Annotated in this window: 48 protein-coding genes, 2 pseudogenes and 1 CRISPR repeat array (1 of these 51 running past the window's edge); of the genes and pseudogenes, 31 read left to right on the top strand and 19 right to left on the bottom strand. The window is 68.1% G+C overall.

Features of this window, described 5'->3' with window-relative positions; all coding sequences use genetic code 11:
• From cas5e to ACWEBX_RS08245, 5 genes are all read left to right on the top strand, one after another.
• Nucleotides 1-127: the 3' end of a type I-E CRISPR-associated protein Cas5/CasD gene (cas5e, locus tag ACWEBX_RS08265; RefSeq protein WP_451884102.1), read on the top strand. It extends 647 nt beyond the left edge of the window; only the last 127 of its 774 coding nucleotides appear in the window; its start codon lies beyond the left edge, outside the window; its stop codon occupies nt 125-127.
• Nucleotides 124-774, top strand: a complete 651-nt coding sequence (cas6e, locus tag ACWEBX_RS08260) for a type I-E CRISPR-associated protein Cas6/Cse3/CasE (protein WP_451884101.1) — start codon at nt 124-126, stop codon at nt 772-774. The genes cas5e and cas6e overlap by 4 nt, the downstream gene beginning before the upstream one ends.
• Before the next feature lie 56 nt (nt 775-830).
• Entirely contained in the window at nt 831-1,781 is a 951-nt protein-coding gene (gene cas1e / locus ACWEBX_RS08255; RefSeq protein ID WP_451884100.1) for a type I-E CRISPR-associated endonuclease Cas1e, read from the top strand.
• Entirely contained in the window at nt 1,781-2,098 is a 318-nt protein-coding gene (gene cas2e, locus ACWEBX_RS08250; RefSeq protein WP_451884099.1) for a type I-E CRISPR-associated endoribonuclease Cas2e, read from the top strand. Before cas1e ends, cas2e begins: the two co-directional genes overlap by 1 nt.
• 17 nt (nt 2,099-2,115) lie before the next feature.
• Nucleotides 2,116-4,702: a CRISPR direct-repeat array (repeat unit 29 nt; unit sequence GTCCTCCCCGCCGACGCGGGGGTGCTCCG).
• Nucleotides 4,703-4,901: 199 nt separating this feature from the next.
• Nucleotides 4,902-5,516, top strand: a complete 615-nt coding sequence (locus ACWEBX_RS08245; protein ID WP_451884098.1) for a PASTA domain-containing protein — start codon at nt 4,902-4,904, stop codon at nt 5,514-5,516.
• Nucleotides 5,517-6,105: 589 nt separating this feature from the next.
• Here the strand turns inward: ACWEBX_RS08245 and ACWEBX_RS08240 are convergent.
• From ACWEBX_RS08240 to ACWEBX_RS08210, 7 genes are all read right to left on the bottom strand, one after another.
• Nucleotides 6,106-6,684 carry a class I SAM-dependent methyltransferase gene (locus ACWEBX_RS08240; RefSeq protein ID WP_451884097.1) on the bottom strand — a complete coding sequence of 193 codons (579 nt, stop codon included), beginning with the start codon at nt 6,682-6,684 and terminating at the stop codon, nt 6,106-6,108.
• Between the two features lie 126 nt (nt 6,685-6,810).
• Nucleotides 6,811-7,929: an ATP-grasp peptide maturase system methyltransferase gene (gene tgmC, locus ACWEBX_RS08235; protein ID WP_451884096.1), complete on the bottom strand. Its 1,119-nt coding sequence runs from the start codon at nt 7,927-7,929 to the stop codon at nt 6,811-6,813.
• Complete coding sequence (gene tgmB, locus ACWEBX_RS08230) at nt 7,926-8,873, bottom strand: ATP-grasp ribosomal peptide maturase (protein WP_451884095.1); 948 nt, start codon at nt 8,871-8,873, stop codon at nt 7,926-7,928. Before tgmB ends, tgmC begins: the two co-directional genes overlap by 4 nt.
• The gene (gene tgmA / locus ACWEBX_RS08225; protein ID WP_451884094.1) at nt 8,870-9,166 is read right to left on the bottom strand and encodes a putative ATP-grasp-modified RiPP; all 297 of its coding nucleotides are present in this window, start codon (nt 9,164-9,166) and stop codon (nt 8,870-8,872) included. The genes tgmB and tgmA overlap by 4 nt, the downstream gene beginning before the upstream one ends.
• Nucleotides 9,167-9,320: 154 nt before the next feature.
• A complete protein-coding gene (locus ACWEBX_RS08220; RefSeq protein ID WP_451884093.1) occupies nt 9,321-10,040 on the bottom strand; it encodes a hypothetical protein in 720 nt (239 codons plus the stop codon).
• Nucleotides 10,037-10,459 (bottom strand): DUF6415 family natural product biosynthesis protein, encoded by a 423-nt coding sequence (locus ACWEBX_RS08215; RefSeq protein WP_451884092.1) that lies wholly within the window; start codon nt 10,457-10,459, stop codon nt 10,037-10,039. The genes ACWEBX_RS08220 and ACWEBX_RS08215 overlap by 4 nt, the downstream gene beginning before the upstream one ends.
• A 142-nt stretch (nt 10,460-10,601) precedes the next feature.
• On the bottom strand, nt 10,602-11,237 hold the full coding sequence (locus tag ACWEBX_RS08210; RefSeq protein ID WP_451884091.1) for an ATP-binding protein: 636 nt from the start codon (nt 11,235-11,237) through the stop codon (nt 10,602-10,604).
• A 262-nt stretch (nt 11,238-11,499) separates the two neighbouring features.
• Here ACWEBX_RS08210 and ACWEBX_RS08205 point away from each other — a divergent pair, with 262 nt between their 5' ends.
• The 6 genes from ACWEBX_RS08205 (at nt 11,500) to ACWEBX_RS08180 (ending at nt 15,965) form a co-directional block, all read left to right on the top strand.
• On the top strand, nt 11,500-11,901 hold the full coding sequence (locus ACWEBX_RS08205) for a hypothetical protein (RefSeq protein ID WP_451884090.1): 402 nt from the start codon (nt 11,500-11,502) through the stop codon (nt 11,899-11,901).
• Nucleotides 11,879-12,403, top strand: a complete 525-nt coding sequence (locus tag ACWEBX_RS08200) for a DUF6879 family protein (protein ID WP_451884089.1) — start codon at nt 11,879-11,881, stop codon at nt 12,401-12,403. The genes ACWEBX_RS08205 and ACWEBX_RS08200 overlap by 23 nt, the downstream gene beginning before the upstream one ends.
• 7 nt (nt 12,404-12,410) lie before the next feature.
• A complete protein-coding gene (locus ACWEBX_RS08195) occupies nt 12,411-13,265 on the top strand; it encodes a helix-turn-helix domain-containing protein (protein WP_451884088.1) in 855 nt (284 codons plus the stop codon).
• A 13-nt stretch (nt 13,266-13,278) separates the two neighbouring features.
• Entirely contained in the window at nt 13,279-13,467 is a 189-nt protein-coding gene (locus ACWEBX_RS08190; RefSeq protein WP_451884087.1) for a DUF397 domain-containing protein, read from the top strand.
• A gap of 480 nt (nt 13,468-13,947) precedes the next feature.
• A complete protein-coding gene (locus ACWEBX_RS08185) occupies nt 13,948-15,081 on the top strand; it encodes an alpha/beta hydrolase (protein ID WP_451884086.1) in 1,134 nt (377 codons plus the stop codon).
• Nucleotides 15,082-15,174: 93 nt separating this feature from the next.
• Nucleotides 15,175-15,965, top strand: a protein-coding gene (locus tag ACWEBX_RS08180; protein ID WP_451884128.1) for an IS5 family transposase whose coding sequence is annotated in 2 segments (ribosomal slippage) — nt 15,175-15,489 and nt 15,492-15,965 — 789 coding nt in all. Because the reading frame shifts where the segments join, the coding sequence is not laid out codon by codon here.
• A gap of 19 nt (nt 15,966-15,984) precedes the next feature.
• On the opposite strand, the gene ACWEBX_RS08175 is transcribed toward ACWEBX_RS08180, so the two are convergent.
• The 3 genes from ACWEBX_RS08175 to ACWEBX_RS08165 form a co-directional block, all read right to left on the bottom strand.
• Nucleotides 15,985-16,386, bottom strand: a complete 402-nt coding sequence (locus tag ACWEBX_RS08175; protein ID WP_451884085.1) for a hypothetical protein — start codon at nt 16,384-16,386, stop codon at nt 15,985-15,987.
• A 22-nt stretch (nt 16,387-16,408) separates the two neighbouring features.
• Complete coding sequence (locus ACWEBX_RS08170; RefSeq protein ID WP_451884084.1) at nt 16,409-18,025, bottom strand: protein kinase domain-containing protein; 1,617 nt, start codon at nt 18,023-18,025, stop codon at nt 16,409-16,411.
• Nucleotides 18,026-18,234: 209 nt separating this feature from the next.
• Nucleotides 18,235-20,115 (bottom strand): DNA/RNA helicase domain-containing protein, encoded by a 1,881-nt coding sequence (locus tag ACWEBX_RS08165; protein ID WP_451884083.1) that lies wholly within the window; start codon nt 20,113-20,115, stop codon nt 18,235-18,237.
• A gap of 340 nt (nt 20,116-20,455) precedes the next feature.
• Between ACWEBX_RS08165 and ACWEBX_RS08160 the strand changes: the two genes are divergently transcribed.
• From ACWEBX_RS08160 to ACWEBX_RS08145, 4 genes are all read left to right on the top strand, one after another.
• Entirely contained in the window at nt 20,456-21,421 is a 966-nt protein-coding gene (locus ACWEBX_RS08160; RefSeq protein WP_451884082.1) for a DUF3883 domain-containing protein, read from the top strand.
• Nucleotides 21,422-22,202: 781 nt separating this feature from the next.
• On the top strand, nt 22,203-22,748 hold the full coding sequence (locus ACWEBX_RS08155) for a helicase associated domain-containing protein (protein WP_451884081.1): 546 nt from the start codon (nt 22,203-22,205) through the stop codon (nt 22,746-22,748).
• Nucleotides 22,679-23,122, top strand: a complete 444-nt coding sequence (locus ACWEBX_RS08150; protein ID WP_451884080.1) for a helicase associated domain-containing protein — start codon at nt 22,679-22,681, stop codon at nt 23,120-23,122. Before ACWEBX_RS08155 ends, ACWEBX_RS08150 begins: the two co-directional genes overlap by 70 nt.
• Nucleotides 23,119-23,421 carry a helicase associated domain-containing protein gene (locus ACWEBX_RS08145; protein ID WP_451884079.1) on the top strand — a complete coding sequence of 101 codons (303 nt, stop codon included), beginning with the start codon at nt 23,119-23,121 and terminating at the stop codon, nt 23,419-23,421. Before ACWEBX_RS08150 ends, ACWEBX_RS08145 begins: the two co-directional genes overlap by 4 nt.
• A gap of 81 nt (nt 23,422-23,502) precedes the next feature.
• Here ACWEBX_RS08145 and ACWEBX_RS08140 read toward each other — a convergent pair whose 3' ends face one another.
• A complete protein-coding gene (locus tag ACWEBX_RS08140; protein WP_451884078.1) occupies nt 23,503-23,703 on the bottom strand; it encodes a hypothetical protein in 201 nt (66 codons plus the stop codon).
• Nucleotides 23,704-24,002: 299 nt separating this feature from the next.
• Nucleotides 24,003-24,779, bottom strand: a complete 777-nt coding sequence (locus tag ACWEBX_RS08135) for a hypothetical protein (RefSeq protein ID WP_451884077.1) — start codon at nt 24,777-24,779, stop codon at nt 24,003-24,005.
• 279 nt (nt 24,780-25,058) lie between these two features.
• On the opposite strand from ACWEBX_RS08135, the gene ACWEBX_RS08130 reads away from it, so the two are divergent.
• Nucleotides 25,059-25,601, top strand: coding sequence for a DUF6368 family protein (locus ACWEBX_RS08130; RefSeq protein WP_451884076.1), 543 nt, complete (start codon nt 25,059-25,061; stop codon nt 25,599-25,601).
• Nucleotides 25,602-25,621: 20 nt separating this feature from the next.
• Here the strand turns inward: ACWEBX_RS08130 and ACWEBX_RS08125 are convergent, their stop codons facing one another.
• Complete coding sequence (locus ACWEBX_RS08125; RefSeq protein WP_451884075.1) at nt 25,622-26,266, bottom strand: transposase; 645 nt, start codon at nt 26,264-26,266, stop codon at nt 25,622-25,624.
• Between the two features lie 221 nt (nt 26,267-26,487).
• Nucleotides 26,488-27,216 (bottom strand): transposase family protein, encoded by a 729-nt coding sequence (locus ACWEBX_RS08120; RefSeq protein ID WP_451884074.1) that lies wholly within the window; start codon nt 27,214-27,216, stop codon nt 26,488-26,490.
• A 171-nt stretch (nt 27,217-27,387) separates the two neighbouring features.
• On the opposite strand from ACWEBX_RS08120, the gene ACWEBX_RS08115 reads away from it, so the two are divergent.
• The 5 genes from ACWEBX_RS08115 (at nt 27,388) to ACWEBX_RS08095 (ending at nt 33,410) form a co-directional block, all read left to right on the top strand.
• On the top strand, nt 27,388-27,813 hold the full coding sequence (locus ACWEBX_RS08115) for a hypothetical protein (RefSeq protein ID WP_451884073.1): 426 nt from the start codon (nt 27,388-27,390) through the stop codon (nt 27,811-27,813).
• A gap of 356 nt (nt 27,814-28,169) precedes the next feature.
• Nucleotides 28,170-29,078, top strand: coding sequence for a tyrosine-type recombinase/integrase (locus ACWEBX_RS08110; RefSeq protein ID WP_451884072.1), 909 nt, complete (start codon nt 28,170-28,172; stop codon nt 29,076-29,078).
• A 102-nt stretch (nt 29,079-29,180) separates the two neighbouring features.
• Nucleotides 29,181-30,359, top strand: coding sequence for an IS4 family transposase (locus tag ACWEBX_RS08105; protein ID WP_451884071.1), 1,179 nt, complete (start codon nt 29,181-29,183; stop codon nt 30,357-30,359).
• A gap of 407 nt (nt 30,360-30,766) precedes the next feature.
• Nucleotides 30,767-31,999: a hypothetical protein gene (locus ACWEBX_RS08100; RefSeq protein WP_451884070.1), complete on the top strand. Its 1,233-nt coding sequence runs from the start codon at nt 30,767-30,769 to the stop codon at nt 31,997-31,999.
• A gap of 19 nt (nt 32,000-32,018) precedes the next feature.
• Nucleotides 32,019-33,410: a hypothetical protein gene (locus tag ACWEBX_RS08095; protein ID WP_451884069.1), complete on the top strand. Its 1,392-nt coding sequence runs from the start codon at nt 32,019-32,021 to the stop codon at nt 33,408-33,410.
• 553 nt (nt 33,411-33,963) lie between these two features.
• Here the strand turns inward: ACWEBX_RS08095 and ACWEBX_RS08090 are convergent.
• The 3 genes and pseudogenes from ACWEBX_RS08090 to ACWEBX_RS08080 form a co-directional block, all read right to left on the bottom strand.
• A pseudogene (locus tag ACWEBX_RS08090) lies at nt 33,964-34,134 on the bottom strand (S1 RNA-binding domain-containing protein); the annotation flags it as partial.
• A 356-nt stretch (nt 34,135-34,490) separates the two neighbouring features.
• Complete coding sequence (locus tag ACWEBX_RS08085) at nt 34,491-35,117, bottom strand: SHOCT domain-containing protein (RefSeq protein ID WP_451884068.1); 627 nt, start codon at nt 35,115-35,117, stop codon at nt 34,491-34,493.
• A gap of 724 nt (nt 35,118-35,841) precedes the next feature.
• Nucleotides 35,842-36,240, bottom strand: a complete 399-nt coding sequence (locus tag ACWEBX_RS08080) for a hypothetical protein (RefSeq protein WP_451884067.1) — start codon at nt 36,238-36,240, stop codon at nt 35,842-35,844.
• Nucleotides 36,241-37,369: 1,129 nt separating this feature from the next.
• Between ACWEBX_RS08080 and ACWEBX_RS08075 the strand changes: the two genes are divergently transcribed.
• The 7 genes from ACWEBX_RS08075 to ACWEBX_RS08045 all read left to right on the top strand — a co-directional run bounded on the left by ACWEBX_RS08075 (nt 37,370) and on the right by ACWEBX_RS08045 (nt 51,993).
• Complete coding sequence (locus ACWEBX_RS08075; protein ID WP_451884066.1) at nt 37,370-39,466, top strand: hypothetical protein; 2,097 nt, start codon at nt 37,370-37,372, stop codon at nt 39,464-39,466.
• Nucleotides 39,460-40,431, top strand: a complete 972-nt coding sequence (locus tag ACWEBX_RS08070) for a hypothetical protein (protein ID WP_451884065.1) — start codon at nt 39,460-39,462, stop codon at nt 40,429-40,431. Before ACWEBX_RS08075 ends, ACWEBX_RS08070 begins: the two co-directional genes overlap by 7 nt.
• Nucleotides 40,428-45,878, top strand: coding sequence for a DEAD/DEAH box helicase (locus tag ACWEBX_RS08065; RefSeq protein ID WP_451884064.1), 5,451 nt, complete (start codon nt 40,428-40,430; stop codon nt 45,876-45,878). The genes ACWEBX_RS08070 and ACWEBX_RS08065 overlap by 4 nt, the downstream gene beginning before the upstream one ends.
• Nucleotides 45,875-47,668: a hypothetical protein gene (locus ACWEBX_RS08060; protein ID WP_451884063.1), complete on the top strand. Its 1,794-nt coding sequence runs from the start codon at nt 45,875-45,877 to the stop codon at nt 47,666-47,668. Before ACWEBX_RS08065 ends, ACWEBX_RS08060 begins: the two co-directional genes overlap by 4 nt.
• A 5-nt stretch (nt 47,669-47,673) precedes the next feature.
• Entirely contained in the window at nt 47,674-48,999 is a 1,326-nt protein-coding gene (locus ACWEBX_RS08055; RefSeq protein ID WP_451884062.1) for a hypothetical protein, read from the top strand.
• Nucleotides 48,996-50,705, top strand: coding sequence for an Hsp70 family protein (locus tag ACWEBX_RS08050; protein WP_451884061.1), 1,710 nt, complete (start codon nt 48,996-48,998; stop codon nt 50,703-50,705). The genes ACWEBX_RS08055 and ACWEBX_RS08050 overlap by 4 nt, the downstream gene beginning before the upstream one ends.
• A 664-nt stretch (nt 50,706-51,369) precedes the next feature.
• Nucleotides 51,370-51,993, top strand: coding sequence for a hypothetical protein (locus ACWEBX_RS08045; protein ID WP_451884060.1), 624 nt, complete (start codon nt 51,370-51,372; stop codon nt 51,991-51,993).
• Nucleotides 51,994-52,498: 505 nt separating this feature from the next.
• Here ACWEBX_RS08045 and ACWEBX_RS08040 read toward each other — a convergent pair.
• Nucleotides 52,499-52,969, bottom strand: coding sequence for a hypothetical protein (locus ACWEBX_RS08040; protein ID WP_451884059.1), 471 nt, complete (start codon nt 52,967-52,969; stop codon nt 52,499-52,501).
• Nucleotides 52,970-53,512: 543 nt separating this feature from the next.
• Between ACWEBX_RS08040 and ACWEBX_RS08035 the strand changes: the two genes are divergently transcribed.
• Both ACWEBX_RS08035 and ACWEBX_RS08030 read left to right on the top strand, forming a co-directional pair.
• Nucleotides 53,513-53,719, top strand: coding sequence for a hypothetical protein (locus tag ACWEBX_RS08035; RefSeq protein ID WP_451884058.1), 207 nt, complete (start codon nt 53,513-53,515; stop codon nt 53,717-53,719).
• Nucleotides 53,719-54,402: a restriction endonuclease gene (locus tag ACWEBX_RS08030; protein WP_451884057.1), complete on the top strand. Its 684-nt coding sequence runs from the start codon at nt 53,719-53,721 to the stop codon at nt 54,400-54,402. Before ACWEBX_RS08035 ends, ACWEBX_RS08030 begins: the two co-directional genes overlap by 1 nt.
• A 149-nt stretch (nt 54,403-54,551) precedes the next feature.
• Here the strand turns inward: ACWEBX_RS08030 and ACWEBX_RS08025 are convergent, their stop codons facing one another.
• Complete coding sequence (locus ACWEBX_RS08025) at nt 54,552-56,762, bottom strand: tetratricopeptide repeat protein (RefSeq protein ID WP_451884056.1); 2,211 nt, start codon at nt 56,760-56,762, stop codon at nt 54,552-54,554.
• Between the two features lie 260 nt (nt 56,763-57,022).
• Here ACWEBX_RS08025 and ACWEBX_RS08020 point away from each other — a divergent pair.
• Nucleotides 57,023-57,585: pseudogene (locus tag ACWEBX_RS08020) on the top strand (IS5 family transposase); the annotation flags it as partial.
• Between the last annotated feature and the right edge of the window lie 86 nt (nt 57,586-57,671).

Below are 57,671 nucleotides of genomic sequence, written 5' to 3'. Positions count from 1 at the left end.
CCACCGCAGCCACGGCGTACGCCGCCTGTACCGCACCATCGAGCAGCTGCCCGCAGCCCTCACCGGACCCCAGCCCCAACTGCTGCAAAGACTGATCGACTACGCCCAGACCGAGGAACGCGCATGAACGACCACCCGGTGATCGCACGCATCCACCTCAACCCGCACAGCCGCGACGTCCAACGCGACCTGCGCGACGCCACCCAGATGCACCGCACCGTGATGCGCACCGTCCCCGACGGGCTCGGCGACTCACCGCGCCGGCAGGCCGGACTGCTGTACCGGCTGGAGGAGAACGACACCGCCAGCACCCTCCTCGTCCAGGGCAGCAGCCTCAACCCGGCGCTGCTGCCCGCCGGCTACGGCAGCGCCGAGGTCAAAAGCCTCGCGCCCATGTTCACCGCGCTCCGTAAAGGCCTTGCTGTGCGCTACCGCATCGTCCTCAACCCCGCGAAGAGGGAACGTCTCTCGCTGGAGGAGAGGAACAAGCGCGGCAAGGTCATTGCGCTTTCCGGCGCAGAAGCGGATCAGTGGTGGCTCCGCCGCGCTGCCGATGCCGGCCTGCAACTCCATGTCCTCACACCCACCAGCCTCGACCCTGTACGTCCACGCGGCAGGCAGGCGAACCCCATGCGACACAGCCTTCTGCGCTACGACGGCACCGCCACCGTCACCGATCCCACCGCCCTCACCGAAGCGGTCCTGACCGGCATCGGCCGCGGAAAACCCTACGGCGCGGGGCTGCTCTCCCTCGCCCCGGCCACCGCGGCGTGAGCGCACCGGGCAGGGGCGGCGATGCGCGCAGACGCCTCGCCGCCCCCACCCTTGCCATGCTGCCCCGCGTCGCCGACTCCCTGTCGTTCCTCTACCTCGACATGATCCGCGTCGTCCAGGACGACACCGGCGTCTGCGCACAGATCCAGGTCGCAGACAACCGCACCGACCTCGTCTACATCCCCACCGCCGCACTGTCCTGCCTGCTGCTCGGCCCCGGAGTCTCCATCACGACGCCGGCTCTGACCACCCTCGCCCGCCACGGCACCAGCGTGGTGTGCGTGGGTGCCGACGGCGTGCGGGCCTACGCCGGGATCCTGCCCGACTCACTCACCACCCACTGGCTCGAGCAGCAGGTCGCCGCATGGAGCGATCCCACCCGCCGCCTCGACGTCGCCGTCCGCATGTACGGGATGCGTTTCCAGGACGCCGAACTGCCCGAGACCGTCGACCTCGACCAGTTGCGCGGCATGGAAGGCCAGCGCATGAAAGCCCTGTACAAAATCCTGGCGCAGCAACACGGAATCGGCCGCTTCCGCCGCAACTACCACCCCGACCAGTGGCACGCCCAGGACCCCGTCAACCTCGCCCTGTCCGCAGCGAACACCTGCCTCTACGGCATTGTCCACGCCGCCCTGCTCGCACTAGGCCTGTCACCCGCTCTCGGCTTCGTCCACGCAGGCACCCAGCACGCGTTCGTCTACGACGTCGCCGACCTCTACAAAGCTCAAACCACGCTTCCCGTGGCCTTCGCTCTGCACCAGTCCACCAATCCAGAGCAGGAAGCCCGGCGTCGCTTCCGCGAGAACCTCCGCCTGGTGCGGCTGCTACCTCACATCGTCCGCGACGTCCAATCCCTCCTGACGCTTGAACGGCAAGACACCTCCGACGCCGACCGCGAAGTTGAAGACCGCAGTGAGCGCCGCGATGTTGAGATGGTTCACCTGTGGGACCCCAAAGCAGGTGTCCTGCCAGCGGGCGTCAACTACGGTTCGGGCGATGTCTGATGCCATCCATGCTGGTAATCGCCACCACAGCCGTCCCGGACCATTTGCGCGGCGCCCTGAGCCGATGGACCAGCGAAGTTGTCCCCGGCATCTTTGTCGGAACCGTCTCTGCCCGCGTACGCGACCAACTCTGGCAAGCCGTCACAGAAACCGTCGGCAACGGCGCCGCTGTCCTGATCCACCCCGCTCCCACAGAACAGGGCTACGCCATCCGCACCGCAGGCACTCGTCGCCGCATTCCCGCAGACTTCGACGGCCTCACCCTCATCCGCATGACAGCCCCTCCTCAGGTAAAGGATGGGCAAATGCCTCGCTAAGGCGCAGGTCGCGAAGCGTCCTCCCCGCCGACGCGGGGGTGCTCCGTCCGTCCGCGTGACGCCCTGTTGCCCGCGCCCGTCCTCCCCGCCGACGCGGGGGTGCTCCGTCCTGGCCTGCCATCTCGCGGGCGTAGGCCTGGTCCTCCCCGCCGACGCGGGGGTGCTCCGTCGCTCGGGCCCCGGGACATGGGCGGGTTCGCGTCCTCCCCGCCGACGCGGGGGTGCTCCGTATCCGGTCACGGCGCACCCCGCTCCGCAGCCGTCCTCCCCGCCGACGCGGGGGTGCTCCGTCCGTCGCCGGACACAAGGAAGTCCAACCCGGGTCCTCCCCGCCGACGCGGGGGTGCTCCGTTGTGGGGGTCGGAGATGTCGAGCGAGTTGGGGTCCTCCCCGCCGACGCGGGGGTGCTCCGATCAAGTCGGTTGACCAGGCTCTTGCGGGACTGTCCTCCCCGCCGACGCGGGGGTGCTCCGTCTGCGATCGTCCCAAGGGTTGAGACGCGCTGGTCCTCCCCGCCGACGCGGGGGTGCTCCGATCTCTGAGGCGTACCGGATGATGGGCGGCTAGTCCTCCCCGCCGACGCGGGGGTGCTCCGTGCTCGGCGAGCAGGCGGACGAACGTGCCTGCGTCCTCCCCGCCGACGCGGGGGTGCTCCGTGGCGGCCGTGCGTCCACCCCTCGGGGAGCGGGTCCTCCCCGCCGACGCGGGGGTGCTCCGGCAAGCGACGGCTTCACCCCGATCTGCTCCTGGTCCTCCCCGCCGACGCGGGGGTGCTCCGGCCCTCGAGGAGCTGGCCCCAAAAGCCCCGGCGTCCTCCCCGCCGACGCGGGGGTGCTCCGCCGATTCTGCGTATCCGCATCCGTTTCACCACGTCCTCCCCGCCGACGCGGGGGTGCTCCGACACGGGCGATCGAGGCGGCCGCGAGCGCCACGTCCTCCCCGCCGACGCGGGGGTGCTCCGTTGTAGATCGTCGTGAGCTGGTGGGTGCCGGAGTCCTCCCCGCCGACGCGGGGGTGCTCCGGTGTACGCGGTGCCCGTGGTGACCCCGGATCCGTCCTCCCCGCCGACGCGGGGGTGCTCCGGTCGACATGCGCTGGTTGAAGGAGCCGGAGGAGTCCTCCCCGCCGACGCGGGGGTGCTCCGGACGGGCTCTTGGGGTCGGCAATCCAGCGGAAGTCCTCCCCGCCGACGCGGGGGTGCTCCGATCACACTCGGCGCGTGGTGGGCCGAGTTCTGGTCCTCCCCGCCGACGTGGGGGTGCTCCGTCCTCGACCCACGACTCGGGTCGTTGGTGCATGTCCTCCCCGCCGACGCGGGGGTGCTCCGCCGTACACCCCGGTCGCGAAGAACGGCCGCGAGTCCTCCCCGCCGACGCGGGGGTGCTCCCCGTCCTCACGCGGCATCGCCCACGACACCCGGGTCCTCCCCGCCGACGCGGGGGTGCTCCGCTGCGCAAGGGCCAGTTCCAGACGACGCGTCAGTCCTCCCCGCCGACGCGGGGGTGCTCCGGCAACTCGCCTGCGCACGACCGACGACGAGTAGTCCTCCCCGCCGACGCGGGGGTGCTCCGCGGAGCGAACTGGTGGACTCCGCTCGGATGCCGTCCTCCCCGCCGACGCGGGGGTGCTCCGGCTTTGGCGGTCTTGGACTTGCGGTAGACGCCGTCCTCCCCGCCGACGCGGGGGTGCTCCGCCATCGGGGCCGCGCTCTTCCCGCGGGACCGCGTCCTCCCCGCCGACGCGGGGGTGCTCCGGTCAAGTACGAGGCGGGGCGGACGGTGCGTCAGTCCTCCCCGCCGACGCGGGGGTGCTCCGCCATCGGGGCCGCGCTCTTCCCGCGGGACCGCGTCCTCCCCGCCGACGCGGGGGTGCTCCGATCAAGGAAGCGCGGCAGATCGCCCGGACTGCGTCCTCCCCGCCGACGCGGGGGTGCTCCGGCTGATGCCGTACTCCAGCGACCGGCTCACCGGTCCTCCCCGCCGACGCGGGGGTGCTCCGTCCGCGATCACCCCCAAGAACGGCGGCAACTCGTCCTCCCCGCCGACGCGGGGGTGCTCCGGATGCGGCGAACAGCTTCAACGGGCCGTGGGCGTCCTCCCCGCCGACGCGGGGGTGCTCCGCGATCATCTTCGGCGCGGGCCTGGCCCTGGGCGTCCTCCCCGCCGACGCGGGGGTGCTCCGCAGATCGTCGAGCGCTACAAGCTGCCGTTCATGTCCTCCCCGCCGACGCGGGGGTGCTCCGTCGTGATGCCGCACCGCCTGGAGCTCGCGCAGGTCCTCCCCGCCGACGCGGGGGTGCTCCGTACATGAGTCCGGCCAGGCCCAGGCTGACGGCGTCCTCCCCGCCGACGCGGGGGTGCTCCACGTCCTTGCCGTCCTGCACCTGCCGGTGGATCGTCCTCCCCGCCGACGCGGGGGTGCTCCGTACAGGTGTTTCCACTTGACGCGCCACCTGCGGTCCTCCCCGCCGACGCGGGGGTGCTCCACCACCTGCTGCTTTCCACCCTTGGCGCTCGTCCTCCCGCCGACGCGGGGGTGCTCCGAACCCGGCCATGTCCGGGGTGCCGTACACCTCGTCCTCCCCGCCGACCCGGGGGTGCTTCGACAGGGTTCGCCGGCCTCATGGGGTGCGGCTCGCCGCGCTGCCTCGGCATGAAGTCGCGCCCGTTCCGGCACTGGTGTGGCGAGGGTGTGAGGCGCGGCCGTGTCACGACCTCGTGACGGCGTACACCGGTCATCCACATGTGGCCTACCGTGTTCCGCCTGAACCAGCACTACCCGGGGGGAATCCGTGCGTACCCGTGTGATCAGCGCCATCCTGCTCACCGCCGCAGTCGGAAGTACTGTCGCCTGCCAGCCGGTCGACGACAACGAGTCGAGCGGCGCGGCAACGTCGACCAGCACAGGGGCGGCAGTGAAGGAGGACAAGCACGCGGAGCGGAAGCAGGTCCCCAACTTCGTGGGCATGGGCCTGCAGTCCGCTCAGGACGCCGCACAGGAGCAAGGCTTCTTCTCACTGAAGTCGCACGACTCGCTCGGCCGGGATCGCATGCAAACCTTCGACCGCAACTGGAAGGTGTGCAGCCAGAACTACGAGCCCGGCAAGTCGCTGCCGGTCGATACGACTCTCGACTTCGGTTCCGTGAAGCTGGAGGAGTCGTGCCCGGCGAAGGATGAGCAGGCGCCGTCGGCGGCTGGCGGGAAGATGCCCGACTTCAAGGGGAAGTCCGTGAAGGCTGCGCGGGCCGCGCTCGACAGAGGCACGTCGATCAGCGTGGAAGACGCGAGCGGGCAGGATCGTTGGGTGCTCGTCGAGTCCAACTGGCAGGTCTGTGCACAGACTCCGGCGGCAGGTGCGGCGTTGAACGGGCAGCCGGTGACTCTCACGGCGGCCAAGTTCGACGAAGGCTGCCCGTAGAAGCGGATCAACACGTCGCATGTCCTCCCCGCCAATGCGGGGGTGTTCCGCAGACGTGGCAGTACGCGGGCAACGAGACCTCGTCCTCCCCGCCGATCGGCACAGGTGTTCCCATGGCGGAGATGGCCATGGGCGGGAACTCGCCGTCCTCCCCGCCGAGGCAGGGGTGTTCCGAATTTCACGTGGGGCATGCCCTCGCCCCTGAGGTCCTCCTCCCCGCCGAGGCGGGGGTGTTCCTTACATGATCGGGCTCGCGGAGCTGCACGCGGCGTCCTCCCCGCCGACGCGGGGGTGTTCCGCCGATCAGGGTGTAGGCCAGCATGGAGCCAAGGTCCTGCCCGCCGACGCGGGGTGTTCCAGACTTCGACCAAGAGGCCGAGCGCACGCCGGAGCTGATGGAGAGGTGGCGGGTCGTGGTCGAGGCGTATACCGCCTGGCTTCAGGAGTTGGTTGCCGCGCGGTGACCGCACTGCTGGAAGACCGATCCTGGTCGGCCAGGGGCAGCAGCAGATGTTCGGCACCCAGTCGACGCATGGACCCGATGGAACGTTCGTCTCGTTCCCCCCGTGTGGAATCCGGAACAGGCGGGTCAGGGGTGCAGGGCGTAGCAGCGCAGGACGTCGAGGTCGGCGGTGTGGACGGTGGACCAGCCCGCGGTGAGTATCTCCGCCTGGGCGCCGGTGATGCCGAGGTGCTGCAAGGGGTCGGTGGCGGCGCGGCGCCCGGTGATCTCGGTGACCACCCAGAAGGTTCCTCCCGGGGCGAGGAGGTGGCGGATGCGGCTGAGGAATGCTGCTTTGCTGTCGATCCACCGGTAGACCAGGCGGCAGGTGACGGCTGCGTATGCTGGTTCCGGGAGGCTGTCGAGGTCGTCGGTGGTGATGTCCATGCACCGCCAAAGCGGTTCGTGGCCGGGCCCGGGTTTTTGGGCGGCGGCGAGCGCGACGGCTGTGGGGGAGCAGTCGATGCCGGTCGTGCGGTAGCCGAGCTGGGCGAGGCGTCGGGCGAGGGAGCCGTCGCCACAGCCGATGTCGAGCGCGGGGCGGTCGCGGCCTGGTCCGAGGTAGTCATCCAGTAACCCGTGCTCGGTGTCGTCGAGCTTTCGGTAGCGGCGGCCCCGGGACCAGAGCGGCTCCCAGTACGTCGCGGCCGCGGTGGACGTGGTCATGAGGCTCCTTTACGGGTGGGGGACGACCGCGCGGCACACGTCGTAGCGTTGCTGCTGCGGGACTGGTCGGGCCGGGTTTGTCCGCCGGAAGTGAGGGGGAGTGGATGACCGGTTGCGGAAGATCAGCTACCAGTGAAGGCTTTGCCGGTCCGGCGTGACGGTGACGGTGAACTCGTCCAGCGTGGGGGTGCCGGCTGCGTGCCAGTGGCTGAGGCGTTCTTCGATGGAGTCCCAGAGGTTCTCGGGGCCGTCCTGGCGGACGATCCATCTACCACCCTCGTCGTAGAGGGCGGCCCAGGAGCCCGATGCGGCGTCGATCAGTACCTCTTCGGTACGGCCTTCCCGGTTCATCGTCAGGAGCTGTGTCTGCGGTGCGGCGCCCTGTACGACAAACCGGGTGGCCCAGTCGGACAGCACGTCGGAGCCGATGACGGCTTCCCGCTCCTTGCCCGCACTCAGGTCGGGCAGCAGTCCGAGCGGCGGGGGTGTGTGGGGGCGAGCGAGCATGAAGCTGACCTGGCCTCCGAGCAAGGGGCCGGATGCCGTGCCGTCGTCATGAACGGTCAGGCGTGCAAGCTCCGAAGCACCCAGCCAGCCTCCGATGGTGGTCAGGATCAGCCCGCCGGGCTTCGTCTGCGGGATCCAGGCAGCCGGCACGGTGTGCACGGCGCAGGTGGCGATGACCCGGTCGTAGGGGGCTGACTCGTCACAGCCCAGCAGTCCGTCGCCGGTGACGAGGGTGGGGAACATGGCCTGGCGGGCGAGGGCGGTGCGTGCGCGGGCGGCGACATCCGCGTCGTACTCGATGGAAGTGATGTGGCTGTCGCCGAGGCGGGCGCAGAGCAAGGCGGTCGAGTATCCGGTGCCGGTGCCGATCTCCAGTACCTGCGAGTCGGGTTGGACACGGAGGTCTTCCAGCATGCGCAGGACGAGGGATGGCAGTGTGCTGGAGCTGGTCGGCTCCCGCATGATCCGGCCCTGGATGTCTGCCGGCACGATGGTTCCGGCGATCTGGGTGATCAGTGATTCGTCCTGATAGCAGGTCATGAGCCAGTCGTCGTCACCGTTCAGGACCGGCTCCCAGGCAGCGGGCGCTGACCCTTCGACCCGGCGGAAGAACCCGCCCCGAAGGAACTCGTGCCGCAGAACTGCTGCGGCGGCCTCCTTCCACGGCCTGGTGCGCAGGCTGCCATCCGCGGTCAGGGCATCGAGGAGGTGCTGGTGAAGCGGTGCTGGGTTGCTCATGCCGTTCTCTCCAGTAGGTCTGCCAGGGCCGCGCGCATCGGCATGCCGGTTTCGGGCTCGAGCCAGTACCACTGGCCGGAGGGGTTGCACTCCAGGAACCACCATTGCCCGTCGCTGTCGATGGCGAAGTCGAATGCACCGAAGACGAGGCCGAAGTGGGCCAGGTAGCGGTGGAGCGACTGTTCGATCCGCGGCGGCGGCTCCACTGGGGTGTAGCGCAGTCGGCCGTAGTCGGTGCGCCAGTCCAGGAGGTCGGAGTCGATGCGGACACAGAACGTTCTGGCGCCGAAGACGGTCACGCGTACGTCGGCGGTTTTGCGGATCCGTTGCTGGAAGAGGTGTGCTGTGCCGGCGACACGCTCGTCGATGTCCTCGGGGTGTACGTCGGCGACCTCGACGACGGAGGAGACGCCGTCGATCAGGTACACCGGGTTCCACAGCGGCTTGTAGAGGACCGGGGCATAGCGTTTGGCGAACGCCCTGGCTACATCGGGGTCGGAGGTGACGAGGGTGGGCGGGACGAGGAACCCGGCCTCCACGGCCGCGGCGAGGCCTGCCGGTTTGAACTCGGCGTCCCCGATGCGGTGCGGGTGATTGACGTAGAGACAGCCGGGAAGTGCGGCCAGCACGCCGCCGAGCCCGTACCGGGCCTGGGTGAGGGCGAACCGGGCGTCCTGCTCGCTCAGGTGGGGGAAGGCGAAGCCTGTGGGCCGGCGGTAGTACAGGGCCCGCACTTGGGCCAGCTCGGCCGTGCGCGAAGGAGTGTGAAGGCGGCCCTCAAGGCCGTGGGGAGTGATCTCGGCTTCGAGGGACAGCGATAAGGGAAAGTCCCCCGAGTCGAGCCGCACGACCGGGACGTCCCGGCCGTGCAGCTCGTTGATCACCACGTCGGCGGTGGGGTCGTGCAACCCGGTGACGACCAGCACCGGGCGCGGATCACTCACTGGTCACCGTCGCTTCCCTGGTCGGAGTCCGTGGTTCCCTGCCCCTGCCCGTCAGGGCTGGTGCCGGTCGACGGGGTGGTGCCGGTGCTGGTCCCATGGCCGGGCATCTCCATCACCTCCCCGAGGCCGTCGAAGAACACCGTGGTCTGGGTCACCGGGTCCAGCTCGGCACGGGCGTAGACCGGCGCCATCGTCGGATACGGCGCCATACGAACGACGCCCCACGGCAGTGGAGCAGCGATCCCTGTCGGAAGGGCGGGACCGGTGGGCAGACGGTCGGCGTGAACGTACATGGTGTCTCCTTCGAGAGTGCAGGGATGGGCCCGGTGCGGGGAGCGGGGGTGTATACGCCGCCCAGGGGAGTGGCGGGGTACGTCTCCCCGCGCCGGGGGCTGGTGCAGCCTGGCAGCCGCGGGTCCGAGGGGAGCATCCGGGCCACCAGGCGGTCTAGGGTGCGGCGTCGAGTTCCCGCATCAGCTCGTTCACCGTGAGAACGGTGAACGAGGACAGCCGACGCACGAGCTGGGACGCCAGGCAGGTGGTCAGGTTGGGGTGTCCGTAGGGCAGCGGCATCTCGGGCTGCGCGACGACATGGACGCCGAGTTCCGGGCTGTAGCCGTAGATGACGCCGATGACCCCGTACAACGGTGCACTGCGGGCGAGGAAAACCCGTGGCTGGCCTGCCAGATGGGGGCAGAGCCTGGTGGCGGCTTTGACGTGGCGGGCGCACACGGGTGGCTGGTTGGTCAGCACCGTGTCGGCCTCGGCATCGAGGTCGTGCGGCCCGGCAAGGAACACAGCGCCGAGGCGGGTGCGGGCAGGACTGGTGCAGACCTGGCAGCGCAGAGACTGCATCGTGATGCGCTGACGGAAGGGATGCATCATCTTCCACTCGGGCTCACCGGTGGGGGAGCCCTGGTCGTCGACGGAGTTGAAGGAACAGCGGCCCCACAGCACGCCGTGCAGGTCGCGATCGCGGGGGTCCTCGTCGAGGTAGCGCAACCGGTACCGGCCGGGGCCGGAACGCGTGAAGACGAAGTCGGCCGGCGCGGCCTCCTCGCCACGGCGCTGGATGACGAAGGGGACCAGGCCCTCTCCGGTCGGCATGCTCACGCGGTTACCTGCTTCCGTGCTGATGGTGGTCGTGGCGAGACAGGGGCTGGTCATGCCACCTCTCTCAGGCAGCCCAGGGCGATCAGGCGCTCGAAGAGTTCGCTGATGATCCAGCCCGTCCGGCGGAGCTGCCCCACGGCCGCCCTGTAGTCATTGGGCGGAGCCATGGGATGCACCATGAGTGCTTGGGCAACGAGCTGCGCAGTGATCCTGTCGGCCGGGTCGGCGTGGGACGCCACTGCGATTTCGGCTAAGCGCGAAAGGTGGCCACACAGCCTCATGGTGAGCGGGGACATTTGTTCCTCGCTTGGCATGCATTCGTCCAGCACGGCGCTGATGTCGTCGAGGACGGCCTCGCCATCGAAGGGCTGCCATCGGCGGACCTTCACGAGCAGGGAATGCAGTTCATCGGCGTCAAGAGGCGGCGTCCACTCGGTAAGCAGCTGTGGCCTGTACCGGAGGGCCGCGGTCACCGCTGCTCCTCCGGCAGCGGGCTACGATTCAGTCCGCCTTGTCGCGGGACTTTGGTGCCGATCGTCTTCAACGCGGCCCGGTCCAAGAAAACAGTCCAGGGCATCACTGACTTGGACTTGCATGACGCAGCGGCGAGCGCACTCACGATTGCTCCCCGCCGAGCGAGAACGAGCACCATGTCGTCGCGCCCGCATCATCGATCCCCCACCGCCCGCTGCGGGCGCGCGCGATGCGGTCGACCAGGAGGAGACCACGGCCACTTTCGGAGTCCTCACTGACCGACCGAAGTTGAGGGCCGCCGTCCTGTACCGCGGCGTGGACGAAGAGCTGCAACTGTTGGTCCCCGATGACCATTCTGACGGTGATCTGGGTTCCGCCGCTGTGCTTGATTGCGTTCGTAACTAGCTCTGAGACGACGACGATTGCGTCGTCGACCAGCTCCTCCAGCGCCTGGTACGTCAAGTGAGCGGCCGTCAGGCGGCGAACAGCCCGTACTCGCTGGGCATCATGCTCACAGACAGTGCCACCGATCCCACCTGAGGCGATCGTGATCGTCACCAACATCAGATCCCGCACAAGCGACGGGCGGTAGGGGACAGCTTCTGCGACAGAGCTGCGCCCTGACCCGAGATCACGAGAGGGCTCCGGCCGCTGTGCGTACTGCGGTGGAGCGGGGCGCGGTGGGCGGTGCTTGGGCCGGAAGATGTAGCGCGAGATGCGGGTGGCGAGGTGAGGGCTGACAGCAGAGCCGGCGGTATTCATCGGCGAATCGGTCATGGTTAGTCGTCCCTTTTGGCGTGGGCCGCCCGGCCCTGCCGGGGGAGACAGGGCCGGGCTCTCCAAGTCGCCGTTCTGCAGGCCTAGATTCCGGTACGGATGCCGGGGCCTGTGGCGACCGATGACGACGGTAGAGCTGCCGTGACTCAACTCCCAAGGAACTTGCAGGAGTTTGCAGCATGCCGGTTGACGGGCTCATACGCTTCGCTGACCATCGATGTGTCCAGCAAATTCGAGCAAGGACGAAGACGGGAGACCGATCGTGAAGTTACGCTTCCTGGGCAGCAACTCCACCGGGGGAGACTGCCCGACGTTGTACGCGACCGACCGGGACAGCTACGTCGTTCAGGGCTGGCAGATCTTCGCTAACGACCTGTTGATGCAGCTTCACATCCCCGACGGGGAGAGCGCGGTTGAGGTACCCACTGAACTGTTTGAGCACCTGAAGGAGGACGGGCTGACAACCAGCTCGATCAAGCGTGTCCAGGCGCCAGTCATGATCCTCACCCCGCAGGGCACGTGCGTCGTCCAAGGCAAAGCTGTGACCGACACGGAAGCCCTGGCACAGATGTCGATCCCGCACTACGAGACCTGCGTCGAGGTTTCGAAGTCGGATGTCATCGCCCTGGCGGAGGAACCGAGTGGAACTGATTTCCAGCGCTGAGCGCAACCTGCTCTTCGCACGCTACAAACGCGACGCCTTCCACCTTGAGCTGCGAGACGACTATTCGGTTCCCGGTGAAGACACGCCTTTTCGTAACTGGCTCAGCGGTAGGGACAGCGACCACTCATACCTCGCACCCTGGATACAGCTCGTGCGCCAGTGCACCAGGCGAGGCATGACTATTCGCCGGGTCCGCGTCGTCACTGAGCCGGTGACTCCCTACATCCAGTGGGAGCATGCGCTCACGGCGCTGAACGCGGAGGCCGGTGAGGACATCCGCTGGCTTCCACGCCACCTCCTGCCTCAGACCACGACCTTCCCGCTCGACGGGAGAGACTGGTGGTTGTTCGACGATCAGCTCCTTGCGGTGGGTCATTTCGATACAGATGGCCGGGTCCTTGGGTCGCAACTCGTCTTGGACCAGGACGCAGTCGCCGCGTGCGCAGCCCTCCGCGACCAGCTCTGGACTGCTGCCATTCCCCACACCGCCTACAAACCCTGAACCATCCGTGACGACACAGGTAGATGAGGCACTGCAAGCGCTTGGAGCCCGGCTGCGCGGCTTCCGCAAGGACGCCGGATACACCAGCGGCCGGGCCTTCGCCCATGCCACCGAATGGCACGAATCCAAGATCTCGCGCATCGAACACGGAAAACAACGCCCAAGCGAAGACGACATCCGCACCTGGTGCGAGATCACCGGCCAAACCGATCAACTGGGCGACCTGATCGCGATCGTCCGCCATGTCGATGAACTCTGGCTCGAATGGCGTCGTCAATTGCAGACGGGAGCGGAACGCCGACAGCACAAAGCTATCCCGGTGTACGCGAAGACCAAGGTATTCCGCATCTGGCACCCCACCGTCGTGTGGGGAACCCTGCAGACCACCGACTACGCTGCCCATGTCTTCGAACAGGTCGTCAACTACTATGAGATCCCTAACGATTCCGAGGCTGCCGTAGCCAAACGCCTTGAACGTCAGCAGTACCTATACCGCGGTGAGAGGATCTTCAACGTACTGCTCGGTGAGCAGGCTCTGTACACCAACTTCGGCGGCCCCGAGACGATGAAGGGGCAGCTCGACCGCCTTCTAGCCGTGCTGCGACTGCCGAGGCTCAGCCTCGGCATTGTGCCCCGCTCTGCACCAGCCGCTATCTGGCCCGGCAACTCGTTTTCGATGTTTGACGACAAACTGGTCCTCGTGGAGACCTACTCCGCCGAGCTATCCGTCTCCCAACCTCGAGAGATCGAGCTTTACGGCAAGGCTTTCGCTCTACTGCAGCAGTCGGCGGTCTACGGAAAAGCCGCGCGAGACCTGATCCTTTCAGCGATCCAGCACTTTGACTGTATGCCCGCCGACTAGGAAGGCACCCGCCATGTCTGAAAATCTGAACTGGCGCACCAGTACCTACACTTCCCAGGACTCCTGCGTCGAGATCGCCGACAGCAAACCGCACAGCGTCCTGGTGCGCGACACCAAGAACCGTAACTACGGGGTTGTAGCCGTCGCGTCCGACGCCTGGACAGCCTTCGTGCAGGGCATCAAGCATGGGCCGGCCGTGTAGCTCCACGAGCATTTGACCGACGAACGCTACGGCGATAGCGAGTGGCTCATGCCTCGGCCTGCGTGCAGGCGATCCGGCCGACCCTGTGACCTAGAGGTTCAGGGGTTCATACGCGACAGCTGTCGATGTGGGTGACGTCGCGGAAGTCGGCGATGATGGGGCTGGCCATGGATTCGCGGTAGACGACGGCTGCGCGGCCGTAGAACTCGTAACACGATCTTGCTGAAGTGTGCGGGTGGGGCGTCACCGGTGTGACGATTTGGCCGTTCGTGAGGGTGCAGGTACTCGACCGTGGATCGTGGACGATGAGCTCTGAGTGCTGATCGAGCCGTTGTCGCCACCGTGGCGCTCTCCCCTGCCGCTTGGACGGGCAGCTACCTCAAGTACGCGGTCGCAGGGGGCACTTCACCCTCTCGCGTCATCCCATCCGTGGTACCACAGAAGGCGTTTGTCAGGTCGAGTGCCGAACGGGGTGTTGTGGTGGCTGTGGGCTATCTGGTGACCGTGGTGTTGGCCGTGCTGATCGTGGTGTTCTGCCTGGCTCGCATACGCGGGCCGAAACCGCTCTTCTACTTCAGCTACCGGCTCGGCCTGGTCTTCAACGAGATCCCGCACGTCGCTCTCTACGCGCTGGTGGCCTCGACGGCGCTGGCCTTCTCAGAGGGCGACATCGCCACGACCTCCGACCGGCTGAACGTCGGGGTGGCAGCGGTCGCGGCTGCCGGGCTTGTGGTTGTCACCCTGCGCGGGATGCGGGCGGCGTCCGTGGTGCGGATCGCCCTGGACGACGCGCTCGGCGCCGGTACGGGGACGCACCGCCGGCCGCCGCTGGCACGTATCCTGCTCAGGCCCGTCTTTCGCCGCCGCCGTGACGTCAAGCGGGTGGGCAACCTCAGCTACGGGGACGGAGGCCGCCGCAACCTCCTCGACGTCTACCACCACCGCTCACGCCCCGAGGGCGGCTCCGTAATGATCCACTTCCATGGTGGCCACTACGACCAGGGCCGGAAGAACACTCAGTCGCTGCCCCTGCTCTACCAGCTCGCCAGCCAGGGCTGGGTCTGCATCAGCGCCAACTACCGGCTGCGCCCCGACTTCCCGCATCCCGCCCATCTGATCGACGCGAAGAAGGTCATCGCCTGGGCGCGCGAACACGCAGCGGAGTACGGCGCGGCGCCCGCGGCGGCCGTATTCGTGGCGGGGAGCTCTGCAGGTGGGCACATGGCGGCTCAGGCAGCACTCACCCCCAATGAACCGGCCTACCAGCCCGGGTTCGAGGAGGCGGACACCTCTGTGACCGCCGCCGTCGCACTCAACGGCTTTCTCGCGGAGTACTTCGACGGCGACCCGGCGACCTCGCCGGTGAACCTCGTCCGGACGGATGCACCACCGTTCCTCATCGCGCACGGGGACCTGGACGAGCTGGTGGACACCGAGAATCCCAGGGCTCTTGTCACCGCTCTGCGCTCCGTCTCCACCTCGCCAGTCGTGTACGTCGAACTGCCTGGCGCGCACCATGCCTTCGACCTCTTCCACTCCTTCCGGTTTGAGGCGCTCATCGACGGCATCGAGGACTTCGCCGCGTGGGTGGCGGTCCGGAAGAAGCCGACATAAGAACTCGATACACGATCTTGTCGAGATGCCCTGGTTGGGCGTTACCGGTGTGACGATTCGGCTGTTCGTGATGGTGTGGGTACTCGACCGTGGATCGTGGACGATGAGTTGTGGGCGCTGATCGAACCGTTGCTGCCACCATGGCCGGAGCGGTCTCCTGGGCCACGCCCGGTGCCGGACAGGCTCTGCCTCCAGGGCATTCTCTTCGTCCTCTACAACGACATAGCCTGGCAACTCCTGCCTCTGGAGCTGGGGTTCGGCTCAGGACAGACGTGCTGGCGGCGCCTGGAGCGGTGGCAGAAGGCAGGGGTCTTCGACCGGCTGCACCGGATCCTGCTCGCAGACTTGAACGCGGCCGGCGAACTCGACTGGTCCAGGGCGTGCGTGGACGGTTCTCACATCCGCGCGAAAAAGGGGGCACCGACACCGGTCCGTCGCCGGTCGACCGGCGGAAAACGGGCAGCAAACACCACTTGATCTGCGACGGACGCGGCACCCCGCTCAAAGTCATCACGACTGCGGCCAACGTCAACGACGTCACCCAGAGCCTCGCCCTGGTCGACGGCATCCCACCCGTCGCCGGCCGCGCAGGCCGACCGCGCCGTCGACCCGACGCCCTGCTCGGCGACAAGGGCTACGACTCCAACCCCAACCGCGAAGAGCTGCGCAAGCGCCGAATCCTTCCGGTCATCTCCCGCAAGGGCGCCCCGAACATCAAGGGCCTGGGCAAGCTCCGCTACGTCGTCGAGCAGACCTTCGCCCTGCTTCACCAGTTCAAACGCCTCGCCGTCCGATGGGAACGCCGAGCCGAACTCCACGACGTCTTCGTCTCATTGGCCTGCGGCCTCATCTGCTGGATGCGACTGAAGAAGCACCGATCATGATCGGGTCACGAGCTTTCAGCTATAACTCACACCACTCACCCAGAGGGCCGGCCGCCGGCGTCTGGGTAAAATCGTGCACCAGGTCCCACGCCCGATCGATACCCAGGACAAAGTCGCCCGTGAATGCGGCAAGGTCGTCCATGATCGGGACTTCGACCTCAGCATCCGCGGCCACGGTGTCGTCTCCTACGAGCAGAGACATCCGCTCGGTGTCACTCATCAGATGGACGACCGCGTGATCACCTCGGAAGGCCAGGATCAGCACCGGGAACTCCCTGTTCGGCGACCGAACCTCGAGGTACCCCTGGCCGCGGGAACGCAGGTCGTTGAAGCGGTCTGACAGATCCTTCAACTCCGAACGTCTCTCAACCGGATGGAACAGTCCCGATTCCGGCGACGTCGCCGCCCACACCACGCTCATCCAGCCCCCTTCCCCACACAGGCTATTGCCCACGATCCAGGGCCACGCTCCCATGCTCCACCATGACTACTGAGACTGGGCCGCATGATCGTGTTACGAGCTCGTAGGGCCAGGTGGCGTCGTTGTGGAAGTCCTCCTGGGCTTCGGAGCAGGCGCCGAACATCAGGCCTCGACGGACGTCGGTCCAGTCAGGGTCGTCGTTGTAGTCCTGCCCTTCGGGGTAGATCGCGGGGCCGAAGGTGACGAACATCGTCTGCGCTGCCGGATTGAAGGTCACGATGATGTCCTGGTCTGTGTACTGCTCGCCCTGGAGGATGGGGGCTGCGTCGGCGATCAGGCGTTGAGCAGCCTTCTTCTCGGCATCTGTGGCCGGCACCCGGGCCTCGGCCCATTCATCGCCAGTGGGCTGCGCGCTGTCGCTTCGGGTGTAGGCGGGGGAGGGGGCAACGGCACGCTGCGGGGTCTGGGATACGGCGCGCGCTGACGGGGTGAACGCGGCGGGGCTTTCGGGATGCGAGGCGGACTTCTTGGCGGCGGTGTCCGCGGTGGCCTCGGAGGTGGTCCGGGCGCTCTGCGCTGAGCGGCCTGCGTCGCGGTTGTCGTTGGGTGACTGAGAGGCGGCGAAGGCTCCGCCGATGCTGCCGAGGACTGCGGCGGCCGCGGCGACGGCCACGTAGAGGCGAACTCGGTTGCTATGGCGTGCTGGTGCGGGCCAGGAGGCTTCGTCCTGGGGTGCCGGATCCCAGTGCAGACTGCTGACCAGATCAGGGATCAGCGTGAGCTGCTGGCCGCTGTTGAGTGTGGCTACCGCGGTCGCCTGAACAGCGAGCAATTCGGCTGCCCTCGCGGCAAGTTGTGCAGCCGGGGGACGGCCGGTCGGCTCCTTCGACAGGGCCTTTTCGGCCAGAGGAAGCAGGTCGGACGGAACGCCGTTCAGATCTGGCTCGCCCGACATCACGCGGAACGCCACGGCACCGACAGCGCCGCTGCCAAAGGGCAGGCGGCCGGTCGCGGCGTAGGCGACCAGGGCTCCCCAGGCGAACACGTCGCCGTGCGGGCCGACTTCGCCGGTGCGGTAGTGCTCGGGGCTGATCCAGCCCGGTGTACCCGTCAGTACACCGGTACGGGTGACTGAAGTGCCGTCCATAGCGTGGGCGATGCCGAAGTCCAGCACTTGCGGCCCGGACGGAGCAAGGATCACGTTGGACGGTTTCACGTCCCGATGGACTATACCCGCGGCGTGGATTGCGCCGAGCGCGGCTGCGGTGCCGGCTGCCAGGGCGTACAGATGCGCCCCGGCCAGAGGACCGTTGACCGCAACGTGCGCGTCGAGAGTCGGGCCGGGGATGAAGGGTGTGGTCAGCCACGGAAGCGCAGCTTCGGTGTCGGCGTCGTGGACTGGTACCAGGCATGGGCCGGTGACCCGTTGCGAGAGCTGAACTTCCCGCCGGAACCGGGCGCGGAATTCATCGTTCGCGGCCTGCGCAGGATGGATGACCTTGACCGCCATCCGCTCGCCTGCAGGGGATACTGCGGCGAACACCGTGCCCATGCCGCCCGAGCCGAGCCGTCCGACCACACGGTAGGGCCCTACACGGCGCGGATCGCCTGGCTGCAGCGACTGAACACGGTTGGACACGTATATCCCCCTGATGATCAACGGCGCCCCGGGCCGAAGGGGTAGCCAATCGTAGGGGTTGTCGCCCGTCGTGCTCTTCCACACTCCTGATCGGGGGCCAGAGCTCGGCACTCACGAAGCACCGCAGAGAAGGTGTCGGTCGTGGACGGGCCGGAACCCCGTGAGCGGTAGCGCCAAAGGGCGGCCGGAGCCTTGTCGTGTCCAGCGGCTCAGTGGGCCATGGTTTGGCTGATGAGGCGGTCGAGGAGGCGCTGGGTGGTGGGGTCGGTGGCGTGGATGCGGGTGGTGTGGGTGCCGCGGGTGAGGAGGACGCGGTAGATGTTGAGGGCGTGGCGCAGGTATTGCTGTGGGGACAGGCCGCGGAGGGTCTCATCGTGGCTTTGGCCGGGGTGGGCTTCCCAGTGGTCGTTGTTCCAGGTGAGGTCGGGGCCGATGATGACGCCGGAGTGGCGGTATTCGAGGCCCTGGGCGGTGTAGATGCAGCCGATCTGCTGGTGGCCTCCGGTGTGGGTGGCCCAGAGCTGGCTACGCGGTGCGACCGGTTTGCCGTTGGTGTCGGTGAGGGTTTCGCGGGCATTCCACGCAGCTTTCCAGACGCGTGTTGGGCCGGTGGGGGAGGGGACGTCGATCTGGATATCGAGGGGGAGCGTGGGGGTGCGGGAGCGGTTGCGGGGCCAGGGCCAGCAGAACCCGGCGGTGGTACGCGCGCTGTGCCCGGCGGCGGTAGCCCGCTCGACTTGTTGCTGGAGGACGAAGGGGTCGCCGGCGAGGCTGAGGTCGTAGCCGGAATGTCCCGTCCAGGCAACTGGCGTCCCGTACAGGAGGGCGTCCACCCAGTCGGTGTAGGCAGCTGAGCCGGCGCAGCGAAACGATCCGGTGAGCTCCAGGTGGTGGTGCACCCGGCCAAGACGTCGGGCGGCTGCGTCGATCTCATCGACGGTGGTGCCTTCGTCGGGGCGGATGATCTGGCGCTCGTCGAGAAAGATGACGGCCAGCGGGACGTGTTCCACTACGGCAGCCAGGTCCGGCGGCAGCCCGCTGGCGCCGTTGCGTTTGATGCGCTGCGCCTCGTCGATGACGAGCGCACCAGCCTGATGCGCAGTGCTGCGCAGGGCACCGATGCCGGGGAAGAGTTCGCGTGCGGCGCTGTGGGCGCGCACGGCTTCCTGGAGGTGGGCGCGCAGGGTCCCCGACGGTGTGATGAAGCGGGGGCGGGTCGCGGGGTGGTTGCGCATGAGGCTGCCAAGGAGCCGCACGGCGAGCGCGGTCTTGCCGCTGCCCGGGCCGCCGCTCACGGTGATGACCGCACCGTCCCCCTTGCGTACCGGCTGTTCGCCGCGGGCGGGCAGGTGGCGCGCTGCCTCGGCGCGGATGCGCACGAACGCGTCCTGTTGGTCGCCCACCAGCGCGAAGGTGCTGGTGCCCTCCAGTTCTGATCCGACATGGCTGAGCAGCCGGCTGGAAGGCTCCCAATGGATGCCCTCGAAAGCGGTCACCTGTGCGGCGTCCGGCGCGGCCAGGCCGTCGCAGCGCAGCATGCCGATCAGCGTCTGTGCTGGGGCGGCCAGGTCAGCGCCGCTCAGGACCGGTATATCGGCGACTTGGTGAGCGTGGGGACGCAGCGCAGCCGCCTGCTCTGTACTGGCGTTGTGCAGTACCACCACCGCCCGCACATCCAGTTGCGGTGCTCCGGCAGGCCGCCAGTGAGTGAAGAAGCTCCGGTAGGCGGCGACCTGGAACACCGGATGGGTCGTCACCACGTTGTCACTGCGCAGGACGCGCTCCGCATCGAGGATGCGGCAGTTCTGCCATTGCTTCAGTTCGACCACCACCAGGCCTAGCCCGCCGCCCGGGCCGGCACCGACCAGGAGAGCATCCAGGCGCCGGCTGCCGCCTGGCGTCCCGTACTCCAGATACACCTGCAGATCCGACAATCCCGCCCGTACCAGCGCCTGGAGCAGAGGCGGCCAACTGTTGCGCCAGCTGCGCATCTCAGACTTGTCCGGGACGCCGAATCCGGCCGCCGCATACCGGGCCGCGCACGCCTGCAAGAACGATGGATCACCGACGCGGGTGGCGATCTCGCCCACCCGGCCCGCTGCGGCACACGCGACCCTCCCCGCCGTCAGGGCTGCTGAGTCTGGCGCGGGTCGTGGGGAGGGGACTGAGAAGTCGTCGGCGGAGGTGGCTGTGGCGGCCTGGTCGGGCACGTGTCTTCCCCGGGTTCTGAGACACCTCACAGCCGCTTCTGCATGGTTGACCGCCTGGCGGCTTCGGGCCGTCGCGTGCTCGATGGGACGGGCTGCCGGATGGTCAGTAGCCGTCTCTGGACTGTGAGTTGTCGTCCTCTGCTGGATCCTGACCCGCGCAGACTACCAAACCGGAGAACTCTATCGACCAGTGGATAACAGCATGCTTATGATGCCCTGCATGAAGAGTTCGACGTTCATCATGGTCCACGTGGGCCAGAGCACCGAGTCCCAGCGCAACCTCGAGCACGGCATCGAGACACTCTCCTGGGGCTTCCCGGAGAAGAAGCCCGAATACCAGGACGCCCACCCCCGGTTCGCGCTTCTGGCCACCGGCGCCTCGCCACGCGTCCAGCTCGAAAACTGGCTCCAGGACAGCGCCACGCTCTACCTCTTCCAAGTTCGCGGCGGCTTCTACGAAGGCAAGTCCTGGCACTGGCCCGACGAGGAAGCCGAGCAGCGCCTGAAGTACCCCCAGCGCTTCGGTATCGAGCCGCTGGCCAAGCTCGAGAACGTCCCCCTGGGCCCCGAAGGCCCGCTCACCGAGGCGGGCAGCGATGCGATCCGCCGCTCCGGCACCGACCGCGGCATGGGCAAGCTCGTCCAGATGCCCGCCCAGCAACTCCTGGAGCTCGCCGGAATTCCCTTCGACCCCGTCGAGCCCGAAGACGTCCCACTCGACAAGGCGCCGGGCTTCACCGCCGAGCAGGTCGAGGGCAAGAAGAAGCCCCAGCGCCGCCGCCGCGGCGCCGGCTACATCTCTGACCCCAAGAAGCGAAAGGTCATCGAGGAGTACGCCGAAGAGATCGCCACCGCCCACTACGCAGGAGACGGCTGGACAGTCGAGAAGCTGGGCAAGCCCTACGACCTGCGCTGCACCCGAGGCGCGGAGGAACGGCACGTGGAGGTCAAGGGCACCACGGGGGCTGCGACGAGCGTTGAACTGACAATCAACGAGGTCCTCCACGCCAGGGACAAGGCCAACACTGTTGACCTGTACGTCGTCAGCGACATCAAGGTCGACACCCGGACCGATCCCTACACCCCCAGCGAGGGCACCGTCTCTCACTACACCAACTGGGAGCCGGCCGAAGAAGACCTCAGACCCCGAAAGTATGAATACCGACTCCCGGACCAGACGCACTGAACTTCACGCTCGCTGTCAATGAGGCATTTTTTCGAGGTGCGTGGCTCGGTGTGCCTGCTACGCGTGCGCCAGAGCCTTACGGCGCGCCTCTGCCTCACTCTCAGGGAATCAGGGTCGTCTTCCCGTAGCGCGAATGGTACGTGTTGAGCGACATGATCGGACCAATGCGATCACTGCGGCGTGCACCGGGTAAAACCGGGCAGAGGCGCTGATCGCCGGGGTTGAGAGTCCCTCCCTCGTCCTGCGACCAGGCGTTGGAAGACCGGTGCTTGCAGAGTTCTTCGAGGTTGGGCGTGGGGTCGTAGACCGGTCATCCCAACGTAGGAACCAACCGCGCTCAGCAGATCGATCGCCAGTGAACTGCCGTCGCAACAACTCCTGCACCATCTCTTGCGGCTACTCCTGCGCCTTCTCTTGCAACATCTCTTTTGCGACCCATCTCGGGAGCACCAGTGCTCTGGCAGGTCAACCCAGCATTTCGTCCCGTGGTGGGACTGCTGACATTCTCTCTGTCGCCCCTTTCCCCGGTAGTTGGTGATGGGTGAGTGATTGGTACGGGCTGGAGGCGGGGTGGTGCCGGTGTTCCGTGCCGGCTGTGCGGTGCTCCGCACCGGGGTCATGGCGGCAGCGTCGCGCTACCGCCCTCGGTGGAGAGAGCGGAAGCGGTGCCGGTCGCCGCGGGCCTGGTTCGCGGCGGCGAGTCGGTTGTGGAAGATCTCTCCGCCGATCAGCAGTGACCGGGTGAGCGCGTGCCCGCGCTGTCGGCGGTGGAGACCAGCACGTGCAGTGCCCGGTCCCCACCCGCAGCGTCGTCCGCTGCGCCCAGGCCCTCGGCCGAGCCCTGCGCCTGGACGTCTCCGGAAAGACCGCCTCCCTGATCGTTCCCGTCTGCATCCCGACCGGCACCGACAGCCAGAGCATCCTCGGAACCGCCTACGAGCCGGTGTGGGCGATCGCCACCGCGCTGGCCGGCCACGACCACCGCATCATGGAACGCCTCCCCGACAAGGCCAACCGGGTGCCCCGCGAGAGCAGCCAGGTCATCGCGCGCCGCTGGAGCTTCGACTTCACCGTCCACCCCGAACGCATCGCCCAAGTGATGGACCTGGCCTCCTTCGACCCCCGCGACCAGCCCGCCTCCCGCCGCCTCGGGCTCGCGGCCGCCCAGAACTACCGCGCCGAAATGGGCCACCTCGACGTCCCCGCCGACTACACCGACCCCACCGGCTACACCCTCGGCACCTTCATCACCACCATGTGCGACGCCCGCGCACCGCCGGCCGCCTCGACGCCGACTGGACCGCCGAACTCGACACGCTCGGCATGATCTGGGACAAGCACGACGCCGCCTGGCGCTCCCGCCTGACCGTGGCCGCCGACTACCTGCGCGCCCACGGCCACCTCGCCGCACCCGCCACCACCTCCGTCGGGGCCTGGCTCGCCGAACAACGCCCCCTCGCCGCCCACGACCGGCTCGACGCGGCCCGCGCGCAGGATCTGGCCGCCCTCGCCCCCGACTGGCGCCTGCCCCACGGCGCGGACTGGCACCGCAAATACCACCTGCTGCGCGCCCACCTCGCTGCTGGCGCCGACCCGGCCGCGCTCACCTCGGACACGGTTCTGGCTGGGGTGAAGATCGGTTCCTGGCTGCAGCGTCAGCTCACCACCTGGCCCGCCCTCGCCCCGGCCAACAGCAGATGATGACCGTGCTCGGCCTCACCCCCGACACCCATCCGCTCGCCCCCGCCCGCCGCACCCGCCGCAGCTTCGAGGAGACGGTCCAGCTCCTGGAGCTCTTTCTCCACCGCGAAGGCCGCGCCCCCGCTTCCCGGGAGGAGATCGTCGTCGACGGCGACACCGTCCGGCTCGGCGCCTGGCTCGCCAAAGCCCGCACCAAACACCGCGACGGCCAGCTCCCCGAGGCTCACGCACGCCTGGTCGCCGTGCTCTTCGACGGCGACTGGACCACCGAGGGCGCCGTCCCGGCCGCCGTGGCGTAGACGCCCGCCGTCGGCCATGCGAGCTCGGCAGACGAGTTCGGCCGGGGACGTGTGCTGTTAACCGCCAAGGGTCGGCGTCTATCAGAGTGGAAGGGCCTCATCAACCACGGTCTTCAGGTCTGCTGGCAGGTCAGGTGAGTCCCGCCAGTTCTGGGCGATCAGCAAGAGAGCGACCCATGCGTCATGCGCCTCAGCGTTCGAATGCCCGGAAAACACTGCGTCCAGCACCCGCCTGGCGAGACCGTCGACAACCTCATACAGGGCATTCGAGACCTTGCTCACGTCATCCAGAGGCGAGCCCCCAGCATGGGGCGGTGCACCGTCGAGCCGGATGGTGACTGAGGCAGCCGAGTACGTCCTTCCATGGAGGAAGTCACGAAGGCTGCCAACTTGATGACGAGACGGCAGAACCGGCTGATCAGGACTCTGAGACACACCGTCACCCTATTTGAAGCGGGACCGTCGCCAACGTCTGGCTTCGTTCACTTCTGGGGCAGCGTTTGTCTGCCAGTTTGGGCAGCGGTTACGGATCTTGAGGCCCGTGTTCACGAGAAATAGCAGCGAGAGCGACGCGCGATGCGTTATTGCCTGGCGGGTGCTCGGATGAGTCCGATTCCGACCTTCGTCAGCATCTGGCCGAGGAGGTGGAGGGCTCGTGACCGGGCTGGCACTCCGCGCGCTGTTCCCGTCCAGTAGGCGTCAGTGAGCTTCTCCGTCGCTGTGAGGATCTGGTCGTCGTTCTGGGTGGCCAGGACGAGGACGAACCGCACGTAGTCGCCGATGTCGGTGCCCTGGGAGTGCTGATGCGTGAAGGTCCGCAGGCGCGGTGTCAGGGCGGGCAGGGTGCGGTCCGTCGGAAAGATCACGGCGAGTCCGGCGAGGGTGAGGCGAACCGCTGGGGTTTCGGCCGACCAGCGGGCCAGCAAAGCTGGAACGCGAGCCTGGACCGCGCTGCGGGCCCGGGCCTCGCTGTCGGGATCGGCATGCTGTGGGGTGGCCGGCCAGGTCTCGGCGAGATGGCGCTCGGCGACAGTGGCAGCCCTGAACAGCAGGTCGACGGCTTGGAACCGGTGCCGGGCGGGAATGCGGTCGTCGACTGCGAGGGCCGTGACCAGGGCGAGGCCGTCAGCCGTGGCCGGCCGGCAGGTGTCCTGGTGAAGGATCTCGCTGTAGAAGTCGCCGAGGAAGCTCCGGTCGTCCCAGCACGGGTCGACCTCGGCGTCGAACAGCATCGCGGCCTGGGGCGGCCTGGGGCCCAGCATGCGGTCGGCGATGACGTCCCGGAACAGCTGCCGGAGCGGCGGACCAGCAGCGTTCGTGGTGTGCTGGGTCTGCTCGGGTTCGGCGTCCGTGTCCATGGCCAGCGCAGCTTACTGGAGCATGTCGGGCCGACGGCCCGTCGCCTGGATGGGGGTGGGTGGTCGGCCCCGAGTCTGCCGCGGTCAGCCGGCGTTGGCCGATTCCTCGGCTCGAGCTCGGGTGGAGACGAGGCGGTAGGGAGTCGGTGCCGGTCTCGATAGTTGGACATCAGTCGGCTCGTGGATGTTCACGAGAAGTGGTTCTGGCTCAGCTTCTGTGACGCGGCCACCATGAGTTTTCGGTTGGGGTGACAGTCCCGGCTGGTTAGGCTCCGGGCCATGAGCGGACCGGTGTTGGTGATCGAGTTGGCGGAGGCCGTCCCCCGCGTGGAGATCCAGCGGCTCCGCGAGTTCCTGCTAGGCGCCTCGGCACGGTTTGAGGAGAAGCGGGTCGGCGAGTACGACCTGAACATTCGCGCGGAGAGCCTCGGGATCACGGATGCCGGGGACGCAGACGGACGTCGGCCCTTCCTGGTCTCTCTCACGGGGCCTGGGACCGGTGACGAGGCCATCTTCGAGGCCGAGCACGCCGACGAAGTCGACCAGGAATCCCTCATCGGCTTCACCCCCACCCACGCGGTCGACGTCATCGCGTTCTGCAACCGTCCTGTCGACCACCTCGTCACGGCCCTGCTGACCGCCACCGTCATGGATGTCATCGGTGGTGTCGTTAACGCCGAACTGCGAGAAGATCAGGTTTCAATCGTGGCTGGCCTTCCCGGCATCGTCGCAACGACGACCGATCTGTGGCCCGGCGTGTACGGCTCGGCGGAATTCCTCCGAGCATGGGCTCAACAGCCCGGTTTCCGGCTCCTTAAGTAGCTGGAACTCAGCCAGCGGGCTCACGCGAGTAGTACCCGCTTGCGTAGCAACTTGAAGCCAGCTCGGCCGAACATCTGGCGCTTGAGCATCTTGATCCGGTTGACGTGCCCTTCGACGACACCGGAGTTCCAGGCCAGGGTCAGTCCGGAGACGACGGCGTCGAGGTCGCGGGTGATGCCGGCGGCGAGGGTGTGGAGGCTGGGCAGGTCGTCCTGCCGGACGGCGTCGAGCCAGTCAGGCAGGCGCTCGCCCTGGCGCTCGGTGAGCATGGTCGCGAAGGAGCGGACGTGCCGGGTCAGGGCGTCGATTTCGGGGCAGTGGGCACGGACAGTCTTGAGCTGGAGCTGTTCGGGCTCGGTGAGGGTTTCCGGGCGGCGGAGGATCCATCCGGCGACCGTCCGGGGCGAGGGCGGCCGGGCAGTCACTGGCCATGGTGAGGTGCGCTTGTCGTGCAGGTAGGCGCGGACGCGCTGGTAGCTGCCTTTGTAGCCGAGGGGCACGATCTCCTCCCAGAGCTTCCAGGCGTTGGTGCAGCCCTCGTTCCAGCGGTCGTCGAGGTAGGCCTTGTACTCATCCAGGACGGAGGGCCGGTGCTGCCACTGGCCGGTGAAGAGCTCTTCCGGTGTCGCGGCGTCGGCGAACTGTTTGACGGTGCGGTAGGTCATGCCGAGCTGGCGCTGGATCGAGCGGCGGCTGTGCCCGGCCTCCAACAGTGCGTGGACGGCGGCGTGCCGGGTCCGGGTGCGGTCGGCGAACCGGTGTCCCCGCGGCCAGGGTGACCCGTTCGCTTCCTCGGCAGAGGCAGGCTCTGGCTCGGCGGGGGTCGTGGGAACCAGGGATCGAAGGCAGCGGCGGTGTTGAGCGACGCTCCGCTCGGCGGCTTCGCTCAGGTTGTGCCAGAGGTGCCACCGGTCCGCAACCTGGATGGCTTGTGGGGCGCCGAGGGCGGCGCCCTCGGCGAAGAACGGCGCCCGGTCCCGGCAGACGACCTCGACGCGGGCCGTTGGTCGAGCCAGGCCGCCAGGCTCGATGCCTCCCGGTCGGGCAGCAGATCGATGGGACGGCGGGTCTCGACATCGACCAGGACAGTCCCATAGTGGCGGCCCTTGCGGGTGGCGTATTCGTCGACACCGACCACCCGCGGAGCGGGCACCTCAGGATCGGGAAGAGCTTCGACCAGGCGCAGGAAAGTGCTGCGGCTGACGGACACCCCGAGGGCAGGGACCAGACGAGTGCTGGCCCGGCCTGCCAGGGCGAGACCGACCGAGACCAGAGTCGACCGCAGCCGCTCGGTCCGCTGACCGTGCCGGCGGGTCAGGCCGGGTATCTGCTCGACGAAGGTGCGGCGTGCGCAGTCCGAGTTCCCGCAGGCGAAACGGCGGACCCGCAGCCGGAGAACAACACTTCGTCCGGCGCTCGGCACATCAGCGGGAAACCGCAGGTAGGAGCCATGAACCCGGTTCGACCAGACCCCACAAACCGGGCACAGGGCACCGTCCGTAGTGCAGTGTGCGTCGACGCGCACAATCTCGATATCCACGTCCACTGACATCACCGCGATGTCTGCGATCGACGGGAACAACAGCTCCTTCAGCTGGAGCACGACCTCTTCCACGGCCCCGAACTGTCGGCCCAACGACCTCGTCCACAGGCTATTTTCAGGCGACTTGACGTACCGCCCGGAGACGACGAGCCGTCACTCAGCGTGGCCGCGTCACAGAAGCTGAGCCAGAACCCGAGAAGTGACGGCAGCGCCGTGCCGCTGAGGCGGACGGACGAAGGTGCGATGGATTCGTTCGTGGTGACAGATGCCGAGTGGGCCCGGATTCTCAAGGGTCTGCGCTTCGGGCAGGTCTTCGAGGGCACTGTGGTGAAGGTTCCCAGGCCCGGTGCGATCGGGATCCTTGTGGACATCGGCCTGAGTGTCGGAGGCTTTGTCGACGTCCTGCTGCTGCCGGACGAGAGCGAGGACTGGCCGACGGAGGGCACGGTTGCCGATTTCGAGATCTGGTGGGGTGACAGCCGCCAGCAGATTCGACTGAAGCCATCCGATTCTCGGTATCTGCGGAACGATTTCACAGACTTCGTCGAACGCGTCCGTCCCAGTTGGCCTGCCGACGTCGGCCAACCCGTTCGTGACCCGGGGCCTGTCACCCCCGACGAGTTGCGGGCCCCGCTTCGCTCCGATGGGTCGTCGGCCGGTTCCCCCTGAGAAGTGGCGGACGCTTCCAGCGGAACCTAGGTGGCCGCGGCTTCGGCTCGGGCGCTGGCGAGGCGGTAGGAGCCGAGATCCTGCTCGCCGCCGCGCCCGCAACTGGCCTGACCGCCGTCAAGGTCGGCGCCGTCTGGCGGGTAGCCTCCGGATCGCGCACGGCCGTTACTGGCCCAACCTCAGAGCCTCCCAGCCCTACGCCGTCTTCCCGGCACACAACGGCATCCACACCCTGACCCTGGTTATCGACGAGGACCAGCACCGGCCCAGTACTGCCATTATCTTCATGATGATCTTTCCATCAGCCACGTCAGCCACATGTGCAGTGAACGGGCTGGATCATCGGTATCCAAGGGGTGTTCGGCATCACAGGCACGTTTGCCACGTCGTTCCGCGCAGAGCGGGCGACGCTGACCCAAGACAGGACAGGCTGGGTGATCGTCGGGGCTGACGACTACGCCCTTCACCGTGAAGGCTCGCTCTTCCTCGCAGGACTGCGGGACGCCGGCCGGGCCTACAACACGGAGAGGACGTACGCCGGGCGTGCGGCGCTGTACCTGTCGTACTGCACGTTCCACCGCTTGGAGTGGGCGCAGATCACGGTGTGGCAGCTCGCGCGCTTCCTGCACTGGCTGGCGGAGGAGCCGTTGCCCTCCCGGGCCCGTGGTGGGGGCGGGCCGGAACGATTCCGCGACGAGAACACCGCGAACGCGATCATGGGGACGGTCTGCGAGTTCCTGAGCTTCGGCGTACGCATGAAGTGGGTCGATCCCGAACTGGCCGGGCAGCTGACCGAGCCCCGCTACCTGCGCTATCTACCGAAGGGCTTCGATCCCGGCGAGAACGGCCAGCACCGTACGGTCCGCTCGCGAATACTCAAGCTCCGGGGTGTCGACTCGGGGATCGAGTGGCTGACGGTCGACCAGATCGCCCGGCTGATCGACGTCACCCGGCACGCGCGGGATCGCTTCTTGGTGCTCCTGCTGTGGTGCACCGGCATGAGGATCGGCGAGGCGCTCGGGCTGCGCCGTGAGGACATGCACCTGCTGGCCGACTCGCAGGCATTCGGCTGCCAGGTCAAGGGCCCCACACGTGCACGTGCGGCGCCGCTTGAACAGCAACGGCGCCTGGGCGAAGTCGCGGCGGCCGCGATCCATCCCGGTCACCAGCGAGCTAGGCATCTGCTACGCCGACTACCTTTACGAGCGCTCGGCAGTCCCGCAGGCCGACTTCACCGAGCAGGTGCTCGTCAACCTCTTCCGTGAACCGCTCGGACAGGCGATGACGTACTCCGGGGTTAAGGGCAATGCCGTTGCTTTTGTCGTGGGCGTAGGCTTGATGGAGGTGGGTCCCGGGGGTGGTTTGGGGTGGCTTCGAGCGCGTCGGATTTATCGGGTCTTGGTCTGCTGACGTGGGTGTATCCGCCGGGTTTGGTGGACCGGGTGGTGGCTGCGTGCGGGCGTGCGGAGCAACGGAGACGGCTCCTTCCTGCGCGGCTGGTGGTGTATTTCGTTCTGGGGCTGGCGCTGTTTTCGCCTGCTCCGTATCTCGAGGTGATGCGGCATCTGGTCTCGGGTCTGCGAGGGCTGGGAGGGCTGGGCGATTGGCATGTTCCGGCGAAGTCTTCGCTGTTCAGAGCTCGGCAGCGGCTCGGTTTCGAACCGCTGCAGGTGATGTTCGCGGCGACTGCAAAGCCGATGGCGGAGGCGTCGACGCCTGGTGCGTTCTGGCGGGGTCTGCGGGTGTTGGCCGTGGACGGGACCTGCTGGGACGTCGCCGACACGGAAGCCAACCAGGCCGCGTTCGGGCGGCCCGGCAGCGGCCGCGGCCCGAAGCGCAGTGCGTTTGTCCAGGTGCGGATGGCGGCGCTGGTGGAGGTGGGCAGCCATGCGGTGCTGGATGCGGAACTCGCCGGCTGCCGGACCGGTGAAGTCACCCTCGTCGGCCGTCTACCCCGGTCCTGCGCTGCGGGCCAGCTGGTGCTGGCCGACCGCGAGTTCCTCGGCGTCCCGCTCTGGCGGGCTTTCACCGACAGCGGTGCCGACCTGCTCTGGCGGGTGCCGGCCAACCGCGTCCTGCCCGTGAACAAGCTGCTGCATGACGGATCATGGCTGTCCAATATCCACGCAAAAACCGACCCGGCGAAACGAGACCCGGTCCAGGTCCGCGTCCTGGCCTACCAACTCAAAGGGAGCGGCAAGGACGCTGCGGCAAACAACTATCGCCTGGTCACCACACTGTTGGACCCCCGCCGCTATCCGGCACGGCAGCTGGCCGCTCTCTATCGCGAGCGCTGGGAGATCGAGTCCGTCTTCGCCGAGATCAAGACCTTCCAACGCGGTGCCAAGGTGGTGCTCAGCAGCAAAACACCTGACGGTGTTCTTCAACAGATCTGGGCTCACCTCCTGGTCCACCACGCGCTGCGGGAACTCATGCTGAGAACCGCAGCCACCCGCCAACTCGACCCGGACCGCATCTCTTTCACCGAAACACTGCGTTCCGCCCGGCGCAGTGTGACCGTCACCCCGGGCGGCTTTTCCCCCTGAGCTCCTGGTCAGAGCACTGCAAGTACTTCAAGAAGACCTGCTGGAAAGACTCCTTCCAGTCAGACGGCTCCGCAGCCAGCCCCGCGTCGTCAAACGCAAGATGTCCAACTACTGGCTCAAGCGGGCTGAGCACCAAACCTGGCCCCAACCCACCAACACCGGCCCCCAAGCCATCCGCATCAAACGACCCAGATCACCCGACCCAGACCCGTAAAGCAACGGCATTGCCTCTAAGTCGTCTGGTCGTGGGCCGCGATCTGGGGCCGGCTGCACCAAGCTGGCCTCGCCCTGCTCAGCCGCGTGACGGATCACTGGCCACAGGCTGTCCAGGTGCGAGCGGCGAGGGGTAGGGGAAGAATGGGGCTTGGGCGCCTGACGGCACGGCTATTCTATTCTCGGAGCCCTTTATGCCTCTCCTGTTGGATGATTTCAGCACCGGCCCGGAAAGCTTCTCCGTACCACCCGGGACCATCGAGACCCACTTCCAGGCAGGCTCAATGCTAGGTGGGGCACGTTCGATAAAATTGCACAATAGTGCATCTCCAAAGGGAACCCCGGCGCGCCTGGATGTGGGCGGGCAGCGTCTCCTCCTGACACTTGACGCCGACCAGTGGGCCCGCCTCGATGTGACCTATGGGATAAAGGCAGATGGCGTATCTGACCTCGGGCTCAATCTCCACGAGGGCGGTCTCAGCGCCGACCGGATCCGAGTCACGATATCACGCCTAGATGACACTGCCGTCAACTTCAATCTCTTGATAGGCACCCCATCCGGCTGGACAAGCGCAGGCAAGAACGCCTACGAAGGTAAGACCGATTTCCTATTTTCTGAGTTCGCCGGACCGGCGGGCCAGGACTTTACGCATGTCAGATACATTGTCTTCACTTTCACAGTCAAAGGCAGCCTTAGGTTGGATAGCCTTGGAACGCCCGAGATCGGAGGCTCGCCATCGTTGGTTGCATCTCCAGCCGAGCTGGGCGGGAGTTCGGCACCTGTGGACTCGGCGTCGACTCTCGCGAATGTGGACAATCATCTCAATTTCGACCGAAAAAGGGGCTGGATACCTCAGCTAGCGGGCAATTCCACGCCTGTCGACGTCGTCTCATCGCTTCCTTCCTATACATTCGCTGACTGGGAACGGTACCTACAGATTGCCGTCTCACATCCTGATGTGAGGGAGATTCTTAGCGATGGATTCGTTTGGCTCGGCTGCCATCTGCTCACAGCACGAGGTGTAGAAGCTCCCGTTCAGGTGCTCGTTGCGCTGCGCAGGCCAACGTCAGCACAGGTTGTCGAGGTAGCCATCTCGGGCGAGACGGTCGTGAGTGTCACACTCAAGGAGCCGTGGGAGCATCCAGAGTCTCCGACCGAGATGGCTACCGCCATTGACCTGATTGCGTCCCATCCAGACTACGGACCGATTGTGGCAGGGCTTACTGGGCACGCTATCCTCCGCGTGCCAAATGCGCCACATGAGCATAGCAACGGCCATCGCTGCCTAAACGTGATGTTCACAGAATCGGACGATCAATTTGTTGAGCGCCTAGTCTGTTTCTCCGCCCTTGTCGATATCCAAACCCGACAACTGATCGCTACCCGCAAGTCTCCCTGCGCGGAAGCGACTAGAGGACCACAGTAGGCACCTGCGAGGGGTTACCGTGACCGAGCAACCCGATGGACATGTACTTTGGAGCAACTGGGCGTTTGATTACGCCGTCGCAGGCAGGCATGGGCTGAGCCTTTCAAATGGCTTCTTTCGGGGGCGGCGGATATTCAACAAACTCTCACTCCCGGTAATTCGGGTTAAGTATGTCGAAGACGAGCAGTTCTTCAGCGCGACTGGTGTGCCGACTTCCGTGTTGGGCATCGGCTGCGGGCCATATAACGATCAAATCATCTGGGACCCAGCCAATTTCGGCGAGGACCTTAACCCGATCTCTGGACCTCATCACCTCGTCCCGATCAAGAGCTGTGGAGGCAAGTACATCTGCGTCAGACAAACTGACATCGCGGGCTCGCAGTCGCTCTGGCTAGAACTCGGCGTCTACGCGCGAATCGGCGCCTATCACATCTATCAGGCCTGGTACTTGAACGACGGGGGAGTCATCTTGCCCCGCATCTTCAGCAAGGGTTTGTCGTGCAACCTCGACCATTGGCATCACCCTTACTGGCGCTTCGACTTCGATCTCGATGGCCCCGCCCACCAACGTGTAAATGTGTTCGGCAGCAACGGTTCTCAGTTCATAGGATTCGTAACAAAGGAAGGGCGGCTGCTCGACGATCCTGCCGGTGGGACTGTCTACAACGTAGAAAACCTGCAGACCGGCCTGAAGGCGTGGATCGTACCCCGACCTCTAGACGCCGCGGCTGGAATCGTCGGTCCTACACCTTTCTCTACGGTAGATGGGTACGTGCGGAAATTCCGCGAAGAAGAGGATGTCGACTGGCCTCATCGGCCCGAGCACGACATTGGATTTAGTGCGCACGGGCCCTGTGACGACGCCGATGTTGTGCTGTGGAACGTTGCTCACCTATTCCACCGCGTCGCTGAAGGAGCAGACCATTGGCACGAGGCTGGACCCACCATTATCGCGGATGTTCCCCCTGCGCCCCCACCCCCGGCAGAATCCCGTAGGGAGATCGACACCTCTGGGACAATGACCATCAAGGATTTCAAATTCGGCGGTCATGACAAGATTGAACACTTTGGTTTTAATAAGATCGTTACAGTCGACCCCGCCTCACCCCACGCGGAATTCTTTGTTCGGAAGGGCCCGGTCGGCGAAGTAACAGCCAATTTGAGCGTCCGAATCGACCTGCAATCGGATAATGCTGTCACTTATGCGGCTATCAGTGAGCTATACGACGGAAATGACCGTGTTGCCAGAGTTGAGGGCAACGGGCATGTTGCGGCCGGGGCAACCAACTCAGTCAAAATCCATCTCGCCGATCCTCACATTGGCGACCCCGACACCGCTGGAATGGTGTTCGACATAAAGAACGATCAAACCCCGGCGGGGGGGCCCCCTCTCGTGCCGCCCGACGGGTGACACTGCACGGGCTGAGGCCGCAGGATTGTCTGGCTTCCATCTTCTGCCCCACTTCGGACACTCCTCGGGGTTGTCGCTCAGCAGGGTGGGAGCACACTGCATGCAGTTTTGGCGGTGCCGGAGCACTTGTGCCCCACCGTCTATCTCCTGCTGTACGCGTAGTCGGTGAGAGATATGCGCGTACGCCAACGGCGGCCACTGCGTTGGTGAGCAGGGCGTAAGGCCCCAACCTGATCACATCGCGCCATCTCTCAGCGGACGGCCGACGCCGGTTTGGCTGCGGTCCCTGCTTCCAGGTCGGAAGCATGTTGCCCTCAGAGGGCGGTTCGTGTGTGTTTCCGTCGTCGCCTGATGGTGCGAGTGGGGGCGGAATCCGCTGGTCCGCAGCCGGTGGTCTGTTGGGGTGGCTGTGTGAGTGAACGCAAGCTGTACCCAAGCGACTTAAGGCGCCTACTCCGTCGGGCGGGCGCGGCCCCTGGACACGTTGGGTTCGTCCGCTAAGTGATCGGTGCCAACCTTCGCTGAAAAGTGCCATGTCTCGCTGACATTCTCACTGCCCGATCTCCACGATGTCCGACACCGCCTCGAAGTGATGAGCCCAGGTCAACTCGGCTGCGTTCACCAGTCCGTAGACGCCTCCGATGTCGACGAACGCGCCGAACCTCTCGATGGACGACACCACCCCTTTGCAGACCTGGCCCCGCTCCAGCGTCTCCAGGGCGGTCCCGCCACCTTGGTCTGCCGTCTCCGTCATACCGCCGTCCCTTCTCCAACGGCCAAGACTCTCACGTCAGACCAGCGCGAGGGAGGCAGCAGAGCGGCCTGAAGGTGGGGCCAACTCTCGTTGTTACTACCGGCCTTGAAGATCAGGAAGTGGGGCCAAAACTCGTTGTTGGGTGGGGCCACGACTCATCGGTGAAGCAACGGACCCCATACCCGGGTGAGGTGTGGCGCGAGCAGCCACCCGTGAGCCATCCCAGGGCGTGGCCCAACCTGACGCTCGCCTTGCGGCACCGCGCCAAGAAAATTTGGATCATCCACGTTGCCCCGGACGCGGGCGTCGACTGGCCGCCTCAAGTATCAGAGGCGCTTGAGTAGCTCAGCCTTCTTCTCCGTGAACTCCTGGTCTGTGAGGATGCCAGCGTCGTGGAGTGATGCGAGCCTTGCGATCTGCTCGACAACATCCGGCTGAGCTGCGACATGGGCCGGTGCCCCATGCTTGCCTCGCTGGATCACTGAAGAAGCGATGTCCAAGACCTTCTCGGTCACGCCAGGCTGCGCGGGGACGGGCTCCGAAGACTCGGCCTGCGTGGAGTTATCAGTTGCGACCTGCTGGCTCTCGAGCAATACGGAGAAGATCACGAACAGCTTCTCCGGCAGCTCAATGATGGACTGATTGCCGTCGGCCCAGTTCACGCGGACGGTGTGCCCGGATTTCATGGAAGCCCCGAGGCCGGCACCGACAGCCTTCCCGAGCATCCCAGGCAGAGCAGCCTTCGCGGCAGCCTGACCCATGACGCCAGCGATACCTTCCCTGGTTGAGAGTGCCTCCCACTCGAGCACGGTCTCGGCGTTGAGCTTGTGCCGCTTGAACGGGTTGCGCGGGTGCTGGATCGTGAGTCCGCCGTGACCCGAGAGAACGCTACCGCTCGCCAAGTGGCCGCCCACTACGCGTCCTTGGTTCGTCAGCGTCTGCAGAATCGCCATTCGCGAAACGTAGAGCAAGACTTCGGCCCGAATCAAGCCCAGAAGATCAGCCGGAAGTCATCACGGATCGAGAGGCTCAGGAGGGTCGTCGTGTGACATCTGAGCCTCCTTGAAGACGAGGAACTGGTACGAGAGGCACAAGCCGAAGATCCGCTCCGCATCGTCGGCGGCCGCGCCCAGCGGGCCCGGACGGCGGAAGCCCACGCGGGCGCGGTCGAGGGCGTTTGACGAGGGCGCATTCGAGGTCGCGGGGGAGAGGCAGACTCACGTTGGCGCGTGACCTGCGCGCGCCAGCGGGCTCCCGCCCCGCGGGCACCGGCTTCGGTGCTTTCCACGGCCGGACCCGACTGCTCCACCCCCTTTCGGACCCAGCGTTCGGCACACGGTGGCTGGTCGGCTCGGTCGGCACGCGACCAGCGTCGTGAAGCGGCCGCCCGACCGTGATCGCAACTCGGCTCTGGAGTCGGCTGCTTGGTGGGGTAGAGCGGATGCCGGGGGCTGTCCGGCTACGGTCAATCTCGTTTTGTGTTCCAGTCGGCGTCAGATGAAGGACAGTCTGTTTGGCCGGAGCTGCTACGCCTCAGCGCTCACGGTCCGCGGGGCTGGGCCGGATCAGTGACCTGATCGACGCCTGCGGTGTTCTCCTCGTACTGCCTCACATCCTCGGCCTGCCGCTGGTCAGGGCTTGTCCCCGCCAGCAGTCGGCTCGGCGCCACTCGTCTGTTCAGCTCCTTCGGCAGTGCCGTGCGACTGGCCGGCCGTTCGGTCGGCTTGTGCGGGGGGCTGTTCGTGCGACGTGGTCGATGATGATCTTTCGGTAGGTGCCGGCCAGCCGCACCAGGGGATGCTGCATGACCTCGCCCGCGGGTGGACGGCTCGGTTCGCTGGTCTTCGGTGCGTTGAACTGCTCAATGAGCGTTGCCTGCTTGCCGAGGGCTTCGCTGTGCTGCGGTGCGTCGGCGGCTCGGCGCAAGATCAGGGTCTCGGTGTCCGTGAGCTGTTCGCCCGCGGCATTGAGCCAGTCCTCCTCGTGGCGGATGAGCAGTTCCCGTGCCGCGTGCGCGGCCCGCCACTGGATCTCACGCCGAGGGCGGCCGAAGGCGCTCCACAACAGCGCGGGCAACGGACTCTCGTCCGGCTCGGGATGTGCCGGGGTGGTGGCAGGGTAGGGGGCGAGAAGACCGGTGAGGGTGTCGGCTGCGGCAGCGGGTTCGCACAGGTGACCGGACACCGGACGGCAGTGACGCACTCACGGACCTGCCAGCCCCAAGGCGGGAGGCGGCGGGATGGCTTCCGTGGCGGCGGCGTGAGGCCAGCTGACCTCGCATTTGCCGCCGGGGCCCTGTTTCCACGCTTGGGCTCTGACGGAGGCAGGTCCCGTCCGGGAGTTGGGCGCGGCCTGCCCGAGGTGGTCTGCTGGTGCAGAGTCCGGGGCAGGGTCCCACACCACCCGCTTGCGGCTGGAGGACCTGATTGCGGGCGACGGCACCGAGCAGGGTCCGGACGGCGGCACGATGGCCGGGAGGGGCGGTTGCACGTCACCGAGCTGACGACGGACCTGGGTGCGCCGGGGCGGAAGAGCCTGTGTGCCGATCAAACAAGGAGAACACTCAGGTCACGGCTCTGATCGCCTTTGCCGACGGCCTGTTGGGGGTCACGGAGTTGCGGCTGGTGATGGCTTGCGGGCACTGCATGGCGGGACATGCTGGCGTGGCTCGGGCCGGAGACGACAGGTCGTGATCGGCTCCACCGAGACAGGGGACATGGCCCGGAGGCCATGCCTGCATACCGGCCGTGATGCCTGTGCCACGGCGCGGGCGCAGTGCCCGCATCTGCGGCGGTGGCCCCGGGGCGCGGGGGAGTTCGTGCGGTGTGTGCGGCCTGGCCTCGATTGCCTGCCAGGCAAGATCACGGTTGCGGCACAGGTGTCGATTGTGTGTAGCGGGTGTGGTTAATCTGTGTCGTCGCCTGGGTTCTTCTCCACTGCGGTGCAGGTCAGGGCCGGCAGGAGGCGGCTGTGGGCAACGCCCCTGACGTCTGCGGGACGAGCCGCAAAGCGGTGCGGGCACCGTCGGCGGACGGGAGGGTGCCTGCCCGGCACAGGAGGTGCAGGGGAGCGGCCTTCGGTCTGATCGAGGAGCTTCGCTGCCTGTTTGTGCTGCCAGATCAGTGCAACCATGCGATGTCAGTGGCGGTCCATAGGGTGCAGCCCCCAGGGGGCGGGCTGCACCGCAGGTGGCGCGGCATCTGCCGTGTTTCTGCGAGTGGTGGGGGACCCGGACGGACAGGCCGGGGGCAAGATGTGGGGGCAGGACGTGGACTTCGCGCCGTATGCGGACTGGCAGCGGGCATTGGAGGAGGCCTTCTTCAGTCCGGACTGGGACGGCCATCCGGTCGTCATGTATGTCGACGACGCAGTGGCGGAGCAGCTGCAGGAGCGTTTCCGCCTTGCGGTGCCGCTTGCTGAGGCCGTGCGCCGGGTTGTCTGGCCCGGCGAGCCCAAGCCCTACCGGGACATCGAGCGGTACGCGGTGTCCAGGGGCGCGGGCAGGGAGGATGCGCCGGCGGTGCTGCCCCTGCTCGCCTGCTCGGTGGTAGCCGCGACCCGCATGGCCCACGACGGAGACCGCAGGGCGAGCAACTACCACAGCCATTTCTCCGAACTCCTCGCCGGCAGGGACGGCGTGCTCACGTCGGGCGACTATGCGGCAGTCGCCGAGATGTGGCAGAGGCTGGCCTCCTGGCAGGTCCAGTGGGGCTCCTACCGGGGCCTGTGCACGATCCCGTCGCCGGGCGATGTGCCCCGTCACCAGGCGCGTATCGGATACGCCCTGTCCCAGGCGGTGCTGCGCGGGACCGACCGGCAGCTGCTGCCGAAGTTCTTCGACGTCATGAGAGCGCGCAGCACAGGGGCGTGGCCGCAGACGGGAGCGGCCCTGGCGCAGGGCGCGCGCTACTGGGACCAGGCCGCGAAGTTCTCGCCGGCTCTCCAGAGGGCGCTCGAGCACCCGGAGTTCCGGCCGCTCGTCGAGCGGCTGCTGGGCCGCCTCGCCGATGTGTGGGACGGCTCCCCGCAGTACGTGGCCCACGGGACTCCGCGCGGGGAGCTCCTGGTGCGGTTCGAGAACCGGCGCCTTGGCTGGCTGGCCCGGTTCCCGCGCCCGCAAGCGGGCGGGTACCAGCTGGCCGGCGGTGCCGCGCTGCGGCAGCTGGGGGAGACGAACTACTACGCGGTGGACGGGCTGGAGCTGCCCGCGGACCGCTCCCTGCGCGCGGGCGTGCAGCTCACCGGAGAAGGGGTCGCCGTCAGCCGTCCGGCCTCCTCGCTGGTCGTGCTGACGCAGAACGAGTCGCTGGACTGCCGCACCAGCGTCGACAGGTTCGTGCCCGGCGAGGACCACATGGTCCTCGCAGCGCCCGATGCCGCCCGCGACGTCGAGGCCGTGCTGCACAAGGCGGCCTCGCCCAGGCCCGAGCCCCGGTCCTCGCTGTCGTGGCTGCCCCGGGGGTGGGTCCTGTACCCCCGGGTGGTCTTCGAGGACGCGGTGACCCTCAGGGAGGCCATCCGCGAGGTCAGGGGGGCGCTGCTCGCGGTCCAGCCTGCCCCGCAGTTCAAGGCCGCACTCCAGGGCGGCCTGCTCCTCGCCCCCCGGCTCAGCCGGAAGCTGTACCTCGCCGGGGGCGAGCCGGACCTCGTGCTGCCCGACGACGCGTCGGGCGAGGCAGTGCTCGACGGGCAGCGCCAGCGCCCGCCGTTCCAGGCCAGGGGCGTACCGATCCCGCTGTGGCCGCGGGGGCTGGAGCCGGGCGACCACGTCCTGGAGGCGGAGAGCAGCGTCCTGGCCTTCGCCACGGCCGACAGCACCCCGGGCGTGGCGGAGCCGGAGCAACTGGTCGGCTTCGCCGCCGCAGGCGGAGGAGCCGCGGCATTCGCCTCCCCCGGCAGCGGTGCCGGCCTGGTCCGCGGAGCCGGCCTGGGCAGCGGCGGCTCGGGTGCCGCGCCTCGCGTGGTCCTGTGCCGCCGCCGGGCCCAGGAGACCGTCTTCGCCTCCTCGGACGGGCGGGCCTGGCGGATAGCCGAGCCCGCCACCCCTTCCTGGTGGTCGCGGCTGGCGCAGGCGCCTTCCGACTACCACTTCGAAGTTGACGTCCGGGCCGGCGGCGGATGGGTCCTGCAGCTGCGGCAGGGCGAGTGGTCCGCCGAACCGGCCTATCCGCAGGCCCCCTCGTTCACTCCCGGCCCGGAGCACCGCGCCTGGGCCGATGCAGTCCTGGGCGCAGCGGGCGCAGGCAGCGGAGAGCTGTGGGATTCGTTCGTGGAGCTGGCCCGGGAGGTTACGCAGTGCTGAGTATCGGAAACCTGCTCCTGCGGTGGGCGAGCGAACTCGGGGGCGGCAGGGTCGCAGACTTGAGGGCCGGCGTGGCGCGCACCGCCCGCAGCAGGGGCATCCCGGTGCGCGAGGGCGCGGACGGCCGATGGCTGCGTGATGTGTCGGCACTGGGGCATCTGGACGTGGACTGGCGCCAGGGGCTGTGGTCCGCGGCTCCCGCGGTGCTCACACGGGTGCCGTTCTCCGACGGGCTCGCCGTGGTCGCCGGGCGCCGGAGCGCGGCCTTCGACCAGGCGGCTGACGCCGCAGCCGAGCAGTGGGCCGAGCTGCTGTGGGTGGAAAACGAAGCAGTCGAGGGCGACATCCCGGTGCCCGACACGCTCTACCTGCAGTACGACGCAGCAGAGCGCCTGCCCCAGGACGCCGAGCGGCTCGGATGCGCCTACGTCTCCTGCGCAGCCCTCCAAGCCGTGTCCGTTCTGCCCGACTTGGCGGCGGGCCCTGCAGCCGCCCCGCCGGGACTGGGCAACACGCACACCGTGGAGCGGTACAACAGCCGCACACGCGATTACGAGCCGTCCCACTCCTACAGTGAGGACGGCCTGTACCGGTGGCGCAGCGCAGACTGGGTGCGGCTGGTCCAGCTCCGGCGCGGAGAGCGGTTCCTGAGCACCGAGCACGAGTACGGCGTCTACCTCGAGCACGAGCGGCTGGGCACCGGTGCGATGCGGTGGAAGGCCGAGGCAGGCGCGGGGCGCCAGCGCGTAGGCCGCCTCGCAGTCGACTGGGGAGCCCCCCTGCCGCCGCTGCACGCCCGGGCCGCCGTGCTGTGCAGCGGTCTGCAGCCGCGCTTCCACGAGCTGGCCCAGACCGTCGGCTACGACAACGTCCCCCTCGCGGCCGCCCAGCGGCTGGCCGCGTCCCTGCACCAGCAGCTCGAGATCCAGACGGCCGCTGCGGCTGCCGGGAAGGCGCAGCGATGACTGATTCCACCCGGCGGCGCGCAGCCACCGACATCCCCGGCACGTTCCAGGCGCTGCGCGAGACCCTCATGCGGTACTACGACACACCGTTCGCCGTCGACGACCCCTCGGTCATGGCCGAGCGGCGCGCCCTGCTGGACACCGACGGCGGAGCCTGGCGCGAACCCCTGCTGGAACTGCGCCCGCAGTACGCCTCCAGCGGCGTTTCCGTCGCCGACTCCTTCCGCGCCGCGGGCGCGCACCCGCAGGCCGCGGAATTCGCCCAGTTCGCCCTCCCCGCCGGGGTGGAGCAGCTGTACCGGCACCAGCACGACGCGCTCGTCGCCGCATGCGGCAGCGGCCGGGACTTCGTCGTCACGGCCGGCACCGGCTCCGGCAAGACGGAGGCCTTCATGCTGCCGGTCATCGCGGACCTGGTCGCCGAGTCCGCCCGGTGGCCGGGCCGCGGCAGCACCCAGGCCGCGTGGTGGAGGGGACGCGGCAGCCACGAGCTCAGCAGAGGAGGCGAGGACGGGCACCCGGCCGCCGTGCGCGCGCTGGTCCTCTACCCGACGAACGCGCTGGCCGACGACCAGCTGGCACGCCTGCGCCGGGCGCTGGACAGCGACGCGGCCCGCGCCTGGCTGGACCGCAACCGGTCCGGCCACCGCTTCTACTTCGGCCGCTACACGAGCGCCACACCGGTGGCGGGCAGCGCCGGTTCGCTGCCCGCCCTGGAGCGGCTGCGCACGTATATGCAGGCAGTGGAGGAGCGGGAGAGGCGCGCCGGCGGGCAGCTCCACGACTTCATCCCCCGCGTCGGCGGCGCGGAGATGCACGCCCGCTGGGACATGCAGCAGGCCGCGCCGGACATCCTGGTGACCAACTACTCGATGCTCAACATCATGCTCCTGCGCCCGCAGGAGGAACCGATGTTCGAGGCCACCCGCCGCTGGCTCAAGACCCCCGGGGCGCGCTTCACGCTGGTCGTGGACGAGCTGCACATGTACCGCGGAACCGCCGGCACCGAGGTCGCCTACCTGCTGCGCAAGCTGCGCCACCGGCTCGGGCTCGACGACGCACCGGAGAAGTTCCGCGTGCTGGCCGCCTCCGCCTCGCTCCAAGCAGGACGGGACGACGCGTTCCTGCAGTCGTTCTTCGCGCTGCCCGGCGGCCGACACGTCGTCGTGCCCGGAACCCTGGTCCTGCCCGAGCGCGGCTCGACCGACTTGACCGCCCACGCCCAGCAGCTGGCCGCCGCGGCCGGAAAGGACCTTCCGGCAGAGCAGACGGCCCGGCTGCTGCAGGCCACCGGCGCAGCCGACGCCCTCGCCCTGGCTCTCGCGCCGGGCGGCAAGCCCCAAGCGCTGAGCCTGCCGCGTGCGGCCGCCCAGCTCTTTCCCGGCCTGGACTCGCAGGACGAGCAGGGCGCCGCACTGCAGGGCCTGCTCCGCGCGCTGGACGCGGCATCGGACCCCGCCCTGCCCAAGCTGCGCGCGCACATGTTCTTCCGGAACATCGACGGCATCTGGGCCTGCTCCGACCCGCAGTGCCCCCACGTCCCCGGCGACAGGCACCCCGAGCGCCGGGTCGGGCGCCTGTTCAGAGCCCCCACCTCCCGGTGCAGCTGCGGGGCCCGGGTCCTGGAGCTGCTGTACTGCCAGAACTGCGGCGACCTCATGCTCGGCGGCTTCACCAGCCCCTCCCTCCTGGGCAAGGACACCTTCCGCGGCTCGCTGCACACGGACTTCCCCGACTTCGACCAGCTGCCGGACGACGCGAGCGCACAAGCCAGCGCCGGCAACTACGTCGTGTACTGGCCGCGCACGGAGCAACCCGGCCTGGAGAGCGCCCAATGGACGGGCTCGACCTCCAACCAGGGCGCCAAGGCGGCCTTCCAGTTCCGCCAGAGCCGCTACCAGCCGGGCACCGGGCGCCTCGCCAACGACCGCGCGCACTACACCGGCTGGTCCTTCCACGTGGTCCCAGAAGCCGGGAAGGACGGCAAGCCGGCCCTCGACATCCGGAGCCTGAGAGCGTTCCCAACCCGCTGCCCGGCCTGCGGCGACGACTGGGAGATGAAGCGGGCGCGCGACGCCAAGACAGGCGCGATGAAACCCATCGGCCTGGAGGACCCCGCACGCCTGCGCAGCGCCCCCGTGCGCCGGATGCGCACCGGCTTCGACAAGCTCAACCAGGTCCTCACCACCGAAGCCCTCGGCCACATGCCCCCGGGCGAGCGCAAAGTGATCGCCTTCTCCGACAGCCGCGACGACGCCGCAGAACTCGCCAGCGGACTTGCCCTGCGCCACTACCAGGACCTCCTGCGGCTCATGGCCGCTGAGGTCGTCGAGAAGCAGGGCGACCCCTACGCGGACCTGCAGCTCGTCAAAGCGCACTACGCACAGCTCCAGCCCGTCGACCGCGACCAGGTCAAGGCCGCACTCCAGCGGCTGCGAGAGCGCCACCCCCGCGAACTGTCCGCGCTGCGCGACATCCTCAACGACGAGATCGACGCAGAGCCCCAGCGCCAGCCCGAACTCGAGGCGGTGCTCAGCGCGCTGCCCTCACTGCAGGACCTCCGCTACGACCTGCGCGGACTCCTCCTGGACTGCGGGGCCAACCCGGGCGGCCCCGCAGCCTCCCTGCAGAACCGCAACGGCATCCCCTGGACCTCCCTGTTCGACTGGGACCGCGACCGCGCCCTGAAGAGCGGGCTGACCGAGGAGCAGGAGGACTACCTCAAGCGGATCGAGGACAGCCTGGGGCGCGAGTTCGTCTTCGGTCTGTTCTCCGGTGCCGGCCGCGACTTCGAATCCCTCGGACTGGGATGGCTGTGCCTGTCCGGCGACCGCTCCGCCCTCGACGTGCCGCCGGACTCCGACACCGCGCTCGCGCGCGCCAGCCTGCGCATCCTCGGCCTCCTCCGCCGCTTCACGGAGCTGCGCGCCGCGTCCGCGAAGCCGCCAGCCCCGCTCCTGCGCTTCTGGAAGCAGATCGCGCAGCGCGAAGGCAGCGACACCGCCAGCGTCCAGGACCGCGTCCTCGCAGCCTGGGGGCAAGCAGTCGTCCAGTACACCATCGACCCCTCCAAAGTGTCCCTGCGGGCAGGAGACGGACGCGCCTGGATCTGCGGCGGCTGCCGCCGCCCGCACCTGCACCGGGGCGCCGGCCTGTGCACGAAGTGCCAGGTGGAACTGCCCGCCGAACCACGGCAGTTCGCCGGGGCCCTCAACGACGACTACTACGCCTGGAAAGCCCAGACCAGCACTGGCCGCTTCCCGCTGCGCGCCGCTGAGCTCACCGGGCAGACCGACCGCATCGCCGCCCAATCGCGCCAGGCCCGCTTCCAGGACGTCTTCATCGGCGAGGACGAGGTGCCGGCCGCCGACGGCATCGAAGTCCTCTCGGTGACGACCACCATGGAAGCCGGCGTCGACGTCGGCTCGCTCAACACCGTGCTGCTCGCCAACATGCCGCCCACCCGCTTCAACTACCAGCAGCGCGTGGGCCGGGCAGGCCGGCGCGGCAGCCCCACCGCGACCGCGCTGACCATCTGCCGGGGGCGCAGCCACGACGAGCACTACTTCGCCAGGCCGCAAGAGATCACCAACGCCCCGACGCCCCCGCCGTACCTGGCCCTCGGCATGCCGTCGATCTTCAAACGGGTCCTGCTCGGGGAAGTGCTGCGCCAGGCCTTCCGCGCAGTGGCCGCAGCACGGAGCAAGGGCGACCCCGACCTCACCAAGAACATCCACGGCCAGTTCGGACTCGCAGCCGACTGGCCGGCGCACCGGGAGGCGGTGCGCCGCTGGGTGGACGGGCACCATGCGGACATCGAGTCGGCAGCACGCGCACTCAAGGCCGCAACACCGCCGTCCGTAGCGTCCATCGACCCCATCGCCTGCACCAAGGAGCTCCTGGACCAGGTGGACCGCAGGGCCGTCCCGGCCACCGGGCACGCCGAACTCAGCCAGCGGCTCGCCGAAGCAGGGCTCCTGCCGATGTTCGGCTTCCCCACGCGCGTGCGCTACCTCTACACCGAGCGGCCCGAGCAGAACTTCCCCTGGCCGCCGTCCGGGGCCATCGACCGCAACCTGGCCGTGGCGCTGACCAAGTTCGCCCCGGGGTCCGAGACCCCCCGCGACGGACGCCTCTACCAGTCCATGGGAGTCGTCTCCTTCCGGCCCGGACGCACCCGCCCGTGGGCCGAAGAGGAGCCCTTCGGCCCGGAGACCCGGGTCGCCCTGTGCCGCCTGTGCGCGCACATCCAGCTGCTCGAGGAAGACCAGGACCCCAAGTCGTGCCCCGCGTGCGGGGCTTCAGGCACCCATTACGCGGCACTGCCGATGCGCGAGCCCGCCGGCTTCCGCGCCGGAGTGCCCCGCGACTACGACGGCGTGCGCGAATGGGGCCAAGGAGGCGCCAGCTCCCGCACCGCAGCCGACCTCGACAAGGAAGCCCCCCGCGTAGAGCGGCGTGCTGACGACTGGCTCGTGGCCCACGCCGGAAGCGGCGACCGCTACACGGTCAACAGCAACAACGGCCGTCTGTACCGCTTCAAGAAAGCGCACGGCTCCTGGGGCGGCTACCACATCGTCGACAGCCCCAAAGCGCAGGCCGACATCGAGACCGCGCTGGGAGCAACAGAGCACACCGACATGCTGTTCCTCGGCGCCCGGGCCCCCCTGGACACCGGCCGCGGGCTTCGGTTCGACCTCTCCTCCTACGAGCAGCCGCACGGATTCCGCGACGCCTACCACGGCAGGCGCGCAGCCTGGTACTCGCTGGCCGCCCTCCTGCGCCGGGCCGCTGCGCCGTTCCTGGACGTGCAGCCAGAGGAACTCCTGGCAGGCATCCACGGCTCGGCCACGGCTTCCTCCCCGGTGCTCGCCTACCTCGCCGACAGCCTTGAGAACGGCGCGGGGTTCAGCACGCACCTGGGAGCACGCGAGCACCTCGAGGACTTCCTCGACGCAGTGGAGGGATACCTCGCAGGACTCGGCCCGCAGCACGCACAGGAGTGCAGCGGCTCCTGCTACCGCTGCCTGCGCGACTACTCCAACATGCGGCTCCACCCCCTGCTGGACTGGAGGCTGGCGAGAGACCTGATCAGCGTCCTGCGCGGGCGGCAGCTCGCCGTGGACACCGCCGTGCACGGCACGCTGCTGGAGCGCTGGGCCGAAGACCGCACCGACCTCAGCGCGCAGGTGCACGACACCCCCTTCGGCCGCATCGCCCTGGCCCAGAGCGAGTTCGCCGAGGACACCTTCGCCGTCGTGGCCAAGCACCCGCTGGAATCCGCTGAGCTGACAGCCATGGCCCCCCGGCTGCGTGAGCTGGGCGACTTCGTACGCAGCAGCGGCCTGGCCGAGCGTACGGCCTTCGCCGACGCTTACTGCCTGGACCGCATCCCCGCAGCAGTGACCAGCGAACTGGTCGCTTTCGCAGAGGAGGGGGAGCTGTGACCGCGGGCCCGATCTTCTCCCATCCTGCGGCCGGGGACCACTCCACGCCTGCGCCCACCCGCGAGGAACTCATCGAGCGCGAGCGGCAGCGCCGGCTGGCTCTGATCGCCGCACGGTCCTCCTGCTCACCGGCCGCGACCGGACACGTCGGCGAGGACCGCGGCCCCCGGCAGCTGCAGCAGCCCCAGGACGCCGCGGTGAGCGAAGCCGCCAGTCCTGCCCGCCGGCCCTCCCCGGCAACCGTTCCCGACGGGTACGGATCCGAGCCGGCCTGGCAGGCGGCGCGGCAGGCGGCCCGTACGGTGGCCGCCGCCGCACGGGCCGCCGGCCACCCCGCCCTCCAGCTCGAAGACGCTGCCACGGATGCAGCAGCCGACCAGCTGGCGCGGCTCGTGGTCGCCGCTGTCCTGCCGCTGGCGCCGGCCGCCGCTGTCCGCATGCTCGCAGAGGCAGCGGCTGCACTAGAGGCGCTCCTTCCGCCCGGCCAGGCTGTCCGTGCCCGCGCCCTCCTGGCAGGCGCCCCCGGCCAAGTAGCCGCCGCCTACGGCAGTGCGCCGGGAAGCGTGGCCGACGCAGCCTGGCAGGTGTACGCGGACTACATGCGGCTCACCCAGTACGGCCGCGTGCCCGCCGAAGAGCAGCAGCGGCTCGCACAGCTGCTGCCGCTGCCCGTCGTCGACGACCTCGTCGACGACGGGCACCTCGCACCCAGAGCCGTCCCACAAGACGGCGACCGCCGCCTCTACCTGCAGGCCCGGCTCACCCCCTCGCAGGTGGACACGGATGGCCTGCGCGGACTCGGGTGGGCCGAGGAGCAGGCCCGCCGAGAATTCCGCTTCCGCCTCGCCCGCGGGGACACCGCAGTACTCGAGGAAGCGCGCGGCCTGACGGACGAGCAGATCAGCCTCGCAGAGGACCTGGCACGCGTGCATTCAACCGGCCGGATCCCACCCGAGCTGTCCGCCAAGAAATGGCTGTGGCCTGCACTCGAGCGGCTCGCCCCACAGGCTCCTGTAAACCTCCGCCGCGACAAGGCCTTCGGCAGCTGGTTCGTCGTACGCCGCATGCACCGCACTCTTCGGGCCGCGCACCGCGAGCAGCTGCTCAAGGACCCCAAGCGGGCCGACTCGCTGCTCAAACACGCGCGCAACGAGGCCAACGCACTGCGGGACATCTGGACGCCGGGCAGCTGGGAGGCCAAGAACCTCCTCGCCTACCTCCTGATGCTCAGCCCGGCCGGAGAGGAGTCCTACGACGAGGCCCTCGACGCCATCAGCCCGGTGGCGCAGGGCCGCGGCCTGCGCGAAGACCAGCTGCCCGGCGCCGGGCGCACCCACCTCGAGCACAACCGCACGGTGCTGCGCCAGCTGCAGCGCCACCGCGAGGACGACCACGTCCTGAACCCCTACCTCGTCCTGGGGGTAGCGGACAGCGCGCCAGAGCAGGTGTGGAAGGAAAGGTGGCGGGCCCTGCGCCGGGCGCTCGACGACGACGGCGAGGCCGCGGTCAACCAGGCCAAAGACGCCATTCAGGCACTCGAGCGGGGCCGCGCGGCCGTAGAGCCCTTCCTCGTCCCCCTGATGCCCCACCGATGGGCCAACCCCGCCGCCGAAGCGGCTGCCTCCGGAGCCGGGGCACCGCCGATGCCGCGCCGCACGGCCGCACCGACGCAGCAGGAGCGGGACTACGCCCGCGACCAGGCAGCACGGGCCATCATCCGCGCGGCCTGCCAGAATGTAGGGCTCCCAGCCGCCCCCCCGGCCTTCTTCCCAGAGAGCAGCAACCAGTGAAAAACATGTCCCAAGGAGGCAGCGGGTCGTCCGCGCACGACAGGACGGGACAGCCGCCGGCCAAGGGCGACAAGCGCGGCACCCGGCCCCAGCAGGCCCAGACAGCGCCGCCAGAGCGGCAGAACCGTGCCGGCCGCGCACCCGCCGCCCCTCCCCGCAGGACGCCGCAGCCGCCAGTCGTCGTCCGCATCGGAGAAGGCCATCCGCACTGCGAGGCAGGCACCTTCGACGCTGCGGCCCTCCTGGCATCCGTCCTGGCATGTGTCGAACCGCGCATCACCGCGGGACTCCACTCCCTCCAGGGCGCTGCAGCCGATGCAGACGGCAGCACCGAGGCAGTGGCCCAGGCCATCCGGACCGTCGGCCGCCAACTCGCGGACGCTGTGCGGGCGGGCGTTGTCGAGGGCATGAGGTCCCGCGACCGCCACCTCGCCCAACTGGCCGTGATCGACCGCGCTGCAGCCCAGGCCGGCGCCCTCGCAGAGCTCCAGGAGCGCATCGACCGGGAACTAGCCCTTGCCGGGGTCCGGCGCATCTCGGAGGCCACCGACCTGGCCGCGTTCAACCTGGCCGGCGCAAGCGGCACCTCGGACGGCAGCCTTCCAGGCGACGCCTACGAACTGGTCAGTCCCGCATACGTCGACGCCGAAACCGGGCGCATGATCGAGCGCGGGTGGATCCGCCCCCTGCCGGCGGGACCGGCCCCAGCACCCGCAGGCAAGCTCCACGGATCTGTCTCGCGCACGCACAAGGACCGGCGGCGCCCCGAGACCGCCACCGGCGAGCCGCCCGCAGCAGGCCAGCTCACGGCGCAAGGCCCCCAACAAGACCCCGCCCCGCACCGCAGCACGCAGAGCCCCGGCAGCGCCCCAGAGCAGCCGGCTGCAGCCGCAGAGCAGACCCCCGCCCCCCACCACCAGGAGCCGCGCCAGGGCGAGCACCGCGACGCGCCCCGGCAGACCGTCCGGGAGGAACCGCAACCGGAAGGCCACAGCAGCCCTCCCGGAGCACGCAGCGGAACCCGCCCCGGGCCGTCCGCGGATCCGCAGACCGGACCGGCCGCAGAGCAGCAGCACGCAGAGGATGGCGGCCCGGGCCGCACCGAGGCCCCCGGCCCAGCAGCTGACCGCAGCGAACCGGACACAGCCGAGGAGCCCGGGGGGCACCCGCTGCCTCAGACTGCCCCCGCGGACCAGGCCCGGAAGCCCCGCCGCACCGCCGCACGCGCCCCGGGAGCCGTCGGAGGCGTCGCCATGCCCCGCCGGTACCGCCCCCAGCAGCCCGGCACGGCACCAGAACAGGACAACCAGCTTCCCAGGAGCACGAGTTGACATTCGGCATCGATTTCGGCACCAGCAACTCGGTTGTCGCCCGGTCCGACGGCGCCCGCACCGAGACACTCCCCATCGACAGCCACGGCATCCCCGCCCAGTGGCGCCAGCCGGAATTCGAAGAGCTCTTCCCCTCCGTCCTGGCCGTCCGCGACCTGCAGCGCACCCTCTGCTTCGGCTGGGCGGCCAAGACAGCCCCGGGCGAGCCCGTGGACGCGGTCAAGCGGATGCTGGGCACACGCTCCGCCGGAGCGCAGCAGGGCGGTGCGGGAGCGCCCGCCCTCGAAGAGCACCACGTGTGGCTGGGCGGTGAGCCCTTCCGCACCACGGCCGCCGCCGCAGCACTCTTCGCCCAGATGAAGACAGCCGCGCAGCGCAGCTTCCTCGACCTGTCCGAAGCCGTCGTCACCGTGCCCGCCAATGCGACCGGCGGCGCCCGGTACCGGACCCGCGCAGCCGCATTGCTGGCCGGCATCAAAGTCAAGGCGCTGCTCAACGAACCCACCGCTGCCGCCGTCTCCTACACCAACGACATCGACATCCCGGGCCGCTTCCTCATCTTCGACTGGGGCGGCGGCACCATCGACACCACCGTCCTGTACTACGACGGGAAGTACTTCGAGGAGCTGTCCTCGCGCGGCATCGCGGCACTGGGCGGACTGGAGTTCGACGAAGCACTGGCCCGGATCTTCCTGGAGAAGCTCGGCCGGGTACCCGAGCACCTGAACCCTGAAGAACGCAACCGGTGGCGGCGCGATGTGGAGCTGACCAAGATTGCCCTGTCGCGGCGCGACGCGGCTGAGGTCGCCTTCGACCTCCCGGCGCTCGGCAGGACGCTGACGGTATCGCGCGCCGAGTACCTGGCGTCCGTCTCACCGCTGATCGAGCGGGCGATGGAACCGCTGGAGCAGTGCCTGGACGACGCCGGGATCGCCCCCGGCGGAATTGACACCGTGCTCATGATCGGCGGCACGTCGCAGATCCCCGAAGCGCGGGAGGCAGTGGGCCGCATCCTGGGCGCCGACCGGATTGTCCCGGCAGAGCTCTGCCACCCCATGACGGCCGTCGCACGGGGCGCGGCGGTCTACTCAGCAGCCCTGGACGACCCCGACCAAAGAGACCGCTTCAGCCTCGTCACCAACTACGACCTGGGCACCGCCTTCGACGCTGGCCCCCGCAAGGGCTTCCAGCCCATCATCCGCCGCAACCGCACCCTGATCGCGAGAGGGGAGCGGCGCTTCACCCCGTCGCGCCCCGACGCGGTCTCCGTCAACGTGGAGATCATCGAAGGCGAAGCAGGCTACCCGGCCGACAGCGACCGGGCATTCCCCCTGTCCCGTCTGGAAGTCCCGCTGCCCAGACCGGAACGCGAACCCGAACGCAATGCGGTGCTGGTGCAATTCCGCTACGACCACAGCGGCATCCTCGGCGTGAAGGTCACCCACGAGGCCACCAAGACGCCCCTGTTCGACGGCGAGATCGACTCGTTCGGCAAGGACGGCACCCCGCTCCAGGCCGGACTCGGCGACGAACTGGTGCGGCTCCTGTCCCACGCCGAGGTGCCCTTCCTGGACGTGGGTGCCCCCTCGTCTGAGAAGGAGGGCTCGGAGCAGGCAGCGGGAGGCACACCGGCTGCGCAAGCCCCGCCGGAACCCGCTGAGGACCCCGACCTCTCGGTGAACGGCGTGTCGCAGCAGAGGCTGTGAGCGTCCCACACCGAGCCGAGCGGGGACGCTCCTCCTCGCGGAGTCTGTGCACGGGACCGGTCCAGCTGGACCGTGCGTCTGACTGGGCCAGCCCGGGCCGGGACGCAGACTGCGCCGAAGCCCGGACGCAGCCTGTCAGAGAGAGCTCAGATGATCCTGGCCCGGTGCTGGGTGAACAGGCCGTGGCGCTCGTGGTCGGCCTGGCCGGCGAACGCCTTGAACTCGCCCAGGCCGTAGGCAGGTCCGCCGGACTGGAAACCCACCAACCAGGCCTTCTGGTGCACCTATGCCAAGAACTGCACCCACATCAAAGCGGTCTGGAAACGCACCACCACCAACGGTGAGAAGACCGCCCTGTCCGCAATGATCGACACCTGCACCAACGGAGCACGCGAATCGAGTATGGGCTGCTGGAAGCTCTGCCTGCCTCAGCTGGATCGAATCGCGTGACCATCCGGCCACCGCACTCACGATCGCCACAGTCATCCTCGCCGCAGTCGACAGGCCAGCCCACACCGATCTGGCGAAGCCGCAAAGGTTGGTGGTGACAGACGACGCGCGGCCCCCCGCGTGTCACATCTCAGATACGAAGCGTGCATGGAGCATCCACCCCAAGTCACGCAGACGCCACAATGGCGGCGCTCAAACCGTCCTTGGGGGGACCATGCACGCAAGAAGCACACTCATCACCATCGCTGTCCTCGCGGCCGCGCTCACAGGCTGCGGCTCCTCGGCTCATCAGCAGGGCAAGGCCGAACGCGCCAACGGCGCCGCGGCGTCGAAGTCCGCGGACTGCGGGCCCGACTCGAACCTCTCGCAGGCCGACTGGATGGACCAGTGCGCAAGCGCGAGCCCGTCCGAGAAGGAGCCGGACACAGAGCTCGCGGTCGGGGACACGTTCGCCTACAACGACGGCGTCAAGGTCACCGTCCAGAGCATCCGCAAGCTCACGGCCTTCGGGGAATACGACACCGGCCCCGAGGCCAACCAGACCGGCTACCGCGTCACCTGGGCCGTGCTCAACGGCACGAACAAGCCGCTCGACATGGACCAGTGGTCCGAAGCAGAGCAGGGCGCCACCAACGGGGGAGAGGTCTCGATGCTCTCCGTGGAGAAGGGCTCCCGCTCGATGACAGGCCGCATCGCACCGGGCCAGACCGGCACCTTCACCAGCGAGAGCGCGCTCCGCAAGTCCAACGGCACGAAGGTCGTCATCACCATGACGCGCATGGACGCCCAGGCCGACATGCTCGCCGAAGACCCCCATTGGACCGGAACGATCAAGTAGCCGTCCCGTGAGCCCAGCTTGCTGACTTCCAGGCGTTGTCAGATTCGCGCGCCCCTGCGGGGCATCGTTGCAGGGCGGGGCTCCGGGAGCTACAAGGAAGATCCAACGCGGCCGCTGTGTGCTGTGCGTATCCGCTGCGAGTTTGCCCCGCTCCTGGACAGTGCCATCAGTCAGACGGCTCTCATCGTGGTCTGCGCCGAGCTGCTGCAATCCGCATCCCGTGGCGACCGCCGAGCTGACACCCAAGCTTCGGGCACTGGTCGAGGAGTGTGCTGCTTCTAACGCCGACGGCGGCTCCGTACACAGCCAGGCCCTTTGAGCCTGTCGTGCAGCACGGCGAGAGGCGTGCCGAACGAGGAAGCCTGTCAGGCCGCCGACGAGAGTAGCGACTGCCATCCCGGAAGCCGGACCGGACTTTCACCAGATACACGGCGGTGCGCGGTCCGTCGACGAGAGCGATCGAAGGGACTGCCACGACTCGGCGACGCCAGCGGGGACAACCGGCTCAGGCTTTGTGCGAGGGCGTTGAGCCCGAATCAGAACTTGGGACGATTCCGGCGGCGGGGTGTTGTTCGTCGCCGTGGTCCAGGAGCCTGGCCACCACGGCCTTGAAAAGGCGGTCTTCCTCGGCCGGAAGCAAAATCTCAAGCTGTCGCCCGGCGACGCTGCACACCATCATCGAGCGCTCGGCGACGACTTCGACACTGGTGTGCGGAGTCCCGAGCCGCAGTCTCGCGACCGTGCTGTCAACGGTGGAAAGGAAAACACCGTCGGCCTTCACCGTCAGACGAGCGCGGTGCCGGCCTCCGCCTGAGTTGCGGAACCGTGCGGCACAGCGGATGCGGGTGGTTTTTCCACGGTTCAGTGCGGCGACCGTCTGGGAGATGCGCCTCCTGTGCCATCGCTTCCGTATCGGGCGAAGGAGCAGCTCGGCCACGACGGCAAGGACCACGGTGTCGTAGAGGGTCTCCCACATAGGCATCTCCTGCGGCTCAGCTCTTCCGTGATCAAGATTGTGCTCAGCCTGCCGTTGGCTTCAGGACCTGGGCCTCAGAATAATCACATGGCCCCTTCCACCCACTTCGGCCGCACCCGGAAGATCCCTGCACGGGACAAGGCCCTGCCGCCTCCATCGGCCAGCTTCGAAGCCCTCACGTATGCAGTGCGCCGCTTTGCGCGTCACGGGTGGACTGCATCGAACATGTGGTGCTTCTCGCCATTTCCGGCCGTGTCTGAAGGGGCCTGAGTGCGCGGCTGCGCAGCATGCGAGACCGCACCAGCACTCCGCCTGCTGCAGTGCCCACCGTTTTGGCTGCGACTGGGCGGGATTTCCCCAGCCCCGGGCGCCAGTGCCGACCCCGTTCGAACACGACAGCGCCACAGCCAGGGACGCGGCGTGTTTGTGAGGCAGGACCGCCCTTGTTCCTGATCGTTCAGGCTGCTTTGTCAGTGCCCGCTGCTACACCAATTCCCAGTGCTCAGACCGCAGTTGGCGGTCTGGCGTACAGAGGGGGAAGCAGTGGCGAAAGCACCCGAGGGATACCACACGGTCCGCCGGCACATCCGGCGCAACCCGACTACGGGCGGGAGGAAGCTGAGCGGCTGGACGATCGCTGCGCTGATCGCAGCGGTGTGGTTATGGAGCCAGCTCATCGGCTTCGGTGAGGCCACCCCCGCGAAGACGGACACCCCGCAGCCGTCCATTTCCGCGGGCGCGGGCCGCTGATGGCCCGCCGAACTCTCCGGCTGCGCAAACCCCGCGGCAGCGGTGAGCACGCCGCGGCCGTGGTCGTCGGCTGTGCTGCGCTGTGGCTGCTGGCCCAGCTGGTCACGGCCGCCTGGCAAACGGCCATCCAGGCCTGGCCCTGGCTAGTCCTCCTCTTCCCTGCCGCAGTCGCAGTCGGGGCATGGCACACGATGCGCGAGGCTCGCGCCCGGCGGGTACGCGCCCAGTCGCTGGCCCGACTGCGGCTTACCCTCAATGAGATCGACGCCATGGACGACCAGGCTTTCGAGTTCGCGCTGCGCGACCTGCTCATCCGCGACGGCTGGACGGCACAGCGGGTCGGACAGCAGGGCGACCAGGCGGCCGATGTCATCGGACAGGACCGGCAGCGGGGCAGGATCGTCCTGCAGGCCAAGCACACCAAGGTCGCCGGCAAGGTTGGCTCAGCGGTGATGTACCAGGTCAAAGGGACAGCAGGCCCGGTCCATGGCGCGAACAGCGCGGTCGTCATCACCAACGGGTCTTTCACCCGCGACGCCAAGAGCTGGGGCGAACGGCATCACGTGCACTGGGTCGACCGCGACCGGCTTCGCAGATGGGCCGAACACGGCACCCTCCTGCAGGACCTGCTCCGCCTGCCCGACAGACCAGCACGCCGGACGGCCTTCCGCCGGGCCGCCTGAAACGGGACCGACTCATCCGCTGACCATGCCCTTGAAAGGGGGACAAGCGTAGGACGACGGATTCCTCGACCCGACCGTGAAGCCCGCACCCCCTGCCTTCTCGCCGTGGCCGCCTGCAAGCCACAGCGGCACTGCCCTTGCCGTCAGGGTCAGAGCCCGGCGGCTCCCGCGGCTGCGGCGACCGTCCGAGTCAGGGGATGCGTACTTCCCAGCGCCCGGCGGCAGTCCTCCAGGAGCGTGGCCAGCACGGCCGCAGCCTCCCGCGGCCCTTGTGTGTGGCGTGCGGCCAGGAGCTGGTCGTATCGCGTTGCCAGCGTGCGGGGGTGGCCAGCGCCGTGGAAGCGTTCCTGATCACGCAGTACCTCTGAGAGAACTTCCAGGGCACTGCCTGGTTCACCAGTCTGCCCCAGCAGCCTGCCGAGCTGGTGCCGGGTGCTCAACGTGCGTGAATGCAGGCCGAGAATACGTTCCTGGTCCCCCAGAAGAGCCTGCAACTGGCGGATGGCCTCGCGGAGGTCGCCGGACCGGGCAACAAGAAGTGCCAGCTCGAAGCGGGTGCTGAGCGTGTGCGGATGCGCTGCGCCCAGAAAGCCCTCCTGGTCCTTGAGTACCTCGGTGATACAGGCGAGGGCATCGGAGGTCCGGCCCGTATGACCGAGGGTCCGGCCCATCTCCTGACGTGCCAGCAGAACGTCCACGTGATCCGGGCCCAGGACTGCCGTCATATCGGGAAGCAGTTCTTGAAACAGATGCAGTGCCTGCGGAACGTCTCCCAGATCACGCAGGAACCGGGCTTGGCTGCTGCGGGTCACCAACGTCGCGGTATGACGGGGCCCCAGGACGCGCTGCCGGTCCAGGGTGAGACGGTCCAAAAGAGCAACAGCTTCCGAGAGCCGGCCCGCCTCGGCGAGGTACCGGGCTATGTCATGACGTGCAGCGAGCGTATCGGGGTGATCCGGGCCGAGCTGCGCCTCACGCTGCTGGTGCAGCGGACGCAGCAGGCGTACGGCCGGCAGCGGCTGCCCCGCGTTACCCAGGGCGATGGCGTGCGCATAGCCAGCGTCGGGTACCCCGTGACGGCGGGCGGTGTCGAAAGCCGCCAGCGCGACGGACGGCCGCATCAGGTCTACAGCAGCCCAACCGACGTCGAAGGCGTCGTGCGGCGTGACAGCAGCAAGGAGCGCACCCCAGCTGTTCTCAGGTATGGCCGGCAGCCCGGGAAGATCGATCAAATAGTCGAATGCCAGATACCCCCCTCGATCAGGCAGCAGAAGACTGCTGGCCCCCTGCACCGGAGCTGTCGCCCACGCCAATGCATCCTCCAGAGGCTCCGGACGCAGGACGGCACCGCCATGAGCAGACAGGTAGATCTCGTGCATCGGTACCAGCAGCGAGGTACCCACAGGCCGGTGCAGGCCCATTCGCCGGCAATCGACTGCAGCGGCGACCAGCGCAGCACCACGCGGATGCGCATTCGTCTGCCAGGCATGCATCCAGTCGTTGTGCAGTTCCGGACCCGCAGCCAGGACTTCCGCGACTCCGAACCGGTCAGACGCCTGAGCCGCCGCCTTCAACTGCGGATCCCGGTCTACCCCCTGGACCCGCCCGATTTCCTGCGGTGACCACAGACGATCCAGCTCCACCGGCTCACCGGCGTGCAGCAGAACCTCGCGGCCGGCCCTCCACGTCGCCGCGTCGGTAACGTCGCGCTGCCGCGCGCTGTACCGGTCGTATTCCTTGCTGCGCATCGACGCCAGAAGCACCACCTGCCGCTCCGGACCGCTGAGCATCGTGTTGACCATCTCCACAGTGATGCCTCCGGCCCGCAGGAACTGGTCGAACTCATCGAGCCACACCACACAGCGCCGGGCCGCGCCGACAGCAAAAGACAGCGCCTGCAGGTCCTCCGCCGGCCGCGCCTGCAGCAGGACGAAGTCGGGAACGGCCACCCGCATGGCCTCATAGGCCAGCCGGGACTTACCGGCGGTCGAAGCCCCAACGATCAGGACGAAGCCGCCCTGCCTGATCCGCCGCACGACGTCGTCAAAGCGGTCGCGTTCAACGAAGGCAGGAACCCGCTCGGCCTTCCGGCCGGTATGACGAAGCGACGCCGCAGGATGGACCCCCAGGCTGATCGGATCCACCACATCCCGCACCCACTGCGTCCGAGCAGCCAGCTCTCTCCCGCGGGCAGCTACAGCATGACGATGCGCCAAGAGCGCGGTCCTCGCCTCATCGGCGACGACACCGGTCACAGCAGCGGCAACGGCAACCACAGCAGCCGTCCACCCCGTCGGCAACCAGGCTGCGGCCGCCAGCGTCGCGCCCGCCCCACCCCCCGACACGCCGAGCAGGATCACCCAGAGGCGAAGCGACCGCCACACCCTGCCCCCATCACTGACGGAACAAAGCACCATCCACTGTGCACGACAGATACCGAACACAGACGGTCTCACCCGTAGAGAAGGGTGGCAACCACAGCAGAGACCCGAAAGACAGAAAACGCCTGCAGAGCACAGAACTTGCATCACATCCACACCCACAAGCCGCACCTGGCCCCGTACTCACCCGGGACCCCGCTAGGCAGTTTCGTTTGGATCAGTGGGTCGTTGGTCCAGGTGTGCCGTTGACTGACGCGCAGTGGGTGCGGATTGAGCCGTTACTCCCGGACCGGACGCCGCAGCGGGGTGGTCGCTGGCGGGATCATCGTGAGGTGATCGACGCGATCGCCTTCAAGTTCCAGACCGGAACCCAGTGGGTCCACTTGCCGGAGAAGTACGGCAATTGGCGAGGCGTCTACAACCGGCTGCGGATGTGGGCCGTCGATGGCACCTGGGAGCGGGTGTTCACCGCCCTGGTCGCCCAGGCCGACGCTGACGAGGACCTCAACTGGGCCGTTTCGGTGGACTCCACCATCGTGCGGGCCCACCAGCACGCGGCCGGGGCCCGCAAAAAGGGGCCCCGGCCGGCGAGCCGGACGACCATGCCATTGGCCGCTCCCGCGGCGGACTGACCACGAAGATCCACCTCGCCGCCGACGGCTACTGCCGGCCTCTGGCGTTCGTGCTCACCGCCGGGCAGGCCGGTGACGCACCCGCCTTCACCGACGTCATGGCCCGCTTGCGCGTTCCCCGAGGGCAAGGACGGCCCCGCACCAGGCCAGATGTGGTCCTGGCCGACAAGACATCCCACGCGGATAAGCGTCAAGCCGCCGCTGCCTTGAGGCCTGCTGAGGCCTGTGGGAAGGCGACTGCTTCGTTGTAGGTGTG

Source organism: Streptomyces sp. NPDC005070, from assembly GCF_053600395.1.
Note: the sequence above shows the minus strand (reverse complement) of the source record. Positions and strands in the feature narration are given on the sequence as shown.

What these genes read in the sequence shown, in the direction of transcription:
- ACWEBX_RS08130 (WP_451884076.1), top strand. Translation starts at nt 25,059, where the DNA reads ATGAGCGGACCGGTGTTGGTGATCGAGTTGGCGGAGGCCGTCCCCCGC.
- ACWEBX_RS08045 (WP_451884060.1), top strand. Translation starts at nt 51,370, where the DNA reads ATGCACGCAAGAAGCACACTCATCACCATCGCTGTCCTCGCGGCCGCG.
- cas6e (WP_451884101.1), top strand. Translation starts at nt 124, where the DNA reads ATGAACGACCACCCGGTGATCGCACGCATCCACCTCAACCCGCACAGC.
- ACWEBX_RS08115 (WP_451884073.1), top strand. Translation starts at nt 27,388, where the DNA reads ATGGATTCGTTCGTGGTGACAGATGCCGAGTGGGCCCGGATTCTCAAG.
- ACWEBX_RS08100 (WP_451884070.1), top strand. Translation starts at nt 30,767, where the DNA reads ATGCCTCTCCTGTTGGATGATTTCAGCACCGGCCCGGAAAGCTTCTCC.
- ACWEBX_RS08085 (WP_451884068.1), bottom strand. Translation starts at nt 35,117, where the DNA reads ATGGCGATTCTGCAGACGCTGACGAACCAAGGACGCGTAGTGGGCGGC.
- ACWEBX_RS08190 (WP_451884087.1), top strand. Translation starts at nt 13,279, where the DNA reads ATGTCTGAAAATCTGAACTGGCGCACCAGTACCTACACTTCCCAGGAC.
- ACWEBX_RS08135 (WP_451884077.1), bottom strand. Translation starts at nt 24,779, where the DNA reads ATGGACACGGACGCCGAACCCGAGCAGACCCAGCACACCACGAACGCT.
- ACWEBX_RS08030 (WP_451884057.1), top strand. Translation starts at nt 53,719, where the DNA reads ATGGCCCGCCGAACTCTCCGGCTGCGCAAACCCCGCGGCAGCGGTGAG.
- tgmA (WP_451884094.1), bottom strand. Translation starts at nt 9,166, where the DNA reads ATGTACGTTCACGCCGACCGTCTGCCCACCGGTCCCGCCCTTCCGACA.
- cas1e (WP_451884100.1), top strand. Translation starts at nt 831, where the DNA reads ATGCTGCCCCGCGTCGCCGACTCCCTGTCGTTCCTCTACCTCGACATG.
- ACWEBX_RS08220 (WP_451884093.1), bottom strand. Translation starts at nt 10,040, where the DNA reads ATGACCAGCCCCTGTCTCGCCACGACCACCATCAGCACGGAAGCAGGT.
- ACWEBX_RS08210 (WP_451884091.1), bottom strand. Translation starts at nt 11,237, where the DNA reads ATGACCGATTCGCCGATGAATACCGCCGGCTCTGCTGTCAGCCCTCAC.
- ACWEBX_RS08065 (WP_451884064.1), top strand. Translation starts at nt 40,428, where the DNA reads ATGACTGATTCCACCCGGCGGCGCGCAGCCACCGACATCCCCGGCACG.
- ACWEBX_RS08125 (WP_451884075.1), bottom strand. Translation starts at nt 26,266, where the DNA reads ATGACCTACCGCACCGTCAAACAGTTCGCCGACGCCGCGACACCGGAA.
- cas2e (WP_451884099.1), top strand. Translation starts at nt 1,781, where the DNA reads ATGCCATCCATGCTGGTAATCGCCACCACAGCCGTCCCGGACCATTTG.
- ACWEBX_RS08040 (WP_451884059.1), bottom strand. Translation starts at nt 52,969, where the DNA reads ATGTGGGAGACCCTCTACGACACCGTGGTCCTTGCCGTCGTGGCCGAG.
- ACWEBX_RS08145 (WP_451884079.1), top strand. Translation starts at nt 23,119, where the DNA reads ATGATGACCGTGCTCGGCCTCACCCCCGACACCCATCCGCTCGCCCCC.
- ACWEBX_RS08175 (WP_451884085.1), bottom strand. Translation starts at nt 16,386, where the DNA reads ATGAGCGTGGTGTGGGCGGCGACGTCGCCGGAATCGGGACTGTTCCAT.
- ACWEBX_RS08240 (WP_451884097.1), bottom strand. Translation starts at nt 6,684, where the DNA reads ATGACCACGTCCACCGCGGCCGCGACGTACTGGGAGCCGCTCTGGTCC.
- tgmC (WP_451884096.1), bottom strand. Translation starts at nt 7,929, where the DNA reads ATGAGCAACCCAGCACCGCTTCACCAGCACCTCCTCGATGCCCTGACC.
- ACWEBX_RS08055 (WP_451884062.1), top strand. Translation starts at nt 47,674, where the DNA reads ATGTCCCAAGGAGGCAGCGGGTCGTCCGCGCACGACAGGACGGGACAG.
- ACWEBX_RS08160 (WP_451884082.1), top strand. Translation starts at nt 20,456, where the DNA reads ATGAAGAGTTCGACGTTCATCATGGTCCACGTGGGCCAGAGCACCGAG.